The sequence below is a fragment of the Sphingomonas sp. GW821-FHT03E12 genome, assembly GCF_059420685.1.
This window is the reverse complement of the sequence record NZ_JBWKUF010000002.1, coordinates 442,748-497,763: the sequence shown is the minus strand read 5'-3', so window position 1 is coordinate 497,763 and position 55,016 is coordinate 442,748. Positions and strand designations below refer to the sequence as shown.

The following is a 55,016-nucleotide window of genomic DNA, read 5'->3' as shown; positions in this document are numbered from 1 at the left end:
AGAGTGAGAAGAGCAGCGCCCGCACCGGTACCTTCTTCGGCCCGATATGGACGAAGCTATGGGCACAGCGAAGCGCCACATAGACCCACGCCAGCGCCACCTGCACCTTGGTGTCCTGATTGGTGAAGAGCAGTAGCGGCACCAGCGCGAAATAGAGTCCCGGCATCTCGAACAGGTTGCGATAATTGTTCGCGGGCATCTCGACCGGCTCGAAATAGCGCAGCGCAGCCTCGCCGGTTGCGAGATCCTCAGCCTTGGGCGGATTGGCTTGGATATGCCCGAACCGCTTCACGAACATCATCGTGTAGACGATGAACATCAGGCCCACGAGCGCGAATGTGGGCCACAGGATCGAAATACCCATGCCGCTGTCCCTCTCCTTCGGTTATGGGCGGCAAGGTGGCGGCACAACGCCACACTGTAAAGCGGAGGACAGGATGGTGACGGGTCAGGAAGGCGGATGCCGCTGCGGCAAGATACGGTTCCGGATCAACGCCGAGCCCTTCGTCACCGCCGTCTGCCATTGCCGCGGCTGCCAGAAGATGACCGCAAGCGCCTTTTCAACCACCCTCACCCTGCCCGCCGATGCGCTCGAGATCCTCGAGGGTGAACCGGTGATCGGCGGCCTGCATGGCGACGAGGCACGGCATCACCATTGCGGCTGGTGCAAGAGCTGGCTCTTCACCCGCCTTCCGCCCGAATATGGCGCGGTGAACGTGCGCGCGACGATGCTCGACGACGCAAGCGGATTCGTCCCGTTCATCGAAACCTATACGAGCGAGAAACTCCCCTGGGCACAAACCGGTGCAGCCCACAGCTTCGAGCGCTTCCCCGAGCCGTCCGACTATCCAAGGCTGATGCAGGCGTTCGCTGAAGCGAACTGAGCGTCAGACCTTGCGGCCGAAGACGGGGCGCGGCGCAGCGCTGTCGGGCACAGAGAAATTCGCCTCGCCCGCAGCCTTCTTCTCGAGATAGCGGGAGATCGCTGCATCCGCGTCGAAATCGCCGGATGCTGTATCGCTGCGATCCGGTGCCTTCTTGCCTTTGGGCTTCGTCGCCAGCCCGAGCAGCTTGAACAGGATCGGAAGGCTGAGCAGCAGGCTGATCGCGGCAAGCCCGATCACCGTCGGCATCAGCTGCTGCGACGCCACTCCGCCCATCGATGCGTTCACGCGATAGAGGTAGATCGCCAGCCCGCCGAACCAGAAGACGGGCACGATCCCCAGAAACGCTTTTGCCGACATGCCATGCTCCCGCAAATCGCGCGGCAGCATGGCAGGGTTTCACCAAGAAAGGCTGAACGGGATTTGAGATGCGCCTTGCGGCGCATTGCGGCACCGGCCCGCTCCCCCACCCGGCCACCCATATGATACTGCCGTTGGGTGGCCGGGTGGGGGAGCGGGCCGGTGCCGCCTCACATGTGCAGCTGGCGCCCGTACGCGGCCAGCACCGCCTCGTGCATCGTCTCGCTGATCGTCGGATGCGGGAACACCGTCTCCATCAGTTCCGCCTCGGTGGTCTCGAGCGTCTTGCCGATCGTGTAGCCCTGGATCATCTCGGTCACTTCCGCGCCGATCATGTGAGCGCCGAGCAGCTCGCCGGTCTTGGCGTCGAACACCGTCTTCACAAAGCCCTCGGGCTCGCCGAGCGCGATCGCCTTGCCGTTGCCGATGAAGGGGAAGTTACCGACCTTGACCTCATAGCCCGCTTCCTTCGCCTTCGCCTCGGTCAGGCCGACACTGGCGATCTGCGGGTGGCAATAGGTGCAGCCCGGGATGTTGCGCGGGTCCATCGCGTGCGGATGCTTGCCAGCAATCGCCTCGGCCGCGATCACGCCCTCATGGCTCGCCTTGTGCGCGAGCCACGGCGGCGCGGTGATGTCGCCGATCGCGTAGAGGCCGTCGATGTTGGTCTTGCAGGCGGGGTCGGTCTTGAGGAAGCCGCGATCGTCGACATCGACGCCCAGTTCCTTGAGGCCGATATCGGCGGTGTTCGGGACGATGCCGATCGCGACGATAACGTGGCTGAACTCGCCATTCACCGCCTTGCCGTCCTTGCCGGTGATCGTCGCCTTCACGCCATTGGCGTCGGCCGCGATCTTGTCGATCTTGGCGCTGGTCATGATCGTCATGCCCTGCTTCTTCAGCGCCTTCTCCAAATGCGCGGAGATGTCGGCATCCTCGACCGGCACGATGCGGTCGAGCATCTCGACCACGGTCACTTCGGCGCCCATGTCATTGTAGAAGCTCGCGAACTCGATGCCGATCGCGCCCGATCCGATGACCAGCAGCTTCTTCGGCATCTCCTTAGGCGTCATCGCGTGGCGATAGGTCCACACCTTGTTGCCGTCCGCAGGAAGCCCCGGCAGGTCGCGCGCGCGCGCGCCGGTCGCGAGGATGATGTTCTTCGCGGTCAGCTCGGTCACCTTGCCGTCCTCGGCCGTGACGCTGAGCTTGCCCTTGCCGGTCAGCTTGCCGGTGCCGAAATGCACCGCGACCTTGTTCTTCTTCATCAGGTGCGTGACGCCCTGGTTGAGCTGCTTGGCGACGCCGCGCGAACGCTTGACCACGGCTTCGAGGTCCGCGGTGATCTTCTCGGCGGCGAGGCCATAGTCCTTGGCGTGCTGCATGAAGTGGAAGATCTCGGCCGAGCGCAGCAGCGCCTTGGTCGGAATGCAGCCCCAGTTCAGACAGATCCCGCCCAGCAGCTCGCGCTCAACGATCGCGGTCTTGAGGCCGAGCTGGCTCGCGCGGATCGCGGCGACATAGCCGCCGGGTCCGGAACCGAGCACGATCACGTCATAGGATTCAGCCATTGTCTCTAGAGCCCCTGGGGAGTGAGGATTGAAGGATAGATAGGGTCGGCGAACGCGCCTTGCATCAGCCGTCCACCGGGCGCGGCTTGCGATCCTCGCCCACCGCCACGAAGGTGAAATTGGCCTGGGTCACCAGCTCGCGTTCCTCGCCATGGCGGCCGCGGCGCCAGGCCTCGACGTCGATCTTCATCGAGCTGCGGCCGACCTTGGTGAGCGCCGCATAGACCGACACCTCGTCGCCCACGAAGACAGGCGCGTGGAACTGCATCGCGTCCATCGCCACCGTCACGGCGCGGCCCTTAGCACGGCGCGCGGCGACAAGGCCGGCGGCCATATCCATCTGTCCGATCAGCCAGCCGCCGAAGATATCGCCATAGGCGTTGGCGTCGGCAGGCATCGTCGTCACGCGGATCGTCGGCTCGAAAGCCGGCGGCGACCGGTCAGGCATCACTTGCATTCCTCTTGGCGCGATCCGCCGCCATTGCCCGCCGCATCGGGCCGACCCCCATGCCGATCACGCACAGGATCGCGACGGCGGTCACCAGCCACACGTCGCGTGCGGCCAGCGGATAGGCCCAGGCCGAAACCGCAGCGATCACCAGCGCGACCGCAATTCCGGCGGCGATGTGCAGGGCTTCGACCAGGACGCGCATCGCGGCCTCAGGCCAGCAGGCCCATCGGCGACTCGACGAGCGCCTTGAACACCTTCATCAGCTCGGCGCCATCGGCCCCATCCACTGCGCGGTGATCGAAGCTGCCGGTCGCCGACATCACGGTCGCAACGCCCAGCGCGTCGTCGACGATGTACGGACGCTTCTCGCCCGCGCCGACCGCCAGGATCATTGCCTGGGGCGGGTTGATCACCGCATCGAACTGCTTGATCCCGAACATGCCCATGTTGGAGATGCTGGCGGTGCCGCCCTGATATTCGTGCGGCTGCAACTTGCCTTCCTTGGCGCGCTGGCCGAGCTCCTTCATCTGGGTCGAGATCGACGCCAGCCCGATATTCGCGGCATCGCGGATGATCGGGGTGATCAGGCCGGTCGGCGTGGACACCGCCACCGAGATGTCCGAGCGGCTGTACTTGACCAGCTTGTCGCCCGCATAGGTGACGTTGCACTTGGGCACCTGAGCCAGCGCAACCGCCAGCGCCTTGATCAGCATGTCGTTGACCGACAGCTTCACGCCCCGGCCTTCCAGGCTCTTGTTGAGCTGGCCGCGCAGCTTGAGCAGCGCGTCGAGCTGGACGTCGACGGTGAGGTAGATGTGCGGGATCGTCTGCTTCGCCTCGGTCAGGCGGCGCGCGATCGTCTTGCGGATGTTGCTGAGCTTCTCTTCTTCGTGCGGAATGGTCTCGTCGTACCACACCGAAGCGGGAGCCGCCGGAGCCGCAGCAGCAGGCGCCGCCGCCGCCGCGGGAGCCGCCGCCGATGCCGCAGCAGGCGCTGCGCCAGGCTTCGCGCCCTCGACATCCGCCTTGACGATACGGCCGTTCGGGCCCGAGCCGCTCACGCCGCCCAGGTCCACGCCCTTCTCGGCCGCGATGCGGCGCGCCAGCGGGCTGGCCTTGACGCGATCGCCGCTCGCCGCCGGGGCGGCGACAGGGGCCGCGACCGGAGCAGCGGGCGCCGCAGCCTTGGGTTCTTCCTTCGAGGCTTCGGCGGCCTTGGGCGCCTCTGCCTTGGGCGCTGCGGCGGCTGCGGAGACGTCCTCGCCCTCGCCCGCCAGCACCGCGATCACGGTGCCGACCTTCACGCCGTCAGTGCCCTCGGCGATCAGGATCTTGGCGATCACACCCTCGTCGACCGCTTCGAACTCCATCGTCGCCTTGTCGGTCTCGATCTCGGCCATCAGGTCGCCGGCCTTGACGGTATCGCCCTCCTTCACCAGCCATTTGGCGAGGGTGCCTTCTTCCATCGTCGGGGAAAGGGCAGGCATCTTGATGTCGATCGACATGGGTGGGGAGGATCCTGTCGCAGGGTGGTGGTTTGGCCCTCCCTTGCGCGATGAACGGCGCGGGTCAAGCCTCCCGCACCCGTCAACCCCTTGCACTCCGGCCCTTCCCGCGTCACCACGAAGGGGAAACGGGAGGGGATGGTTTCATGCGTACCTATCTTGTGGTGATCGATGAAAGCCCCGAAGCGCAGATCGCCCTGCGTTTCGCCGCACGCCGCGCGGTCAAGACGGGCGGCGGAGTCGAGATTCTCTCGCTGATTCCCAAGCCCGACTTCGTCCAGTGGGGCGGCGTGATGGCGACGATCGAGGAAGAGGCGCGCCAGCGCGCCGAAGCGCTCGTGGCCGGCGCCGCGGGTACGCTCATCCAGGAATCGGGCTTGAAGCCGACCATCACCGTCCGCGAAGGCGACGGCCCCAAGGTGATCCGCGAACTGATCGCCGCCAATCCGGAAATCGCCGCGCTCGTCCTTGGCGCGGCCGTGGGCGGCAAGCCGGGCGCGCTCGTCACCCATTTCACCAGCAGCGACATGGCCGCCCTTCCCGTCCCGCTGATGCTGATCCCGGGAAGCCTCGACCGCGACGCAATCGACCGGCTAAGCTGATCTCCATGCGAACCCTTCCCATGCTCGCGCTGCTCGCCGCAGCCCCCGCCGCCGCACAGGATTCTCCCAGCCCCGAACGCCTCAAGGCCGATGTCGAAAAGCTGGTGAGCTTCGGCACCCGCCACACCCTCTCGTCGGCGACCGATCCGGTTCGCGGCATCGGCGCCGCGCGCAAATGGGCAGCGGACGAGCTCAACCGCATCGGCGAGGCATGCAAGTGCATCGAGGTCGCCAACATCGCCCGCACCTTCACCGGCCCGCGCGCACCCAACGGGGTCGAGGTGGTCAACGTCCTCGGTTTCCAGGCCGGCGAAGACCCCAAGCGCGTCGTGATCGTGCAGGGCCATATCGATTCGCGCGTCAGCGACGTGATGAACGCTACCGCCGACGCCCCCGGCGCCAATGACGACGCCTCGGGCGTCGCACTGGTAATCGAGGCCGCGCGCATCCTGTCGAAACAGAAGCACAAGGCGACGATCATCTACGCCGCGCTGTCGGGTGAGGAACAGGGCCTGATGGGCGGCACCCTGCTCGCGGAAACCGCCAGGGAACGCGGCTGGACCGTGATCGCGGTGCTCAACAACGACATCGTCGGCAACACGATGGGCCAGAATGGCGTCCGCGTCGCCGATCGCGTCCGCGTCTTCTCCGAAGGCATCCGCGCGTCGGAGACGATCGAGGAACAGCTCCGCCGCCGCGGTGACGGTGGCGAGGATGACGGCCCCAGCCGCGCGCTCGCCAAGGCGATCGACAAGGTTGCCGACGGTATGCGCGACAAGGATAGCGGCGCGCTCGACGCCTTCATTGTCCGCCGCCCCGACCGCTTCGGCCGCGGCGGCGATCATGAGCCGTTCCTGCGCCTTGGCTTCCCGGCAATCCGCTTCTCGGTCGGCGCCGAGAATTACGACCAGCAGCACCAGGATCTGCGCACCGAGAACGGCCGCGTCTATGGCGACACGGTCGACAAGATGGACTTCCCCTATCTGGCAAAGGTGACCGCGCTCAACGTCGCGACGATCCGCCGCCTCGCCAACGCCCCCGACGCGCCGTCAGGCGTGGTGCTCGACGGCGCGCTGTCGCACGACATCAAGGTGAAGTGGAACCCGGTCGCAGGCGCCAAAGGCTATCGCGTCTACTGGCGCCGCAACGACACGCAGAACTGGACCGATGTGCGCGGCGTCGCCGGGCTGACGGAGACGGTGCTGAAGGACGTTCCGGTCGACGACCATTTCGTCGGCGTCGCGTCGGTCGCCGCCGACGGCAGCGAGAGCATCGTCACCTTCGGCACGCGCCCGCCGCGCTGATCTGGCACGGGTGTCTGGGAGCCCGCCGCCGCCGTCTCCCCCCATGGAACGGCGACGGCGGGTAGCGCCTCAACGGCAATAGCAGTTCTTGCTCTTCACCGGCGCGCGATAGAGTTTCTTGGTCGGGGCGCGGCGCACGACCTTGCGCGCGCCATAGGTCACATATTCCTCGGTCACGGTGGTCGTGGTGGTCACCACCGGTACCGACTGGATCACCACCGTCGTGGACGCCGGTGCCGTGTAGTAGCTCTGACCATAGCAGTTCGCGACGCACACCATCGGCCGCCGCGCATAGCCGCGATAGCCATGTTCCCCGCGATATTCGTAGCGGTCGCCGCGGCGCACATCGCGATCATAGTCGCGTTCATCATAGCCGAGCGCATCATAGTCGCGGTCATAGCGGTCGCGATCGGCGTAGTAGCCGTCATCGTCATCATAGTCGTAGCCATGACCGTCGCGGTCCCAGTCGAGGCCGCTGACCGAATCCCACACCTTGCCGCGGCGGTCGATCAGCACCGCATCGTCATAATAGCGGACCCAGTCATAGCCCGAAGCCGGACGGCTCAGCCCCCAGCTCGACCAGTCGTTGATCCAGAAGCCACCGCCAATCCAGTAGCTCGGCAACGTCCAGCCGCGCACCGGCCGGCGATAGGCGCCCCAGCCGCCCGGCGCGCGCCATCCGGCGTACCAGCGCCCGTCGATCCGCTGTCCCCAGCGCCCCGGGCGCGCCGGCTGCCAATTGCCCGGCCGCGGCGTGCCCGGAGTCCAGCTGCCGGGGCGATGCGGCCGCCCCGGCTGCCAGCCACCCGGCCGGGGCGTGCCCGGCCGCCAGTTGGGACGTTGCGGCGCATGAGCGGCCGGCATCGCCGTTGTGGGCACCACCGTAACCGGCGCGGCCGGCACGATTGCGGCGGGCGCGGGATAGGAGGCTCCCCGAGCCTGCTGCGCATCCGCGGGTGCGGCAATCGCAAGGCCGCTGACGGCTGCGACGATCAGGGTGGCGGTACGCATCGGGCGGCAACTCCTTTTTGGAATCGCGCCAGGCTCAGGCGAAGACGCGAATCTTCACCGTTTCTTAACACTTTCGTTACGGGCGCACCAAGTCACGCCGCGGATCGGCAAGTCCCAAATCGGGCCAATGACTTAACCATGATTCGATCGAGCACCGCGAAAGCCGTGCCAATCCGGAACAGGCGATTCGGCCGTTAACCCGCGATCCGCGGCGCCAGCAGCGTCACCAGCGCCTCGCATCCCGCCGCATCCTCGGCGTCGAACCGCCCGCGAGTCGGGCTGTCGAGATCGAGTACCCCGATCAGCCTGCCGTCGTGCACGATCGGAACGACCAGCTCGGCATTGCTCGCCGCGTCGCACGCGATATGGCCGGGAAACGCATGGACGTCCTCGATCAGCTGGGTCTCCCCGCTCGCCGCCGCCGCGCCGCACACGCCCTTGCCGAACGGAATGCGGATGCACGCCGCCTTGCCCTGGAACGGGCCCAGCACCAGCTCGCCGCCAACATTGCGGTAGAAGCCGGCCCAGTTGAGGTCGGGCAGATACTGCCAGATCAGCGACGCCGCGTTCGCCATGTTGGCGATCGCATCGTCCTCCCCCGCGGTCAGCGCGTCGAGCGCGGCCAGCAGGTCGCGATAAAGCTCGGCCTTGGATCCGGCCGCGATGTCGAAGCTGTACATGGCGCCGCAGGTGGCCTGCCGCGCCGCCGTGCGCAAGGGGTCAGGCGCCGCGCTTCAAATCCGCCTTGGCAAAGGCGCGCAGCGCGTCCTTGCCGTTCCAGCGCGCGGTCCGGTCGTCCGACGCCGCCAGCTTCGCCGCAAGTTCACGTGCTGCCGCGCGCAAGGCCGGGTCCTTCTTGCCCCCAATCGCTCGCAACGCCCAGTTGGCGCCCTTTTTGACGAAGTTGCGTTCATCGCCTGCCGCGCCCTCGATCAGATCGAGCCCATGCAGATAGTCCGCCGGACGCCCGTGCAGCGCCAGACAGGCGAGCAACGCAAACCCCGCACGCCGCCCCATCTCGTCATTGAGCTGCGTCCACGGCTCGACCAGCGCCGCCGCGCCATCGACCTTGTCGAACAGCTTGAAACAGGCGGTGTCGGTCACCGCCCAATTGTCGAACTCCGCGCGCCACGCATCCATCTGCGCGTGCGTGACCAACGCCGGATCGTCGATCAGGAAGGCGACCATCCGCGCTTCATAGACCCGTGTCGCCCACAGTTCCGCCGCAAGGTCATGATCCTTGCCCAGCGGCTTTGCGATCGCCTGCATCCGCGCCATCGGCACGCCCAGCACCCGGTCGGCCGTGACGATGCCGAAACGCGGTCCCATTTCGTCGCGAGTCCTGGCCGAGCTTTCGGCCTCCAGCGCCGCCAGCACCGCCTCGACCCGGCCGGTCATTCGACCCGCACCTTGCCCCGCCCCGCCTTGATCTGCGCGCGGCCCTTCTTCTCGTCCACCCGGCGTGCCTTGGCCGCCTTGCTCGGCTTGGTCTTGATCCGCCGTGCGTCGCGCTCATGTGCCTTGACCAGCAGCTCCACGATCCGCGCCCGCGCGTCCTGCCGGTTCGCCTCCTGCGTACGGAACTTCCGCGCGGTGACGACGAGTTCGCCGCCCGCGGTCATGCGGCTGCCCGCCAGTTCCTTGAGCTTGGAATAAGCCCAGGGCGGCAGGCCCAGCCGGAACACGTCGATGCGCAGCTGGACCGCGGTCGCGACCTTGTTGACGTTCTGCCCGCCCGGCCCTGACGCGGCGAGGAACTTCTCCTCGACCACCGCCGCTTCGGGGAATTCAGGCGGCGTCATCGGCCTGCGCGAACCCGCCGAACCCCATCGCCTTGAAGCGCTCGGGCGTCGGCGCCTCGGCATGGACATCGGGTTTGCCCGGCCGCGGCACGGTGAGTTGCGCCGCATGGAGCATCATCGTCCGTCCGCCCGCGACGCCATAGACCGGATCACCGGTGATCGGGATGCCCAGCCCCTCGGCGGCATGGACGCGGATTTGATGCGTTCGTCCGGTCTCGGGATAGAAAGCGATGAACGCCCGCCCGTCCTTGGCGTCCAGCACGCGCCAGCGCGTCCGTGCCGCCTTTCCCTTCGGATCACCGGTCATCCGCCAGCCGCGCTCGGCGCTCGAAACCTTGATCAGCGGCAAGTCGATCAAGCCCGACGGCTCCTCGGGCACACCGTCGATCACCGCGAGGTAGCGCTTGGTCACCGCCCCCGCCTCGAATGCCTGCTGGAAGCGGGCATGCGCCTTGGGGTTGCGTGCAAGCAGCAGGCAGCCGCTGGTGTCGCGGTCCAGCCGGTGCACCGGTGTCGGCCAGCGCTGGAAGCCGAAGGTCAAATTGCCCAGATAATTCTCCAGGCTGATCGATCCGTCGCGCGGCGGATCGACCGGCAGTCCGGCAGGCTTGTCGATGATGATCGCCTCTCCGTCGATGAAGAGAACATGGTCCTGGATCATGCCGTCCGCTTTGGGCGCTGCGGCGCCCGCGCGCAATGGCAGAACTAGCGGAGCGAAGTCCGGAACATCGGCAACTCCGATCGCGCCGACTGCACCATCGGCCGCTCCCAACCGGGTTCGGTCGAACGGTCGAGCGACAGGCCGAGTTGTGCGAGCATCATCGACGACACGCGATAGCGGGTGCGGTACCCGCCCTGCCCGTCGCTCACCAGCGGTTCGTCGAACTCGACGCCCTGATGCGTGCCGCGGGACCGGCGTACGGTCGCCACCGTCCATTGGCGGTCGCCGAAATCCATCACGAAGCGTGTGCCCACCGGCACGTCGACCAGCCCCTCGATCAGCGCACCCGTCCTGGAAAGATTGCGGAGGATCACCGGGTAATAATGGTCGCCATGCACCGCACCGATGCGGCGGAAGGTCGCAACGCGGCTGCCGCGCTGCTTTGCGGGACCGATCGGCTGGATCACCGGCTCCGCCTCGCCGACCATCTCCGCTGCTGCCGCGGCGGAGACCGGCAGGCTGTAGAGATAGCCCTGGATCAGCCCGACATCGAGCGCGCGGAGCGCTTCGAGCTGGTCGAGCGATTCCACACCCTCCGCCGTAGTCTCCATCCCCAGGGTGCGGGCGAGTGCGACGATCGCGGTGATGATCGCATTGTTGCGCGACGCGGGATCGGCGACCGAGCGCACGAAGCTCTGGTCGATCTTGATCTTGTCGAACGGCGCGGACTTCAGATAGCCGAGCGAGGAATAGCCCGTCCCGAAATCGTCGAGCGCCAGCCGCACGCCGATCTTCTTGAGCGTGGCAAAGGTCGCCTCCGCCTCGGCGCCACCGTCGATGAACACGCTTTCGGTGATCTCGAGCTCCAGCCGGTCGGGACTCAGTCCCGAATGGGCAAGTGCGCTGAGCACCACGTGCGGCAGGCTCGGATTGGCGAACTGGATCGGCGAAACGTTCACCGCGACGCGCAGATCGCCTGGCCAGGCCGCGGCATCCACACAGGCCTGGCGCATCGTCCATTCGCCCAGCCTTGCGATCAGGCTGGTTTCCTCGGCGATCGGGATGAACAAGGCAGGCGAGATGCGTCCGCGATCGGGATGGTTCCAGCGCAACAGTGCCTCGAACCCCGCGACCGCACTGGTCCTGGCATTGACCAGCGGCTGGTAGTTGACCTCCAGCTCGCCGCGGTCGAGCGCGTCGAGCAGGTCCTGTTCCAGCAGGCGCCGGTCCTCCGCCGCCTCCAGCATGTCGCGTGCGAAGAAACGGTAGCAGCCCCGCCCGGCGTCCTTGGCGGCGTAGAGCGCCAGATCGGCGTTGCGCGTCAGGTCCTCGGCCATGTCTCCGTCATGCGGAGCCAGCACGATGCCGATCGACGCACCGATCACGCAGCGGCTGCCATTGACGAAATAGGGCTGCGACACCGTGCGGATGATGTCCTCCGCCAGCGCCGCCAGCGCATTGCGGTCGGCAGGAACGCCGAGCACGATCTGAAACTCGTCGCCGCCGATGCGCCCCACGCAATCTTCATGGTTCAGCACGCGGCTCAGCCGCGCCGCAACCTGCGTCAGCAGCTGGTCGCCCGCCGGGTGACCCAGCGTATCGTTGACCAGCTTGAACCGGTCGAGATCGACCAGCAGCATCGCAAAGGACCGGTCGGAGCGGATCGATGCCAGCAACGCCTGCTCGACCAGTGCGGAAATGCCCCGCCGGTTGCGCAGGCCGGTCAGCGCGTCGTGGCTGGCGAGGCGCGAGATCGCCTCGGCAGATTCCTGCACCGCGGTGATGTCCGCGCCGATTCCCTGGAAGCCGGTAAAGTTCCCCGCCTGATCGAATTGCGGATTGCCGGACATCGTCCAGATCCGCTCCTGCGGGTCATGGGTGCAGCGCATGTTCACGCCGCGAAAGGGCTTCTGTTTCGCCAGCAGGAAGCCAATGGGGCCGGCCGTCTCGGCGGCTTCGCTCTCGATCCTGAACACCGCGGTCAGTTCGCTGCCCGCGACCCCCTGGCCGGCGACGGCAAACTCGTCCGCCACCCATTCGCTGATATAGGACAGCCGGCCTTCGCCGTCGGTGGCCCAGAACCAGTTGGTCCGCAGCCCTTCGATCGAGGCAAGCAGTTCACCCTGTGCCGGATGCGGGGCTGCACTGCCCCCGTTCCGCAACTTGCGTTGCGGACGAATCTTCGCCCCGATCAATCGACAGCTCCCGCCTGAATGACGTTACGGAGTGAGCGCTAGAGAGGCGTACTTGCGAATTGGTGAATCTGCTCCGGATCGGAGCGGACTTTGCTACCCGAATTGATAAGCGTCCATCGCCAGCACCCCATAGGTATAGCTGTGATGCAGCCGCTTGCCCGGAATGCTGCCCGCGCCCATCGCGGTGAACAGCGGCAGGATATGGTCCATGGTCGGGTGATTCTGCTTGCCGAACGGGCCACGCTCGACCGCGTTCAGCACCGCATCGGTGTCGCCCGCATCGATCCGCTCCTTCATCCAGTCCGCAAAGGCCGACGCCCAGCCGGGCACCGCCGCATCATGGTCGCGGCCCTCGACGAAGATCGCGCGCAGATTATGCGTCAGGCTGCCCGATCCGATGATCAGGATGTTGCGGTCGCGCAGCGGCGCCAGCGCCTGCCCGACGCGATAATGCCATTCCGGCGCATGCGTACTGCTGATCGACAGCTGCACCACCGGCACGTCCGCTTCGGGCCAGGCCAGCATCAGCGGCACCCAGGCACCGTGATCCAGCCCGCGCTTCGGATCGATGAAGGCGGGTATCCCCGCCCCCGCGACCAGCGCCGCGACCTCCTGCGCCAGCTCCGGGTCGCCCTTGGCCGGATAGCGCAGATCGAACAATTTCTGCGGGAAGCCGCCGAAATCATGGATCGTCGCCGGCGCCTCCACCGACGTCACCACCGCCTCCGCCATGTCGTGATGCGCAGAGACCATCACGATCGCGTCAGGCCGTTCGACCTGCCCGGCCAGCCCGGCGAGGAATTCCCGCGCAGGGCTGGGCTCGAACATGATCATCGGCGAGCCATGCGATACGAACAGAGCGGGCTGGCGCGCCATGATTAGGGTCCAAACTCGATCAGGACGTGGGCATGACAGTGGCGAAAACGTTTCCCGGCAAGGCGGTCGCGAAGGCGGCTAGCGGTGTCTAGCCGACGAGCGGCCAACGCAGTCCGGGGAGCGTTTTCGCCCTGCCCCTTCGGGGTGACGATTTGCAGGCCCGTGGCTGCGTCACGGCACCTCGACGGGCCAACCGGCCCGCCTTCGCCACCGTTCCTATCCACGAACCCGCAAATCGTCATCATGCTCCACGTCCTGATCGAGTTTGGACCCTAGCCTCAGGCGCTCAGCTTCGCCGCGACTTCGGCGATGCGGCGGCCCTGATAGCGCGCACCATTGAGGTCGATCTCGCTCGGCTGGCGGCTGCCGTCGCCGGCCGCCACCGTCGTCGCGCCATAGGGCGCGCCGCCCAGCACCTCGTCGACCTTCATCTGGTCGGTATGGCCATAGTCGAGACCGACGATGGTCAGGCCGAAGTGCAGCAGGTTGGTGATGATGCTGAACAAGGTCGTCTCGTTGCCGCCATGCTGCGTCGCGCTGGAGGTGAAGGCACCGCCCACCTTACCATGCAGCGCGCCCGACGCCCACAGGCCGCCCGCGGTGTCCCAGAAGCTCGCCATCTGGCTCGACATCCGCCCGAACCGGGTCGGCGATCCGACGATGATCGCATCATAGTCCTTGAGCGCGTCGGGGCCGGAAATCACCGGATGCGCGCTGTCGGTCTTGAAGTAGGCGGCCTTGACCACCGCTTCGGGCGCGGTCTCGGGAACGCGCAGAATGTCCACCTGCGCACCTGCGCTGCGGGCGCCTTCGGCAACCGCGTCGGCCATCTGCTCGATATGGCCGTAGGACGAATAATAGAGAACCAGAACCTTGGTCACGTGCGTATCTCCTGTTGAAGATGGATCGGAAATAGGGGGTGGAGCGGCCCGCCTTGGGAGGGGGGCAGGCCGCGGGCCGCTCCGGGGGATCTTGTCAGTCGGCGTCGACCAGAACGATCTCGGCGTCTTCGATTGCCGTGATCGTCACGGTCTGTCCGCCGGTCAGCGCGGCGCCGTCGCGGGCGTCGAAGACCTGTCCGTCGATCTCGATCTTGCCCACCGCGGGAACGAGATAGGCATAGCGCCCCTCGCCCACATTGTGGGTCAGGCTCTCGCCTGCCTTGATCGTCGCACCCAGCACCCGGGCATCGGCGCGGATCGGCAGCGCGTCCTCGTCACCCTCGAAGCCCGAGGCGAGCGTCACGAACTTGCCCGAGCGCTCGCCCTTGGGGAACGGCTTGGCGCCCCAGCTCGGCGCGCCGCCATCGGCCCGCGGCATGATCCAGATCTGGAACAAGGTCGTGGTTTCAGGTTCGAGGTTGTATTCGGCGTGACGCACCCCGGTGCCCGCGCTCATCACCTGGACGTCGCCGGCACCGGTCTTGCCCTTGTTGCCCATCGAGTCCTGGTGCGTGATCGCACCCTTCCGGACATAGGTGATGATCTCCATGTCCCGGTGCGGGTGCGCCGGGAAGCCGCTGTTCGGCGCGATCTCGTCGTCGTTCCAGACGCGGATCGCTCCCCAGCCCATGCGGTTCGGGTCGTAATAGTCGGCGAAGCTGAAATGGTGACGGGCGTTGAGCCACCCGTGATCGGCATGGCCCAGGCTGTCGAACGAGCGTTTCTCGATCATGTGTGCCTCCTTGGTTGACGCCCAAGATAGGCTCTGCGATCAGTGCGTAAATGGAAACGTCCGAAACTGATCGTTTCGCGAAATGCCCGGAGATCGACCTTGCGCTTACCCGATTTTGAGGCCTGGGCGATCTTCGCCTGCGTGGTGGAGCACCGCTCGTTCAGCGGCGCCGCGGACGCGATCGGCGTGTCCAAGGCGACGGTGTCCAAGGCGATCGCGCGGCTTGAAGCGCAGCTCGGTACCGCGCTCTTCCATCGCACCTCGCGCCGCCTGACGCTGACCGACAGCGGCAATGCGCTCGCCGAACGCGCCGGGCGCATCCTCGCCGAAGCGCAGCAGGCGGAGGAAGCCGCGCTCGAATCCGCCAAGGCGCCGTCGGGGCTTGTCCGCATCGCGGCGCCGATCACCTTCGGCATCCGCTTCGTCGCCGACGCGATCGCCGATCTGCTCGCTGAGCATCCGGGGATCGAGATCGACCTGCGCCTGTCCGACGCCCGCGTCGATATCGTCGCCGACGGCTTCGACATCGCGCTCCGCATCGCCGATCTGCCCGACAGCTCGCTGCGCGCGCGCCGTCTCGCGCCGATCACCGCACGCGTCGTTGCGGCGCCCAGCTATCTCGAGAAGCACGGCACGCCCCGGCACCCGGCCGACCTCGCCCACCATGCCTGCTTCCTTTACGCCAACGCGATCGGCGCCTGGCATTTCCGCAAAGCGGATGGCGAGGAAGCCGCTGTGCGTCCGGCCGGGCCGCTGATCACCGACAATGGCGATGCGATGCTTCCCGCGCTGCGCGCCGGACTCGGTATCGCCCGCCTTCCCGGTTTCATCATCGACGAGGAGCTCGAGAAGGGAAATCTGGTCGAGATCCTCACCGGCTGGGCGCCGATGAACATCGCGCTGCACCTGCTGACTCCGCCCAGCACGCTGCGTCCGGCGCGCGTGGAGCTGGTGATCGACTATCTCTCGCACCGCTTCCGCAACATCTGCGTGAAGGAAACGGCGGCGCGGGCCGCGAAGCGCGCATAGAAAAAGGCCGGCCCGCGCATCCGCGGACCGGCCCATTTTCCGCTTGATCCGGGTCAGTTGGTCCTGAAGCGCACGCCGATGCGGAACCGGCGGCCGAGCAGATCCGAATAGGTGCTGTTCGCGGCCAGGCCGGTCTCGGGCACCAGGATCGGCCAGCGGTCGAACAGGTTGGTGACGTTGAAGAACACTTCCCCGACGCCCTCGCCCTTGATCTGGATCTTCTGCGTCAGGTTGAGGTCGACATAGAAGCTGCCCGATACCTTGTTCTCGTCATAGGTCGGGAACTGGGTGGTCGAAACCGGACAGCCCGTCGTGCACTCGATGCCGTTCGCCACATAGGTGCCGGCGCTCACGCCACGGCCTACCGCGGTGATCGAGAAATCGGGCGTGTCATAGGCAACGCTGCCGCGGAAGATCCAGGTCGGCGTGCTGAACTGCCCGCCATTTGCGCCCACCGTGTTGATCGGCACGGTCCCGGGAATGCCGGTATCGATCACATTCTTGATATAGCGCGTCGCCACGCCGCGCACCGTGAAGTTACCCTCGGCATTCGCGAAGATGTCGTTCAGCGGGATCCGGTAGGACGCATCGATATCGACGCCGCGCACCAGCCTGCGTGCGAAGTTGAACGGCTGGTTGCGGAACAGGATACGCGACGTGTTGTTGGGATCCTGGGTGATCGCGGCGCAATATTCGGTGCGCCCTTCGAAGCAGCGGTTGATGATGTCCTGCGCGCTCAGCGTATCGATCGCGTCCTTGACGTTGATATCGAAATAGTCGGCGGAGACGTTGAAGCCCGGCAGGAAGCGCGGCGAGAACACCGCACCGATGTTCCAGGAATCAGCCCGTTCGGGCTTCAGGTCCAGGTTCCCGACCAGGGTCGCCGAATAGGAAATGCTCGCCGGGTAGCTGCCCCCGTTCGGTCCCTGGCCAAGCGGCCACGGGTTGCGCACCGCGTCGCTGTTCGCCGTACCCGCCTGATAGAGCTCGTTGAGGTTGGGCGCCCGGATGTCACGCGAACGCGTCACGCGGATCCGGACATCCTCGATCGGCTGCCAGGTCGCGCCCGCCTTCCACGTCGTGACATAGCCCGACGTCGAATAGTCGGTCGCGCGCACCGCGCCGTTGAACTCAAGCCCGAAGCCCAGCGGCACCACGGTCTCGAGATAGGCTTCCTTGACCCGGTAGCTGCCCTTGGTCGCCAGGTAGTTACCCACCGACCAGGTGTTGGCGGTGGTGATGCCGCCGCCCGGATTGGGGGTCACGGCCGGCCGGAATTCAGGCGGCACGAAACCGTCGATCTTTTCCTCGCGATATTCGCCGCCGACCGCGACGCTGACATCGCCGGCCCAGGTGGCGAACGGCGTGAAGGAGAAGTTCGTACCGACGACGATCTGCTCGACAACCTGGTCGCGATAGGGGTCGCCCAGGATATAGTCGATCGCCGCGGGATCGGCGACGCCGATGCCCATGCGGTTGAGCGGACGGCAATTGGGATCGTTGTTGGTCGCCACCGCATCGACGTTGATCGCGCACTGGATCGACCCGACGGCATAGCCGCCCGGATTGCCCGCCTGCGCGAATACCGCCTTGGTGGCGTTCAGCGTGCGCTGGGTGTGCATGATGTTGCGCAGCTGCTCATGCAGCTCGGCGCGGCCATATTGGGCGAAGAAGTCCCACCGTGCCGTCTTGCCGAACGCGTCGAAGGTGCCCTCGGCGCCGATCAGGTAACGCTGCACCTTGCGCTCGTTGTTGACCGCGCGGAACGGAAGGTCGGCCGCCGTGGTCGCCAGCGTCACGCTGGTCAGGCCGGCCAGCGCGGCTCCGCCGAGCGCATTGTAGAGATAGGCGTTGCAGGTGGCGGGCACCGGCGTGACGTTGCAATTGGTCGCGTCGATGGCGATGCCGGTGGCAAGGTTCGGGCCGGCGTTGAAATAGACTTCCTGCCGGTTGTACGACGCCTCGGCGAACAGCTGGACATTGTCGGCGACCTCATAGCTCAGCCGCGCGAAGATGCCGTGCCGGTCGTCCCGGGGGTCGAGGCCGATGCGGCGCCCGGAATCGTTGACGCGCCAGTCGCCGCCCTGAGTAAGCGTCGGCGCCGAGGCGCCGGTGGGCACCGGGAAGGTCAGCGCGCCATACTGATACTGGTTCACCGAGCCATTCTGGCCGAAGTAGATGCCACGCATCCGGTTCGCGGTGCCGCCGGCAGAACCGGTGATCAGCCCGCCCGGCGTCGAGTTCGCCGCGCCGACCTGGCGCCGGATGAAGAACTGCGGAACGCTGTTGTTGGTCGCCGCGTCATAGGCGGGGTTCTGGATCCGCACATAGCCAGTGTGGTTCCACGGCCGGTCGCCGGGATCGATCTCGAAGATGCCGTCGCGATGTGCAACCTCGCCGCTCACCAGCAGGTGGCCGCGCCCGCCAGCGAACGACCAGCCGCCGGCGACGCCGATCGAATAGTTGAAACCATCGCCCTTGTCGGTGATGCCGACATCGGCATTGACCTTCAGCCCTTCATACTTGTTGTCGAGGATGAAGTTGACCACGCCCGCGACCGCGTCCGAACCATAGGCAGAGGACGCACCGCCGGTGACGATCTCGACCTGCTTCACCAGCGCCTGCGGGATCGTGTTGACGTCCACCAGGCTGGTGATCGTCGAGGCGACCGAGCGGCGGCCGTTGACCAGCACCAGCGTCCGCGTCTCGCCCAGGTTGCGCAGGTTGAGCGCATTGATGCCCGCCTGGCCGCTGGAAAGGTTGAGCCGCGAGTTGGCCGGCATCGTCGAACCGGCCAGCGACGGCATCTGGTTGACGAAATCGGCGATGTTGTTCGACGGAGAGCCGTTCTGGATATCTTCGATGTTCAGGACCGTGACCGGGGTCGGCGCCTGGAATCCGTCGCGAACGATGCGCGTGCCGGTGACCACCACCTCGCCCTCACGTTCCGGCTCCTGTGCCGTGGCGGTTGTGGGTGCGGGAGCATCCTGAGCGAAGGCCGGGTGCGCGAGCGCGCAAACCGTGACGAGAAGCGCGGCTTTGATCTTCATACTGACCCCCTGAATGTCCCGGCCCGCGTTATCGCGTGACCACCCCGGAAATAGCGAAACTAACCATGCAAGCTCTGAGGCAGCAAACGCAAAAAAAGGATGAAGCCTATAACCTCAGTGCATAGGTGGCCTGTCGCGCAATCTATCGCGTCAAACGCACGCAATATCGCCCGGCCACGCCCTTGCCGCGCGCCACCCGGACAGGCCCGGATTCGCCGCGACTCGTGGATTCCCGCGGGTTAGCACAAAATTAACCTTTTGCCTTCAGACCTGTTTAGGTTAATGAATCAGTCGCGTTGCGGGTCACAGGGGGCTGCGCAACCGGCACAGGGGGAACCCGCAAATGCGCGTGCTGCTGATCGAAGACGAGCCGACGACCGCCAAGGCGATCGAGCTCATGCTCTCGACCGAGGGCTTCAATGTCTACACCACCGATCTGGGCGAGGAAGGCCTCGATCTCGGCAAGCTGTATGATTACGACATCATCCTGCTCGATCTCAATCTGCCGGACATGCATGGTTACGACGTGCTCAAGAAATTGCGCGTCGCCCGTGTCCAGACCCCGGTACTGATCCTGTCGGGCATCAGCGAGATGGACAGCAAGGTGCGCTCGTTCGGCTTCGGCGCCGACGACTATGTCACCAAGCCGTTCCACCGCGAGGAGCTGGTCGCGCGCATCCACGCCGTCGTCCGCCGCTCGAAGGGCCATTCGCAGTCGGTGATCCGCACCGGCAAGCTGGCGGTGAACCTGGACGCCAAGACCGTCGAGGTCGACGGCGCCCGCGTCCACCTGACCGGCAAGGAATATGCGATGCTGGAGCTGCTCTCGCTCCGCAAGGGCACGACGCTCACCAAGGAAATGTTCCTCAACCACCTTTATGGCGGAATGGACGAGCCTGAGCTCAAGATCATCGACGTCTTCATCTGCAAGCTGCGCAAGAAGCTCAGCATGGCATGCGACGGCGAGAACTATATCGAAACGGTGTGGGGCCGCGGCTATGTGCTGCGCGACGCCGAAGAGGTCGCGGCGCCGGTCAGCGCGGTCGCCTGAACACCGAACACACGCAGAGGGGCAAATGGCCGCGGCGTCCGACCGGACTCCGCGGCCATCTCTTTTCGGCCTAGGCGGAGCATCACCGTGGCATCGCATGTCGCCCTCCTCCACAGCATCACGATCGGCGGCGGCCGGCGGCTGGTGATGGCCGAATGGCGGGCGATGATGGAAAGCATCGGGCTGCGGAACCCTCGCACGCTGATCGCGACGGGCAATGCCCTGTTCGACAGCGACGGTGCAACCATCGCCCAGCTCGAGCACCAGCTCGAAACCGCGTTCGTGCAACGCTTCGGCCGGCATATCGACACCATCGTCACGACTGTCGCGCAGTGGCGAAGGCTGGCCGCCGCCAACCCCTTCCCCGGGGAAGCCGACGGCACCCGGATCGCGGTCCGGGTGATGCGCCAGCCCCTGGACGAAGCCGTCTTCGCCGCGCTGCTACCCTATGCGACACAGGGCGAACGCATGAAACTGATCGACGGCCATATCTGGATCCACTTCGAGCAGGACCCGGCACGTTCACGGCTGGCGGCACAGCTGACGATCAAGCGCCTCGGCCCGGGCACGATACGGAACTGGAACACGGTCCGGCGCCTGGACGAGATGATCCCGGCCTAGCGATCCGCTTTTGCGGCAACGCGGAAGAAGGCCGCGGAGACAAGCCACATCCCCGTGAAGACCCCGCCGGACAGCCAGGCCTTGAACACGCCATCCGGCTCGGTCGCGGTCACCGGCGCGGTCACGATCAGGATGGTCAGAATCACCTGCATCACTGCCACGCCAAGCATCGTCCGCACCATGTCCGCCGCCCTGAACCGCGCAGTGAACCAGCCGACACCGATCGCCATGATGAGCAGGAAGAAGGCCTCGCCCTCGCCGTTGTCGCGAACGATCGTGGTCCACACGGTCAGGAACGACGCCACCACCGCTACGGCCACACCTGCACGATAGGCCAGGTTTCCGCCCGCTCTCGTGTCCGCCGCCTTGCTCGATCCGGTCATGCGATAACCTCCCTCAAGATTGCCGCCGCGTCTTCGCATGAACGCCGGTAAACGGCATGAGCAGGAAGTGAGGAAAGGCTGAAAGATACCCGGCGCGCGTCCGCAACCGGTTCGCGCACGAGAAGCCTCCATGCTATGCTCGTGGAATGCCTGTCGCCATTTTCGAGAATCAAGGCGACAGGGTCCTGACCTTCACCCTCGAACCCGACGACGAGCAGTTCGAACTGCCGCTGCTCGCAAAGATCGGCATCCGCTACGCGTTCGATGACGGGTCGATCGACCGCACCTTCGCCGCTTATGGAGAGCATGGCATCCGCTTCTGGTGCGACGCCGCCAACCGGGAGGTCGAGATCGTGCACCCGGGCCCGTTCGACAGGCTGCTCTGGGACATGTGCATCAAACTGGGGTTCTGCGGCGGCATCGTGAACGACCGGGTGACCCATGTCACCGACCTTCTGCCCGCCACCGGAACGGTGACGGCAAGGGATTTTGCGGAACTCGCGATCAGCGCCGAATGTGATGTGAAAAGCCCGCCGGCGAAGCACGACCGCTGGGTCGCGCAGCTCGAGGCAATGTTCGTCGAATATATGGGGGAGCAGTCCGTGCCGGCGCAGGCGCTGGTGACCAACCTGGCCATTCCATTCGAGGATCAGGCGGCAAGTATCGGCTGACAGGAGGCGTCAGCGCCCCTCCCCCGTCTTCGCCGCATCGCTCCGCCGGTACACACGCTGCCCGCCGACCCAGGTTTCCAGCACCACCGTCGCCCGCAATTCGGTGGGCGACGATAGCAGCGGGTCGCGATCGACCACGATGAAATCGGCCTGCAGCCCCGGTGCGAGATGGCCGAAGAGCTTCTCGCCGAACCCGGCATAGGCCGCATCGATGGTGAAACCCTTCCACGCCTGTTCGCGGGTCACCGCCTCTTCGGGCCGCCATCCGCCGAACGGCTGGCCCTGCGCGTCCTGCCGGGTGAACCCGGCCGCCCAGCCCTCGAACGGGTTGGGGCTCTCGACCGGATAATCCGATCCGAACGCCAGCCGCACATTGTTGGCCAGCATCGATTTCCAGGCATAGGCGCCCGCGAGCCGTTCCTGCCCCAGCCGCGCCTCGGCCATCGTCCGGTCGCTGGTCTGGTGCACCGGTTGCATCGACGCGATGATGCCGTGTTTGGCGAAACGCGGCAGATCGGCCGGGTCGATGATCTGGGCATGCTCGATCCGCCAGCGCCGGTCACCGTTGAACGTGTCCGCAACCTCGTCGATCGCGTCGAGCACCTGCTTGTTGCCCCGGTCACCGATCGCGTGGATCGCGATCTGGAAATGATCCATCGCGCCGCGGCTGATCGAATTGAGCAGTTGCGCATCGGTCAGGAACGGCAGGCCAGTGACGCCCGGCGCATCGGCATAAGGCGCCTTGAGCCATGCCCCGCGCGAGCCGAGCGCGCCATCGACCATCAGCTTGATCCCGCCCATCCGCAGCTTGTCGCCGTACAGCCAGGGCGTAGGGCCGGTACCCGCCGTGACCAGCGCTGTCTCGACCCCCGCCGCATAGCTCATGATCCGCATGCGCAGCGCCCCCAGATCCCCCATCCGGCGGAAGGTCTGCCAGTCGTCGAGGCTGGTTCCCATGTCTGCGCTGGCGGTGACGCCGACACTCAGCAACTGATCCTGCGCCTTCAGGAACGCGGCATTGCGGTCGCGCGGGGTGGGCTTGGGCAGCGCCTTCTCGATCAGGTCCATCGCCGCATCGACGAACACGCCGCCGGGCTTGCCCGCGATCAGCTCGATCCGGCCGCCATTGGGCGATTTGGTCGCAGCGGTGATGCCTGCCGCGCGCATCGCGGCGCTGTTTGCCCAGCCGGCATGGCCGTCGGCGCGCGTGAACCAGGCCGGCTTGTCGCCGGTCGCCGCATCCAGCTCGGCTGCGGTCGGGAAACGGCCCAGCGCCCAGGCCTCCTGGTTCCACCCGCCCCCGGTCAGCCACGGCCGCGCGGCATTTTCCAGCGCATAGCGGCGGATCGCCTCCTGCGCCTGCGCCAGCGAGGTGGTGGCGGAGAGATCGAGCGCCAATGCACGGAAGCCCAGTCCCATCACATGGCCATGCCCGTCGATCATCCCGGGGATCACCGTCCGGCCCTTCAGATCTTCCTTCCAGTCGGGGCGCTCGGGGCGCTTGTCGCCGCGCTTGAGCAGCTTCACGATCTTGCCGTCGGGCGCGATGACGATGCCGTTGAAGCGCACCACCTCACCCTGTTCATCCAGCGTCATGCCATCGACATTCTCGACCAGCGCATCGGCAAAAGCGGGCGAAGCGAGCAGCAGCGACGCGGTCAGGGCAAGCGAAACGGGAAGGCGCACACGGGTCTCCGGACGAACTGGCTGAAAAGCCACACTTGGAAGCGCTTTCGAATAGGCGGTGTTCCCCGATCGCGCCAGATGGTCTACGGCCCGCCCATGGCAACTCAGGCAGCATCCGCAGCGCAACCCCTCCCCGTCACCCTCGCCGACGTTCAGGCGGCGGCGATGCGGATTATGGGCGCGGTGGTTCGGACGCCGACCTTGCACAGCAAGACGCTGTCCGACCTGACCGGCGCAACCGTCTATCTCAAGTTCGAAAACCTCCAGTTCACCGCGGCGTACAAGGAACGCGGCGCGCTCAACACCCTGCTCCAGTTGGACGATGCGGCGCGCGCCAAGGGCGTGATCGCGGCGTCGGCGGGCAACCATGCGCAGGGCCTCGCCTATCACGGCAACCGGCTCGGCATCCCCGTGACGATCGTGATGCCCAAGTCGACGCCGACGGTGAAGGTGACGCAGACCGAGAGCCACGGCGCCTCGATCATCCTCGAAGGCGAGACCTTCGACGAGGCCTATGCCCATGCCCGTCAGCTCGAGGCGTCGAACGGCTATACCTTCGTCCATCCGTTCGACGATCCGCGCATCATCGCCGGGCAAGGCACCGTCTTCCTCGAAATGCTGGCCGACGCGCCCGCGATCGATACGCTGATCGTGCCGATCGGCGGCGGCGGACTGATCTCCGGCGCACTGACCGTCGCCAAGGCAGCAGACCGCCCGATCGAAGTGGTCGGCGTGCAGGCCGAGCTGTTCCCGTCGATGTTCAACCGCATCACCGGCGCGCACGAGCCGATCGGCGGCGATACGCTGGCTGAGGGTATCGCGGTCAAGGAGCCGGGCGGTCTTACCGCCCAGATCGTCGAGGCGCTGGTCGACGAGATCCTGCTGGTCAGCGAGCGCAGCCTCGAGGAAGCAGTCAGCCTGCTCCTCCAGATCGAGAAGACGGTGGCTGAGGGCGCGGGCGCCGCCGGCCTCGCCGCGCTGATGACCCAGCCCGAGAAGTTCCGCGGCAAGACCGTCGGCATCATCCTGACCGGCGGCAACATCGATACGCGCCTGCTCGCGAATGTGCTGCTGCGCGACCTTGCCCGCTCCGGCCGCCTCGCGCGGCTGCGCATCCGCCTGCAGGACCGCCCCGGCGCGCTCTATCAGGTCGCGCGCATCTTCCAGGAGCAGGCGGTCAACATCCTCGAACTGTCGCACCAGCGGATCTTCACCAACCTCCCCGCCAAGGGCCTCAGCCTCGACGTCGAGTGCGAGACCCGCGACCGCGCGCATCTGGAACGCCTGAACACCGCACTTCAGGAAGCGGGCTATGAGGTTCGGCTGATCGAACTGGCCTAACGCCGGAAACAATCGAGACGGAGCGGAAGACCGCCGGGCCGCGAGCTTGCTCGCAGCCCGGCACGTCGCCGTGTCCTGTCGGCCGGAAACGCTGAATCACATTGGTTACTATCCACGTTTTCCACAGGATGTGGACGAACTGAATCACACGCACGACGAACCGAGTCGCGCGACTCTTTCCGGTGACTCATCAACTCAATAAGAGCGGTGACAGATGCGCCCCGCACGGCCGCGCGCACCGTCCACAACTCCTTACTTCCGTTAACTCTCTTTCATGGTGAATCGCCTTTTCATCACGAATCGGCTGATTCATAATGGCGCCATCGCAACACGCTTCGTCGATCGGTAGGGGGACGAACTAGGGTGACGGCACTAACCCGATTTCCACGGTTCTTCGTGACCAGTCCGTCGCCGTGCCCGTATCTTCCGGGACGGCAGGAACGGAAGATCTTTACCGAGCTTTCGGGGCCGCATGCCGGCGAGCTCAACGATGCGCTTGGCCGCATCGGCTTCCGCCGCAGCCAGTCGGTCGCGTACCGGCCGAGCTGCGTCGGCTGCAACGCGTGCCTCTCGGTCCGCGTCGTCGCCGACGAATTCAAGCCGAACGCAACGCAGCGCAAGCTCATCCGCCGCCATGCGGATCTCGAGGTGACCGCGTGCCGCCCCTGGGCGACCGACGAGCAGTTCGAACTCCTCCGCCGCTATCTGACCAGCCGTCACCCGACCGGCGGCATGACGGCGATGGACGAGAGCGACTATGCCGACATGGTCGAACAGTCGCCGGTCGGCACCTATGTCATCGAGTATCGCGAACCCGCCGAGCGGGGCGGTGCGCTGATCGGCGCCTGTATCACCGATCAGCAGGCCGATGGCCTGTCGATGATCTACAGCTTCTTCGATGCCGACAATGCCGATCGTCCGGGGCTCGGCAACCTGATCATCATGGATCACATCATCCGCGCCCGCGCCGCGGGGCTGCCCTATGTCTATCTGGGCTATTGGGTGAAAGGCAGCGCGCGCATGGCCTACAAGACGCGCTATCAGCCGATGGAAGTCCTCGGCCCCAATGGCTGGCGCCCCTTCAACGAGGAAGAAATCGCGGTGCGCACGCCGACGCCAGTCCGCGAACTCGCCTGACGGTCGCAAGAATCCTCAGGCGTCGTTGCCGAGGCGCCCGACATGCAGGTCGACATCCATTTCCTCGCCGCCCTGTCCAAGCCTTGATCCAGCGATCGACGCCGCACCGGGCGCATCCAGCCCTACTGCGACACGCACATAGCGCTCGTCGGGGCTGATCCCGGACGAAGGGTCGAACCCCACCCAGCCAAGATCGGGCACCCATGCCTCCGCCCAGCCATGCGGTGCGCAGGCATCGTCCACGCCCTGCCGGTATCCCGACACATAACGCGCCGGCACGTCGATCGCACGTGCGCCGGCAATGAAGATATGGGCAAGGTCACGTGAACTTGGCTGCGGCTTCGTGAAGGCCTGTGCCGCTGAAAGCCCTGTGTCGGGCAGATCGGGCACGCCCGGAAAGCGCTTCGCCAGCGCGATGTTCCAGCGGTGCAGGCAATCGAGCGGGCCGCTGCACGCTCCGCGCGCTTCTTCCGCGAACGCACTCAGCGCTGCGCTCACCGCCGTCCGCGCCGTCTCGCGCAGGAACAGCCCTTCGGGCAGCGGTTCGTAGCTGCCACGTACCACCCCGTTGGACTCGGTCGTCAGCACCTGTCCCGCCACGGTGATGTCGATGCTCTCTAGCGGACCTTCGGCATAGAGCATCGTCACCTTGTTGCCGAACCCGTCGATGGCATCGCGCAGGCGCACGTCGCAACCGACATCGACGCGCCAGCTCAGCACGGTCTGGTCGATCGTGTCGCTCGGCGTCAGACGCAGCATCTGGACGAGGCGCGACTGCGGTTCGCTGAACCGGTACTGGGTGTGATGTTCGATCGCGAGACGCATGGCCGCCTCAAATGAACCTGAACTGCCGCGCGATCGCAGCGTCGAGCAGCGCATTCTCGTGGATGAACGCTTCCAGATATTCGTGCAGCCCGCTGACCAGCACCTCGTGACTGCGCGTCTTCTGCATCCGCGCGATCCGCCCGCGCGCCATCCGGTCCGCCTCGCCCTGAAGCCCTGTCCGCTTGGCAAGCGCGTTGAGCAGTTCGACCACCTCCTCGACACACGCCGCAAGGCTGCGCGGCAGCTCGGCATGGCACACCAGCAGATCGATGACGTTCACCGGCTTGAGGCCATCGGAATAGAGCCAGCGATAGGCGGTGACCGCCGATACGGTCTGGAGGATCGTCGTCCACTGGTCGCGATCGACCACCCCGCCGACCTGCTCACCCTCGGGAAGCAGCAGATGGTATTTGACGTCAAGCAATCGTGCGGTGTTATCCGCGCGCTCGATCGCGGCACCAAGCTGGATCAGCAAGGTCGCCTCGTTGCGCATCATCCGATGGATCGCGCCCTCGAAGCCGCGCGCCTCGGCCATCACCCCTTCGACCAGGTTGAGCGTCGCCGCCGACCCGCCGGGACTCGAGCGGTTGGCAAAGAGCAGCCACAGCCGGTTGATCGCGGTCCATGCCTCCCGCGTGAGCGCTGTACGCACCGCTCGCGCATTGTTGCGCGCCTGTTCGAGGCAGCGGATGATCGACCCGGGATGAGTCATGTCGAGCGTCAGATAGCGCGCGACCGGCTGCTGGCTGACGCTCTGCCCGCTCGCGGCGAACCCTTCGGCATTGTAGGTGACGCTGAGCGCGCTGGCCCAGGCCGCCTCACCCGCGGGCCGCGCCGACAGCGCGTCGAGCCGTACCGTCGCTTCGACCAGCCGCGCAGTGAAATCCGCCCGCTCGACATAGCGCCCAAGCCAGTAAAGCGCTGATGCGGTGCGCGAGAGCATCCGCATCAGCCCTGCACCTGCGTCTGCGCCTGACCATGCCCCTCGGGCAGCAGCACGAAACTGTCCTTGGTCCCGCCGCCCTGGCTCGAATTGACCACCAGCGACCCTTCCTTGAGCGCCACCCGCGTCAGACCGCCCGGCACGACGCGCACCCCGTCCGATCCGGTCAGCACGAAGGGGCGAAAGTCGACATGCCGTGGCGCCAGCCCGGTCTCGGTCACCGTCGGTACCGTCGAGAGCGCGAGCGTCGGTTGCGCGATGTAGCGGTGCGGCTCGGCCTTGAGCGCGGCGCGGAACGCCTCGATCTCCGCCTTGGTCGCGGTCGGCCCGACCAGCATGCCGTAACCGCCTGATCCGTCGACCAGCTTCACCACCACCTCGTCGAGATGGTCGAGCACATAGCTGAGCGCATCGGGCTCGCGGCAGCGCCACGTCTCGACATTGGGCAGCTTGGCCTCGCTGCCCGAATAGAATTTCACGATCTCGGGCATGTAGCTGTAGATCGCCTTGTCGTCGGCGATGCCGTTGCCGGGTGCGTTGATCAGCGCGACATTACCCGCGCGATAGGCCGAGATGATCCCGGGCACGCCCAGCAGCGAGTCCGGGCGGAACACCAGCGGATCGAGGAAGTCGTCGTCGATCCGGCGGTAGATCACGTCCACCTTCACCCGCCCGGCGATGGTCTGCATGTAGACGATATCGTCATCAACGACGAGGTCGGCAGCCTCGACCAGCTCGACCCCCATCGTGTCGGCAAGGAAGCTGTGTTCGTAATAGGCCGAGTTGAAATGGCCCGGCGTCAGCACGACGCACACCGGCACGCCGCCGCCGGTGCGGGTGGGCGCAACCGATCGCATCGTCTCCCGCAGCATGTCGCTGTAGCTGTCCACCGCGGCGACGCGGAAGCTGCGGAACAGCTCCGGGCAAAGCCGGATCATCGCCTCGCGATTCTCGAGCATGTAGGAGACGCCCGACGGGGTGCGGGCATTATCCTCCAGGACCCAGAATTCGTCCGGGCCGGTGCGAACCAGGTCGATCCCGCAGATATGCGCCCAGATGCCGTGCGGCGGACGGATGCCCGCAACCTCGGGCCGGAATTGCGGGTTGTTGAGGATCAGCTCCGCGGGGATCACGCCCTCGCTCAGGATGCGGCGCTCGCCGTAAATGTCTTCCAGAAACGCGTTGATCGCCTCGACCCGCTGGACCAGCCCCTCGCTCAGCCGCTGCCATTCGTCATGCAGGAAGATGCGCGGGACGATGTCGAAGGGGATGATGCGCTCGCTCGCATCGCTGTCGCCATAGACGGCGAAGGTAATCCCGAGCTGGCGAAAGGTCGCTTCCGCGGACTGCTGGCGGCGATGCAGCTCGGACTGAGGCGTTTCGGCGATCCACTCCGAAAGCGCGGCGAAATCGGCTCGCGGACTATCCGGCCCGCCATGACCCCAGATTTCATCGAACGCGCGGCCTGTCCCCATTCAGCCTCCCGGTGCCGGCCCCAACTGCTGAGATACCCGGCTGACGTCATGCTGCAACGCTTTGCTGCGTCGCACAAGGGACTTTGCTACCCGGGTTGCGATACAAAAAAGGCCGGGGTCTCCCCCGGCCTTCTCGTCGTCCCTGCCCCCTATAACAGGAACGAATGGCTCATTCGGCATACTTGACCGAGCAGCCATAAGGCTGGCTGGTCGCGACCGAAACGGCCTTACCCGCTTTCATCTCACCGAGCGCTGCAAGCACATGGTTACGCGCCGAGCCCATCTCTTCGACGCGGGCGGCAGGCTTGTCGTCGATGCCGCCCTGATAGCGCAGCACGCCCTGGCCATCGATGATGTACATGTGCGGCGTCGTCTTGGCGGCATAACCCTTGCCGACGATCCCCTTGGGATCGAGCAGATAGTGCGCGGGCACCGCCTTCTGATCGCCGACCCATTTCTTGGCACCGGCGCCATCGACATGGCCCTGCTTGCCCGGCGCACCCGAATTGATCGTCAGCCACACCACGCCGCCGGTCTTCGCCGCGGTCTGGGTCTTCTGCATATTGCCCTGATAGTGGCGCTGCACGAACGGGCAGCCCGGGTTGTTCCACTCGAGAACCACCGTCTTGCCCTTGAAGTCGGACAGCTGGACCGTCTTGCCATTGGCATCGGTCAGCTTGAAATCGGTCGCCTTCTGGCCGTTCACCTGTTCGGCCGCGCCGGGCACCGTGAGCGCCACGAGCATCGCCGCACCAATCGGGATCAACTTGTTCATCACCCTAGTCTCCTGGTTACGCACCGTCCCCCGGAAGCGCCGACAACATGCCTTGGGTCAGCACCTGGGGCAAGACCTTCGGTTCGCTCGATCCCTTGGGATACCAGAGGTATAGCGGTACCCCCGCGCGATTATGCTGCTCGATGAACCTGCCCAGCGCCGGATCGCCGTCGGTCCAGTCGCCGACCAGCACAGCGACATTGCCGGCCTTGAACGCCTTGGCGACCGCGTCGGTCTCGATCGCGGTCTTCTCGTTCACCTTGCAGGTCACGCACCAATCGGCGGTGAAATAGGCGAAGACCGGCCGTCCTTCCGCCCGGAGTGCCGCGAGGCGAGCTTCGCTGAAGGGCTCAGCACCTGCCGCCTTCAACTCGGTCGCGGCCGCAGGCTTTTCAATCTCGGCGATGGCGAAACTTCCGCAAACAACCAGCAGCACGGTCGCAATCACGGCGCCCGCACCGGCACTCTTGCCCTTTGCCTGCTGCCGTCCAACCAGCCACAGCACTACCGCAACGCCCAGCGCGACGACCAGCCCGATCGCCATGCCGTTAACGCCCTTCAATCCGCCCAGCACCCAGGCGAGCGCGATCGCGGTCAGGAACATCGGCACCGACAGGAACTTGCGGAAAATATCCATCCACGCGCCCGGCTTGGGCAGCATCCGCCGCAGCGCAGGAACGAAGCCGAGCAGCAGGAATGGCAGCGCCAGCCCCAGCCCAAGTCCCAGGAAGATCAGCAATGCGACATACCAGGGCAGGACCAGCGCGGCACCCAGTGCCGCACCCATGAACGGCCCCGTGCATGGCGTCGCGATAAACGCCGCCAGCGCGCCGGTCATGAACGCGCCGCCGGAACCGCCGCCTGCCAGCTTGCCCGCGAACCGCGGCGTCATCAGCTCGAACAGGCCCGCCAGATTGAGCGCGATTCCGAGCACCAGCAGCAGCAGGAACAGGATCACTCGCGCATCGGTCAGCTGGAACGCCCAGCCGACGCTCGCCCCCGCCGCACGCAGGCCGAGCATCGCGCCGCCCAGCGCCAGCACCACCAGCACGACACCCGCGGTATAGGCCAGCGCCTCGGCGCGGGCATGGCCCTCGCTGGTCCCGCTCTTGGCCAGGCTCAACGCCTTGAGGCTCAGGATCGGGAAGACGCAGGGCATGATATTGAGGATCAGCCCGCCCAGCAGTGCTCCGCCCAGCGCGACCAGCGCCGCGGTCCAGTCGATCGCGCCGCCTGTCGCTGCGCTCGCTGCGACCGCTCCTGGCACTGCCGCCAGCGCGAACCCCTGCCCCGGCCCCACGGCCAGCACGCCCTCGAGCTTCGCCGGGGTCTTCGTCCCCGCCTTGACCTCGACGATCACCGTGTCGCCGTCGCGCGTCACCTTCTGTGGCGCGGAATAGTTCACCGCCTCCAGCGTCAGCGGGAAGAAATAGGTATCGGCGCCCAGAGGTGCGCTCGCGGGATAGGGGATCGAGACCCTTAGCGTGCCATCGGCCACCGCGAACTTGCCCTCACTGCCCAGCGGTTTGGGGAAGGCGCGACGCCACTCGTCGAACCGCGCGCGCCGTTCGCCGGAAATCGCGCCGTCGCCGACGGTCAGGTTGGTCGCCAGATTCTCGGTTTCCGGCACGCACACTTCGTCGGTGCAAACCAGATAGTCGGCGCGGACGGTGATCGGCAGCGCGGTGCCCGGCTTCGCTCCAGCCGGGATCTTCAGCGTCACGAGCTGCGTGTAGCTGCCCTTGTAGACATAGTTCATGATCCCCGCGACCATCAGCCGCGTCGGCACCGGGTAGCGCAGCTCACCCGCGCTCACCCCCTGCGGCAGCTTCCAGTCGAGCCGGGTGTCGAGCCCCGCATCGCCGGGATTCTTCCAGTATCCGTGCCAGCCCTCATCGGGCTTCGCGACGAAAGCCAGCGTCACCTCGCTCCCCGGCGCAGGGCTGTCGGTCTCGGCGACCAGTTCGACGGTCAGGTTATCCTGCCCCGCTTGCTGCGCCGCTGCGGGCAATGCCGCCGCCAGAAACCAAGCGAACACTGTCACCAACGCGAAACTCAACTTGCGCATTCACCAGTCCTTGCCGTGCGGGAGCGAAAGGAACATAGCGCCCCCGGCCCGATTTGCCATCCGGAGGAAAGATGCTTCGTTCATTCGCCGCCGCCCTGCTCCTCGCATCGCCCGCCATCGCGCAGGAAGCACCGCCCGCTCCGGCGCCCGCTCCGACGACCCCGCCCAAGCTGATCGTCGCGATCTCGGTCGACCAGTTCTCAGCCGACGTCTTCGCCGAATATCGCCAGCATTTCACTGGCGGCCTCGCGCGGCTCGCCAACGGCGTCGTCTTCCCTTCTGGCTATCAGAGCCATGCCGCGACGGAGACTTGCCCCGGCCACTCGACGATCCTCACGGGCAGCCGCCCGGCACGCAGCGGGATCATCGCCAATGACTGGATCGATCTCAAGACGCCGCGCAAGGACAAGACGATCTATTGCGCCGAAGATGAGAGCGTCCCGGGCAGCGATTCCTCCAACTACACCGTCTCTCCGCTCCACCTGAAGGTGCCGACGCTGGGCGAGCGAATGCAGGCCGCCAACCCTGCCGTGCGCGTCGCGGCGGTCGCGGGCAAGGATCGCGCCGCGGTGATGATGTCGGGCCATAAGGCCGATCAGGTCTGGTGGTGGGGCGGCAAGGCGTTCGTCAGCTATGCCGGGCGCGCCACGCCCGAAGCCATCACCCGGGGCAACGCCGCCACCGCTGCGCGGATCGGCGAGGCGCAGCCGGCGATGGAACTGCCCGCCTTCTGCCAGTCGCGGGACATTGCGGTGCCGATCGGCGCAGGGAAGACCGTCGGTACCGGTCGCTTCGCCCGCGACGCAGGCGACAGCCGCCGCTTCCGCGCCTCACCCGAATTCGACATGGCGATCGTCGGCATCGCGGCCGACCTGCGCGCCGAGATGAAGCTCGGCGAAGGTGCGGCGACCGATCTGCTGATCGTCGGCGCGTCGGCCAGCGACTATGTCGGCCACACCTATGGCACCGAGGGTACCGAGATGTGCCTGCAGATGGTCAATCTCGATCGCACGCTCGGCAAGTTCTTCGAGATCCTCGACAAGACCGGGATCGACTATCAGGTCGTGCTGACCGCCGACCATGGCGGCCATGACCTACCCGAGCGGCACAACATGCACGGTATCCCTGAAGCGGCGCGTGTCGCGCCCGGCATGGGTGCCAAGGCGATGGGCGAGAAGGTCGCCGCCAAGCTCAAGCTCGGCGGCCGCCAGCTGCTCTGGGGCGGCAATTTTGGCGACATCTATGTCGACCCGGCCCTCCCGGCAAAGCAGCGCGAGGCGGTGACGCGCGAAGCCATGGCGCTCTATCGTGCAAGCCCGCAGGTGGCCGGGGTCTATACCCGTGCCGAAATCCTCGCGACGCCCAGCCCCAGCGGCCCGCCGGAGACCTGGTCGATGCTCCAGCGCGCCCGCGCCTCGTTCGTGCCCGAGCGTTCAGGCGACTTCGTGGTAGCGCTGAAGCCGCGGATCACGCCGATCTCCGATCCCACCAACGGTTCGGTCGCGACGCATGGCAGCTTCTGGGACTATGACCGCCGCGTGCCGATCCTGTTCTGGCGCAAGGGCCAGACCGGGTTCGAGCAGCCGATGTCGGTCGAAACCGTCGATATCCTGCCCACGATCGCCGGGCTGATCGGCCTGCCGATCCCTGCGGGCGAGATCGACGGCCGCTGCCTTGACCTCGACGCCGGTCCGGGAACGACCTGCCCGGCGAAGTGAGCCGTCACCCCGGCCCAGTGCCGGGGTCCATTTTGCCGCAGCGGATGCGATGGAGCCTCTGGCCCATCGCCCGCTGACCGGTGGATCCCGGCACAAGGCCGGGATGACGAAGGGAAGGAATTCAAACCTTCCCGTCGAGCATCTTGATGATACCCGAGAAATCGACGCCCGCATTCCCGGCGTCGGCGAACTTGGTGTAGAGTTCGGCTGCCCGCGCGCCCATCGGCGTCTCGCTGTGCGTGCTCGCCGCCGCTTCCATCGCAAGCTTCAGATCCTTGAGCATCAGCCCGGCGGCGAACCCGCCCTGATAGCCGTTATCGGCTGGCGTCTGCGGACCCATGCCCGGCAGCGGCGCATAGGTGTTGAGCGACCAGCACGCGCCCGACGAGACCGAGGCGATGTCGTAGAAGGTCTGCGGATCGAGCCCGAGCTTCTGCGCGAGCAGCAGCGCCTCGCACGTCGCGACCATCGTCGCGCCAAGCAGCATGTTGTTGCAGATCTTCGACGCCTGTCCGGCACCGTTGCCGCCGGCATGGATCACCGCCTTGCCCATCGATGCAAGGAAGATCTCGGCACGTGCAAAGGCGCTGTCGTCCCCGCCGACCATGAAGGTCAGCGTGCCACCCGCCGCCGCCGCAATCCCGCCCGAGACCGGCGCGTCCACCGCGGCAAGCCCCTTGGCCGCCGCCGCGTCGGCAACACGGCGCGCAGTGGCGACATCGATCGTCGAGCAATCGATCAGGATCGCACCGGTATCCGCCGCGCCGAACACGCTGTCTTCATAGACCTGTTCGACATGCTTGCCCGCAGGCAGCATCGTGATCACCGCCTCGGCCCCTTCGGCTGCCGCAGCGGCGCTCTCGGCCGGCAGGCAGCCCGCTGCCCTGGCGCGCTCCAGCGCCTCGGCCGACAGGTCGAAGGCACGGACGTCATGCCCCGCCTTGGCCAGGTTTGCGGCCATCCCGCCGCCCATATTGCCGAGGCCGATAAATCCAACGCGTGCCATATTACTTCCCCGTCCAGTTGCCCGGGCGCTTCTCGACGAACGCCGCCATGCCTTCCTTCTGATCGGCGGTACCGAACAGGCCGTGGAACAGGCGTCGCTCGAACTGAACACCCTGCGCCAGCGTCGTTTCGAACGCGGCGTTGACCATTTCCTTGTTCGCCAGCACCGACAGCGGCGCCATGCCGGCGATCGCGGCGGCGGTCTTGAGCGCATCCTCAAGCAGATCGGCGGCGGGAACGATGCGGCTGACGAGGCCGGCGCGCTCGGCCTCCTCAGCGCCCATCATGCGGCCGGTGAGGCACATCTCCATCGCCTTGGCCTTGCCGACCGCGCGGGTCAGGCGCTGCGACCCGCCCATGCCGGGCGCGACCGCGAGCTTGATCTCAGGCTGGCCGAACTTGGCGGTATCCGCAGCGAGGATGAAGTCGCACATCATCGCCAGCTCGCACCCGCCGCCGAGCGCGAAGCCCGAAACCGCGGCGATGATCGGCTTGCGCGTGCGGGTGAACTGATCCCAGCCCGCGAAGAAATTGTGGCCGTACATGTCGGCAAAACCCTGCGCCTGCATCTCCTTGATGTCGGCGCCGGCGGCGAACGCCTTCTCGCTGCCGGTCAGCACGGCGCAGCCCTGTGAGGGATCGGCGTCGAACTTGGCGAAAGCGTCGAGCAGCTCGCTGAGGACTTCGCTGTTGAGCGCGTTGAGCGCCTGCGGGCGGTTGAGCGTCACCAGCGTGACGGCGCCGCGATGTTCGACGAGGATGGTCTGATAATCGGTCACGAAACGCTCCCCAAAAGTCCCAAAAGTCACACTGCTACGCGCGCGAGGATTTTCCCGCCGCGCCGCCGCCGGTCAGCCCAAGGCTATCATGACGGCATATCTGTAGGAAAATGCCGTCACGGCGCCGGGCTCCACGCCTCCCCCTCCGGCAGCGGCGCGAAGATCTGGTCGATCAGGTGATCGCTTACCTCTTCGGCAGTCGCGGGATTCCAGTTCGGCGCATTGTCCTTGTCCACGATCAGCGCGCGCACGCCTTCGACAAAATCGTGACGCTGCACGACATGGCTGGCGACCGCGAATTCCTGCCGCATCTCGTCCTCGAAGGTCGGCATCGTCTTGCCGTCGAGCAGCAGCTTGAGGCTGACCTTCATCGTCTGGGGCGACTTGGTGTGAAGCGTCGCAAGCTGCTGCGCCGCCCATTCGCCGGGGTCGGCTTCGAGCGCGGCAAGCACATCCTCAAGCTTGTCCGATGCGAACAGCCGGTCGATCGCCCCGCGATGGGCGAGGATGCGAGCGTCGGGCGACGGCGAGGACAGTTCGTCCAGCACGCCCTCGATCGTCTGCGGATCGGCAACGATCCGCGCCTTGGCATCCTCCAAGGAGTCCGAGTGGAGGTAATGGCTCGCCAACCCCAGTGCGAGGCACTCGGCACCGTCAAGGCGATGTCCGGTCAGCGCGAGATACTGGCCGGTGCGTCCCGCCAGCCGCGAGAGATACCAGCCGCCGCCGACATCGGGGAACAGGCCGATTCCCGTTTCCGGCATTGCGAGCTTCGTATTCTCGGTCGCGACGCGATATTTGGCCGGCTGGCTGATCCCGACGCCGCCGCCCATGGTGATGCCGTCCATGAAGGCGACGATCGGCTTGGCATAGGTGAACAGCGCGTGGTTCATCCGGTACTCGACCCGGAAGAAGTCGCGCGCCGCACTGCCGTCGCCCGCGCCGCTCTCCGCGATCATGCGGATATCGCCGCCCGCGCAGAAGCCACGACCCTCGGCATGGTCGATCATCACCGCTTCGACGCCGGTGTCGTCGCGCCAGGCGATCAGCGCGTCGAGGATCGCCGCGCACATGCCGGTGTTGAGCGCATGGATCGCCTTGGGCCGGTTGAGCCGGATACGGCCGACCTTGCCTTCGACGAAGATCAGGACATCGTCAGTCATGCAATTACCCGTAATTGTGGCGCGAACCGCACCGGCCTATCCTGCGGTTGGAACAGAGGGAGGAAGACATGCGCACCACCGGTGTCGTCAAATGGTTCAACCCTCCCAAGGGTTTCGGTATTATCGCCACGGACGACGGACGGGAGGCGGTCGTACACTACCAAACTCTGATCGCACAGGATCAGTGGACGATCAGCGCGGGCGATCGCGTCGAATTCGAGCTGATCCAAGAACCGAAAGGCCTCAAGGCGGTTCTGGTCGTCAAGATCTGACCAATGCCGGTTCATTGGCGCGTTAGCTCACGCCCGACGATCATCCGCATCACCTGATTGGTGCCCTCGAGAATCGAATGGACGCGCAGGTCGCGCCAGAAGCGCTCGATCGGATAGTCCATGAGATAGCCATAGCCGCCATGGAGCTGGAGCGCGCGGTCGACCACCGACGATCCGGTATCGGTCGCGAAGCGCTTGGCCATCGCCGCGAACTTCGTCTTGTCGGGCGCGTTCGAGGTCACCTTCGCCGCGGCGAGGTAGAGCAAGGCGCGTGCCGCCTCGAGCTCGGTCGCCATGTCGGCGAGGGTGAACTGGGTGTTCTGGAAGTCGGCGATCGCCGAGCCGAACTGCTTGCGGTCCCTGGTGTACTGCACCGCCTCGTCGAGGCAGCGCTGCGCCCCGCCGAGCGAGCAGGCGCCGATGTTGAGCCGCCCGCCGTCGAGCCCCATCATCGCGATGCGGAAACCCTCGCCCTCGCCGCCGATCAGATTCTCGACCGGCACGCGGACATTATCGAACATGACCTGGCGGGTGGGTTGGGCGTGCCAGCCGAGTTTGCGTTCATTGGCGCCGAAGCTGACGCCGGGCATGTCCTTTTCGATCGCAAGGCACGAAATGCCCTTGGGACCATCGGCGCCGGTGCGGACCATCGTCACGTACAGCTCATTCTCGCCCGCGCCAGAGATGAACTGCTTCGAGCCGTTGACGACGAACACGTCGCCCTCGCGCCGGGCCGTGGTCTTGAGCGCGGCGGCGTCGGAGCCCGAGGACGGCTCGGTCAGGCAATAGCTCGCCAGCCAGTCGGCGGTGACGAGCTGGGGCAGATACCGGTCCTTCACCGTCTGCGACCCGAAGCGGTCGATCATCCAGCTCGCCATGTTGTGGATCGAGATGAAGGCGCTGGTCGCAGGGCAGCCATAGGCCATCGCCTCCATGATCAACGCCGACTCCAGCCGTCCGAGACCGATCCCGCCGCTCTCCTCGGAGACGTAGATCGCGCCGAAGCCGAGCTCGGCCGCGGCCTTCACCGTCTCGCGCGGGAAGATGTGCTTCTCATCCCACTCGGCGGCGTGCGGGGTGATCGCGTCCGCGGTGAACTTGCGCGCCATCTCCTGGATCGCGCGCTGGTCTTCGTTGAGGTCGAACTGGTCGGTCATAAATGGGGTCCTGTACACGCGGGCGAGCACGGTCGCGCGGGCGCCGAAGCACTAACGCGCCGCAAGCCAATTTTCACTCTTGCCATTTCCGGAGGGCTGTCACACCTAGCTGACACCGGTATCAGTTGTCCTACAACTCTGGACAATGCGGCTGGAGCCGCGCGATGAATACCGGATAACAGGAGTGGGACGTCATGAAGATCACGACGAAGAAATCCGTATCCCCCCGCCGCCTCGCCATTGCCGCCGCCATCGCGGCAATGGGCGTGGCCACCGTTGCCTATGCCTATACGACCGATGTCGATTCGCGCGGCCAGATCCAGAACATCAGCGGCGGTCACCGCTTCATCATCCAGCAGCGGACGGACAGCGTCCCCGGCCGCGCCGAGTTGCGCGGCAGTTCGAGCACCACCGGCGTCTCCGCCACCGGCCGGTTCAAGCTGGTGAGCGGCGGCAAATGGGTGAGCCTGATGCAGGTGCTGAACGTCGTCGCCGCCGGCCAGACCTCGGGCCCGTCCGAGCCGGTCACCCAGCTTGCCATCCGGCCCAAATCGGGCACGTCGAACTTCGAATTCTATATCGTCCAGGGCGGGCAGCTGTGCAGCGGCGCGCCGACGGTCACCGTCGGCACCTACTATACGATCAGCATGTCGGTCAGCACCGGCCAGAGCCCGTCCTATTACATCAACGGCGTGAAGTGCCAGAAGTCGAACCCGGACGGCGACCGCGCGGGCACCGTCTACGATGGCGGACAGCTCAAGTCGGGGCGCCATTTCTACGCGAAGATGGGCGCCTACAACACGACCAGCAACCTGACCAACAGCGGCGGCGGATCGACCGTCGAATGGACCGAAATCGGTATCTGACGCTCCAGCGGCCGCGCTCCGGCGCGGCCGCCACCGGCTGGACAGGGCAGGTGCGCCGTGTAATTGATCAGGCGTAACGATTGGGGTCCACGAACCGTGAAGCTTCGTCTTGCTCTTGCCGCGCCGCTGCTTCTGCTGGGCGCCTGCACCACGCCCGATGCGCTCAACAGCCTTGCCGTCGGCATCTGCGAAAAGCAGGAGGGGTGCCATGTCCGCGATCAGGGGCCGCGCTATGGATCGCAGCAGCAGCGCGTGGTCGAAGATACGATCAAGGGCCGCCAGGACCCGATGTAGCACGGCGCTCATTCCGCCTCGCCCAGCACACGGCGGCGGAACAGCGGACCCATGAGATCGAGATCATTGCGCGCATACCAGCGCGGCGCGGGCAGGCCCTTCTGCCAGGCCAGCGCCTCGGTCAGCGTGCCTTGCGCGACCGGCGCGTCGGGAACCTGCTCACCGAGCGGATCGGCATAAGCGGCATCGGCCGTCACGATCTCCCACCCCTTCGCCCGCAATGCCGCGACCAGTTCGTCGACGAACATCGCCGCGACGTCATTCTCGTGCAGCAGCATCATCTGAACGGGCTGACGGCCAACGGTCTTCACCATCAGCCCGTCGTAGAATTCGGCGGCCTCGACATGGCTTTCGACATAGAGGTCACGCAGCGCGTCGAGATCGACGCGCTTGCCGGCCCTCTTCGCCGCGCTCGCCTGATCGTCGATATACCAGTCGACCGACTCGGCGGTGACATAGCCGTTGGACAGGCCGCGCGCCTTGAGCCCTTCGCGCACCGCGTCGCGCTTGGCCTTGTCCTTGCCGCCCTCATCCAGAAACGGGAAGCGGAACCAGGGGCGATAGCCGGGGCGATCCTTGAGCCAGATCTGGGCGCGGTCGATATCGGCGAGATAGGCCTCGGCAGTCATGCCGCTCAACCGCTGGTGCGCGAAGCTGTGGTTGGCGATGACATGTCCCGCGGCGACATAGGCCGCGATGTTCGCCGCACCGTTGCCGTTGCCCGCCCGCTCCAGATTGCCGACGGTGACGAAGAAGGCCGCCTGCTTGACCTTGGCCTTGCGCAGCGACTTGATCAGCATCTTCGCCCGCGCGTCAGGCGTCATGAAGGCGCCGGCGTGGCGTGGCGCATCGTCGAAGCTGATCGCGATCCGCTTTTGCGCGGCGGCGGGCACCGCCATCACCAGACACGCCACCAGAGCCGCAAGCCAACGCATCGCCTTCTCCCGCCGTTTCATGAGATGGCGATGCCCATAGCATGGCGCACCGTCCGGCCATCAGCCGCACGTTCACCAACAGGACGGCCGGACGGTTGCGATCCGCGATGGAACGTCAGGGTGCCGGTTCGGCCACCGCCTCGAACGCCGATTTCACGGCCTTTCCGGCGAGATAGAGCATGATCAGCGCCATCCCGTTGAAGATCAGCTCGATCCCCAGCAGCGTGCCCAGCAGGACTGCGGCGGAACCCGGATAGGTCGCGAACACATAGACGCCGAGGCCGATCGCGATCAGGCCGGTCAGCAGCAGCGGCCAGAACAGCCGGGTGCCGCGCACCTGGACGGCGAAGATCACGCGGAACAGCCCCGAGGCGAGGAACAGGATCGCCGCGGTGAGCGTGAGCGACAGGGTCCCCGCAAGCGGATTGGCGAGGATCGCGATACCGAGCAGCGTCACGACGACCGCCCAGAGGATGGCCCAGATCTTCGCGCCCGTCCCCGTTTCGGAGAAGGCCGAGATCAGATGGACAATCCCGCTGAACAGGAAGATCCATCCGGCCAGGAACACCGCCGTCAGCGTGGCGGCGAATGGATTGAACAGTGCAAGTACGCCGCCGACCAGCGAAAGAATGCCGGCGATGATCCAGAGTGTAGACGCTTTCATGACTTGCCACCCTTTTCCCGCGATCGCCCCCCGGCCCGCCGGACCATAAGTCAGCGGCGGTCGGAGGAACAGGATATTCGGGGTGGCAGGGCATCTCAGCCCATCGTCGGGATGACGAATGCGTTGCCGCCGTCAGGCGAACCATCCGGCCAGCGCTGGGTGACCGTCTTCACCTTGGTGAAGAACTTGATGCCTTCCATGCCGTGCTGATTGGTGTCGCCGAACGCCGAACGCTTCCAGCCGCCAAAGGTGTGATAGGCGACCGGCACCGGGATCGGCACGTTGATGCCGACCATGCCAACATTGACGCGCGCGGCGAACTCGCGCGCGGCATGGCCGTTGCGGGTGAAGATCGCGACGCCGTTGCCATACTGGTGATCGCTCGGCAGGCGCAGCGCCGCTTCGAAGCTGTCGGCGCGGACCATCTGGAGAACCGGGCCGAAAATCTCCTCCTGATAGCTCCGCATCTGCGGGGTCACGCGATCGAACAGGCTTGGGCCGATGAAGAAGCCCTGCTCATGCCCCTGGAGGCTGAAGCCGCGGCCATCGACGACCAGCTCGGCGCCTTCGTCGACGCCCATCTGGATGTAGCTTTCGATCTTGGCGCGGTGCGCGGCGGTGACGACCGGGCCGTAATGCGCTTCGGCATCGGTCGAGACGCCGACGCGCAGCGCCTCGATCGCGGGCAGCAGCTTGGCGCGGAGCGCTTCGGCGGTCTTGTCGCCGACTGGGACCACCACCGGAAGCGCCATGCAACGCTCGCCCGCCGAGCCGAAGGCGGCGCCGGCAAGGTCGTTGACGACCTGATCGAGGTCGGCGTCGGGCATGACGATGCCGTGGTTCTTGGCGCCGCCCATCGCCTGGACGCGCTTTCCGGCCTCGACGCCGCGGCGATAGACATAATGCGCGATGTCGGACGAGCCGACGAAGCTCACCGCCTTGATCTCCGGGTGGTCGAGGATCGCGTCGACCATCTCCTTGTCGCCCTGAACGACCTGAAGCACGCCTTCGGGCAGGCCGGCCTCGAGCATCAGCTGCGCGAGGCGCACCGGGACGCTGGGATCGCGCTCCGACGGCTTAAGGATGAAGGCATTGCCGCAGGCGATGGCGACGCCGAACATCCACATCGGGATCATCGCCGGGAAGTTGAACGGGGTGATGCCCGCGACCACGCCGAGCGGCTGGCGCATCGAATAGACGTCGATCCCCGGCCCCGCGCCCTGGGTATATTCGCCCTTGAGCACATGCGGGATGCCGCAGGCGAACTCGATCACCTCAAGCCCGCGCTGGATGTCGCCCCTGGAGTCGGCGATCACCTTGCCATGTTCGGAGCTGAGCAGATGCGCCAGCTCGTCCATGTTCTTTTCGATCAGCGCCTTGAAGTTGAACATGACGCGGGCGCGGCGCTGCGGGTTGGTCGCCGCCCAGCCGGGCTGCGCCTTGAGCGCATTCGCCATTGCGGCGTCGAGATCGGCCTGAGCGCCGAGCGTCACCTGCGCCTGGATTGCGCCGGTATTGGGATCGAACACGTCGGAACGGCGTGTGCCGGTCCCGGCCGTCGCCGCATTGCCGATGAAGTGCGAAATCTCGCGGACCGCCGTCGCCATTTCAGACTCTCCTTTTGCCGATGGTGATGCACCCGCGCGCGCCCTAGCGGCAACCCATCGACATGCAGGCATAAGCTGCATATTTGCAGGTCATGGACTGGAGCGACTTGCCGATCTTCCTCGCGATTGCCCGCACCGGGCAGCTCGCAAAGGCGGCGCAGGCGCTGGAGATCGACGCCACGACTGCGGGACGGCGCCTGCGCCGGCTGGAGAAGGCGCTGGGCGAGCGGCTGTTCGAACAGGGGCAGGACGGCCAGTCGCTGACCCCGGCCGGCGAGCGGCTGCTGACCCATGCCCGCGCGATGGAGCGTGCCGCCGCCGCGATCGGCAGCCGCGACCCCGGCGGCGCGGTACGCGGCACGATCCGGGCGAGCGTGTCCGAAGGCTTCGGCACCTGGTTCGTCAGCCGCTATCTGGGCGAGCTGGCCGACGCGCATCCGGGGCTGGCGGTCGATCTGGTCGCGACCAGCGGCTTCCTCAACCCGACGCGGCGCGAGACCGATGTCGCGGTGCTGCTCGCCCGCCCCCGCCGCGGGCCGCTGCTGACGCGCAAGCTCGCCGATTATGGCCTGCGGCTTTACGCCTCGAACGACTATCTCGCCCGCAGCGCACCGCTGACCGCGCCCGAGCAGCTGCGCGACCACCGGATGATCGGCTATGTCCCCGACATCCTCTACGCGCCCGAGCTGCGTTACCTGGACGAGGTGCCGGGCGCGCCCGAGCCGCAGCTGCGATCGTCGAGCATCAACGCGCAATACCGGATGACAACGGCGGGCGCGGGCATCGCGGTGCTGCCCTGCTTCATCGGCGACGCGGACCGCAAACTGACGCGCGTGCTGCCCGATATCCGCATCCGGCGCAGCTTCTGGATGGTGACGCACGAAGAGACGCGGCATTTCCCGCATGTCGCGGCATTCGCCGACTGGCTGACCGCGCTGGCGGGGCGGCATCGCTCACAACTTGAGGGTTAACCGCAAAAAGGCGCGAAAAACCGCCATTTGTCTTCAAACTGTCACGCCCGGATAAGATCGCATTTACCCTGAGCGCCCTAGGTGGAGGCCATGTTCCGCGCACCCGCCGCCCCGGTCGACCTGCCCCACGCCCTCACCATGCGGGACTGGCTGACCACGACCGAGCGAAACCCGCCCTTCCTTCGCCAGAGCGACACGCTGTTCAAGGCGATCGACCTGTTCCAGACGAACATGGAGCTGCGGCTGCTGCCGGTGGTCGATAGCCGCCACCGAGCGATCGGCGCGGTGTTCGAGAAGGATGTGCGGCGCCTGCTGCTCAACCCGTTCGGCCATGCGCTGATGCGCAACCCTGCCTATGGCAACGGCCTCGCCGCGCATGTCCGCGCCTGCCCGACCGCCGAGGTCGATCAGGACCCGGGCGCGCTGATCGAGGCCTATCGCGCTGCGAACGGGGCCGAGGGGATGATCGTCACGCATCAGGACCGGCTGTTCGCGGTCGTCGCCAACCGTCGGCTCGTCCACCTTGCCTCGACGCGCGATCTTGCCGCGGCGCATCTGCGGGTCGAGCGAGCGCAGCGGATCGAGGCAGCGACCGCCCGGTTCGAGCGCCAGGTCGCAGGACTTGCCCGTGCGCTCACCGACCTCGCCCGCTTCATCGCGGGCAATGCCAAGGAAACCGAGAGCCGGGCCGCCGATACCGGCGATCGCGCCGCGGCGGTCGCCGCCGCCGCTGGACAGACCAGCCTGTCGATGCGCGACATCGCCGACCGGGGCCGCCTGCTCGCGGGCGCCTTTGCCGCGATCAACACCGACACCGTCCGAGCCAAGACCGCCGCAGCGGATGCTGTCGCACTGGTGAGCGCGGGTAGCGCGCGGATGGACGGGCTGATGCACTCGGCGCAGTCGATCGATGCCGTGATCGGTCTGATCGGCGAGATCGCCAAGCAGGTGAACCTGCTCGCGCTCAACGCGACGATCGAGGCTGCACGCGCCGGCGATGCGGGGCGCGGCTTCACCGTCGTCGCCAACGAGGTGAAGATCCTCGCCACCCAGGCCGGGGTCGCCGCCAAGCGCATCACCGCGCATGTCGAGGAGATCCGCGGCGGCATCGTCCAGGTCGCCGATGGCCACGCCCAGGTCGAGGCGGCGATCGCCGCGATGGCCCGCCTGTCCGACACGGTCGAGGATGCGGTGGGCACGCAGCGCGACACCACCAGCCTGATCGCGCTCACGGTCGAGGAAGCCGTCTCTGCGGGCGCGCAGATCCATGGCGATGTCGAGGCGATCGGCGCGACCGCACGCTCGGCATCGAGCAGCGCGGGTGAAATGGGCGGCCTCGCCGGACGCATCCGCGCCGAGGCGGACGCGCTGGGCAATACGGTCAACGCCTTCCTGGCGGAACTGAGGGCGGCCTAAGCCTCCAGCGCTTCGCCGATCACGGCATAGACGCGGGCGAGATCCTCATCCGAGATACAATAAGGCGGCATGACGTAGACGGTGTTGCCGAGCGGGCGGAGCAGCACGTTGCGCTCGCGGAAGAAGCTCATCAACCGCGGACCGACGACCGAGAGATAGGCGCCCTGCGGCGCTTCGATCTCCATCGCGACGATCGTGCCCAATTGCCTGAGGTTGTTCACCTTCCCGGCGAGCGCGCGGCTGTAGCTGCGCTGGCGGTGCGCAAGATGCGCAACCCGCTCGAGCACCGGTTCCTCGCGCCAGATGGCGAGGTTTGCCGCCGCGGCAGCGCAGGCGATCGGGTTGGCGGTGTAGCTCGACGAATGGAAGAACATCTTCGCCCGGTCCTTCGACCGGTGCGATTCGAAGACCTCGGGCGTCGCCATCGTCACCGCGAGCGGCAGCGATCCGCCCGTCAGCCCCTTGGACAGGCACAGCAGGTCGGGCACCACCGCCGCCTGCTCGCACGCCAGCAGGGTGCCGGTGCGGCCCCAGCCGGTCATCACCTCGTCCGCGATGAACAGCACGCCATGCGCGGCGCAGATCTCCCGCATCGCCCGCAGCACGCCGGGCGTGTACATTCGCATCCCGCCGGCACCGAGCACCAGCGGCTCCACGATCATCGCGGCAGGCGGCGGCGACTGGGCGCAGAGCTGTTCGAGCGCGTCAAGCGCGCGATACTCGTTCGCACCCTCCGGGAACGGGATGGTATCGACGTCGAACAGCAACGGCGCATAGCTGCGATTGAACACGCCGCGCGCGCCGACCGACATGCCGCCGATCGTGTCGCCATGATAGCTGCCCTGCATCACGATGATGCGGTGACGCGGCTCACCGCGATTGGCGAAATGGCCGAGCGCCATCTTGATCGCGACCTCGACGCTGGTCGATCCGCTGTCGGAGAAGAAGACATGATCGAGCGGGCGCGGCATCATCGCCACCAGGCCGCGCGCGACCGTCTCGGCGGGCTCGTGCGTCCAGCCCGCGAAGATCAGCTGGTCGAGCCTTTCCGCCTGATCGCGGATCGCCGCCACGATGCGCGGATGGCAATGGCCGTGCGTGGTCACCCACCAGGACGAGATCGCATCGATCACCCGCCGCCCGTCGGCGGTGTGGAGCGCCGCACCCTCGGCGTGCGTCACCAGCGGCACCGGCTCATTGAGGCCATGCTGGGTGAAGGGGTGCCAGACGGGCGACTTCTTCATGCGAGGTCCGTCAAATCGAGCGCTTCAGCCGCGGTCCGCAACGTCTCCGGGGTCAGCGGGTCGAGCACCGGGATCCGGCCGAGCGACCGGACCTTGCCCATCCCACAGATCGTCGCCTCGCTGTCCGGCATCGCGTTCCCCGAGAAGAGAATGCCGCCTACCCATATTGAGCGGGCACGCAAAGCCTCGATCGTCAGCAAAGCGTGGTTAATGGTTCCGAGCGTGGTGCGCGCGACCACCACCACGGGCAGCCCCCAGCGCGCAAACAGATCGGCATAGACCAGCTCGCGGGTCAGCGGCACGAGCGCCCCGCCCGCGCCCTCGATCACCACCCGGCCGGGCCGCGGCGTCAGGCGCTCAGGATCGATCGTCACACCGTCGATCTCGGCAGCGCGATGCGGCGAGCAGGGCGTGATCAGCCGATAGGCCTCGGGCAGGACATCGACGTCGGCGAGCCGCGCCACGGCCTCGCTGTCGGTTTCCTCGTCCAGCCCCGCCTGGACCGGCTTCCAGTACGCAGCGTTCAGCCGCCAGGCGAGCGCGGCGGCGGCGACCGTCTTGCCGACGCCGGTATCCGTTCCGGTGACGACGATCATTTCAGCGCATCCGCCAGCCGGTCGATATCGCCCTGAGTAACGTTGAGCGTGAGCGAGATGCGCAACCGCGCCGTTCCCGCGGGCACCGTCGGCGGGCGGATGCCGCGGACGTCAAAGCCCTTCGCCTGCACCGCCGCAGCGCGCACCATCGTCTCGGCGTCGCCACCGACGATCAGCGGGAGCACCTGCGACCCGGTCGGCGTCACGCCGAGCGGCGCCAGCACGCGCTCGGCATGGGCGATCAGCCAGTGCAGCGTCTCGCGCCGCGCAGGCTCGTCGGCGACGATCCGCAATGCCTCCCGCACCGCGGCCGCCATCAGCGGCGACGGCGCGGTCGAGAAGATGAAGGGGCGCGCGCGGTTGACGAGGAAGTCGATAAAGACCCGTGGCCCGCAGACCAATGCGCCCTCGCAGCCCAGCGCCTTGCCGCAGGTATGCAACGTGATGATGTTGGGACGTCCTTCCAGCGTCGCGGCGAGGCCGCGACCGCCGCTGCCCCACACACCGGTCGCATGCGCCTCGTCGACGATCAGCATGGCGTCATGCCGTGCGGCGACCTCGGCGAGCGCGGCGATCGGCGCGCGGTCGCCGTCCATCGAATAGAGGCTCTCGACCGCGATCCACGGCGTTCCGGTGCCGCCCTGCCCGCGCCATGAAGCGATGGCGTCGTCGACCGCCTGCGCGTCGTTATGCGCGGCCGCCACCGACGGCGCGCGCGACAGCTTGAGGCCATCATGCACGCTGGCATGGATCAGCGCGTCATGGACGATCAGGTCGCCCGGCTGGGGCAAGGTCGCCAGCAGCGCCACGTTCGCGGCAAAGCCGGTCGAGAAGAACAAGGCAGCCTCGGCCCCGAACATCGTCGCGGCTTCGGCCTCGAGCGCCGCGATCTCGGGATCGTTGCCGCGCAGCAGCCGCGATCCGCCCGATCCCACGGCGACGTCGCGATCCAGTGCCGCCGCGACCGCATCGCGCAGCCTCTGGTCGTTCGCGAGGCCGAGATAGTCGTTCGACGCGAAGTCGATGCCAGTCCTTGGCGTCAGCGACCGGTAGCGGCCGGCAGTGCGCAGCCGCTCCAGATCGCCGCGATGAAACTCCCCGCTCACGCGACGCCAGCACGCTTCAGCAATGCCTCGGCCTGCTTGAGATGCGGGGCGTCGATCATCTTGCCGTCGAGTTGGAGCGCGCCCGCTTCCGGATTGGCCGCGAATGCCGCGACAACGCGCTGGGCGTGCGCGACCGCTTCCTCGGACGGGGTGAAGGCGGCGTTGATGATCTCGATCTGCGCCGGGTGGATCGCCATCATCCCGGTGAAGCCATCGCGCATCGCCCGCGCGCAATAGGCCTTGAGCCCGTCGAGGTTGCGGAAATCGGGATAGACGGTCTCGATCGCCCGCACACCCGCGGCATGCGCGCCGAACAGCGTCAGCGCACGAACCATTTCATAGGGCGGGGTGTAGCTGCCGTCCTTCTCGCGCGAGGAGACCGCGCCGATCGCGGCGGGCAGATCTTCGGCGCCCCAGGTGATCCCGGCAAGGCGCGGCGAACAGCCGGCATAGCTGCCGAGACCGAACACCGCCGCCGGAGTCTCGGTCGCGATCGGCAGGATGCGCGCGGCGATCCCGCCGAGCATCGCATCGAGCGAGGCGACGTCGGCGCCGCTTTCCGCCTTGGGCAGGACGATGCCGTCAGCGCCATGCGCGGCACCAAGATCGTCATGCGTCATTCCCGAATCGAGCGGATTGACCCGAACCCACAGGCTCACCTCGCTATGGGTCTCAGCCAGGAACTTCGCCACCGCCTGTCGCGCGGCGCCCTTGTTGGCCGGGGTGACCGAATCCTCAAGGTCGAGGATCAGGGCATCGGCGCCGCTGGCCAACGCCTTTTCCATCCGGTCGGGCCGGTCACCGGGAACGAACAGCATGGAACGCAGCTTCATCGGAACTCTCCTCGCGCCGCCCCATGCCGCCGGATCGTGCCAAAGTTCAAGAAGGGACTTGAACGGAACCTCGCCCGCATCCTATGGCAGCGCTCACCCGAGCGGGTGTAGCTCAATGGTAGAGCAGAAGCTTCCCAAGCTTACGACGGGGGTTCGATTCCCCTCACCCGCTCCAGTCCCCCATGATCCGCACGCGCGAAAATGGAACGCAGATGCGCCTATTGAGTACCGGGCGACGCAAGGCATTGATCGCGCTTTCCGTGGTGACGCTGGGAGCCGGCGTCTTCGCGGCCTCTCACTTCGCCACGCGCCAATCCACGCCTGCCCAACCGCCCGAAGCGACCGCGAATGGCGAGGTGCATCGACCCGAAACCCCCGCACGCGTCGATTACAAGCGGCTGGAGGCACGGATCGCGCGGCTGATGCAGGAACCCGACATGGTCGGCTTGGCCGTCGGCACGGTCGAGAACGGGCAAGTCCGCTTCGTAAAGGGCTTTGGCGAGACGGTCGCGCATAGCGGCACCGCTGTGTCACCGGACACGGTGTTCCGCTGGGCGTCGGTGTCCAAGGGGGTCGCCTCCGCGCTGGTGATCAAGCTTGTCGAGGAAGGGAAGCTGTCGCTCAACGCGCCGGTGGCGTCGCTGAACACGACGCTGACGCTGCCGGGCGACTGGAGCAACGTCACCGTCGCCAATGTCCTGTCGCACCGCGTCGGGCTGGTCCGGAACGCGTGGGACGAGCGGCTCGAGGCGGGCGAGGATCCGAAGACATTGCGGGCGGCGCTGGGCACCCTGCCCGTCCATTGTCCGCCGGGCACCTGCTACGGCTATCAGAACATCGCGTATGATACCGTGACCGAGATCGTCGAGGGCGCGACGGGCGAGGACTATGCCAGCCTGGCGCGCAAACGCCTGTTCGAGCCGCTGGGGATGCGCAACGCCAGCGTCGGCCAGGTGGGATTGCAGACGGCGGCAAGCTGGGCACATCCGCACCGCAAGGGCAAGGCACTCGTCACGGTCAACGACGCCTATTATCGCGTGCCCGCCGCGGGCGGCGTCAATTCGTCGATCCGCGACCTGCTGATCTGGATGCAAGCGCAGATGGGCAATGCGCCCACCGTGCTGTCACCGGCCGCGCTTGAGATGATGCACCGCGCCCGGGTCCCGACCCCGCCGCACGGACCGCGCGGGCCGATGGATCGCGCGCTGACAAATGCCTCATACGGCCTTGGCTGGCGCAGCTTCAACTATGCCGGCCATCCGCTGGTCGGACATCGCGGATCGGTGGACGGCTATGGCTCGCTCGTCCTGTTCGATCCGGCGGACAAGAGCGGCATCGTGATGCTGTGGAACAGCAACACGGGCAAGCCGGCGCGATTGCAGCTCGAATTCTTCGACCTGCTCTATGGCCTGCCGTTCACGGACTGGCTCGAGTTCACGGCGCCGCCGGGCGCTTCCCCGACGCCCGACGCAACGCCGGCTAAATCTCGATAATCCGCTGCCCCAGCCGTTCGGCTTCGGCCGGATCATGGGTGACCATCAGGATCGGCAGGCCGGATTCGTCGCGCAGCCGCTCGATCACGCGCATCACCTCCTCGCGCCGGGCACGGTCGAGCGACGACAGCGGTTCGTCGAGCAGCAGGAAGCGGGGTTTCGCCAGCAGCGCCCGGCCGATCGCGACGCGCCGCGCCTCGCCGCCCGAAAGCGAGCGCGGCCAGCGGTCGAGCAGATGCGCGATGTCGAACCGGTTCGCCAGATCGTCCAGCCCCGATGGGTCGCCGCCCGCGCCGTAGAGCAGGTTCCTGCGGACGCTGAGATGGGGGAACAGCCGCGCGTCCTGGAACACATAGCCGGCGCGGCGTCGCTCGGGCGGAACGTCCTCGCCCGTGGCCGCATCGAACAGCGTCTCACCGCCGACGCGCACATGGCCCGTATCCGGCTCCAGCAGCCCTGCGACCATGTCAAGCACGCTGGTCTTGCCCACGCCCGAGGGGCCGAACAACACGGTGATCCCCTCCCCGCCCTCGATCCGGCAGGTCACCTGCGCATCGCCCCGGCGCTTCTCGACCGCGATGTCAAAGGACATGGACGCCTCGCCCCGCCCGCCGCGCGAGCAGTTCCGACGCCACCAGCGCCGCCAGCGACAACACGACCGAGATCAGCGCCAGCCGCAGCACCTGCGCCTCGCCATCGGGCGTCTGCAGCGCCGCATAGATGGCGAGCGGCAAGGTCTGGGTCTCGCCCGGGACGTTGGAGACGAAGGTGATCGTCGCGCCGAACTCGCCCAGCGCGCGGGCGAAGCCCAGCACCGCCGCCGCCAGCACGCCGGGCAGGGCGAGCGGCAAGGTGATCGTGCGAAACACGCGCGACCGGCTCGCCCCAAGGGTCCGCGCGGCATTCTCCAGCCGCCGATCGACCGCCTCGATCGACAGGCGCATCGCGCGGACCATCAGCGGCAGCGCCATCACCCCCGCCGCAATCGCTGCGCCGGTCCAGCGGAACATCACGCTGACCCCGAACCAGTGTTCGAGCCATCCGCCAATCGGGCCGGCAGGAGCGAAGGCGAGCAGCAGCAGCCAGCCGGTCACTACCGGCGGTACCACCAGCGGGAGATGGATCAGCCCGTCGACCAGCACCTTCCCGGGAAAGCGCATGCGGGCGAGCAGCCAGGCAAGCGCAAAGGCGATCGGCAGCGTCACCGCCGTCGCAACCAGCCCGACCTTGAGCGACAGGACAACGACCGGCCAGGTGCCGCTTTCCAGCATCAGCGCCGCGAGAAGCCGTAGCGGGTGAAGATCGCGCGGCCTTCATTCGACAACAGGAAGCGCCGGAACCCCTCTGCCTCGGGGTGCGAGGAGGTCTTCAGCCGCGCGAGCGGATAGACGATCGGCGGATGGCTCGATTGCGGGAACACACCCGCCACGCGCACCCGCGTCGAAGCCCGCGCATCGGTGGCGTAGACAATGCCATAGGGCGCCGCTCCGCGTTCGACCAACGCAAGCGCCGCGCGGACATTCTCCGCCCGCACCAGTTGCGGCGCGGCGGCATCCCATAATTTCAGCTTGCGCAGCGCCGCCTCGGCATAGCGGCCGGCGGGCACCGACGCCGGATCGGCCACTGCGATCCGCCCGCGCAGCATCGCCGCCAGCGGCCGCCGTTCGGCAGCGGCGTCCGCACGCGCCACCAGCACCAGCCGGTTGCCGAGGAACGAGACGCGCGTGCCCGGTGCGAGCATCGCCCGCTGCTCGAGATCGTCCATCCATTCCTGATCGGCCGACACGAACAGGTCCGCCCGCGCGCCCGCCGTCACCTGTCGCGCCAGCACCGACGATGCGGCGAAGGAGATCACCGGCCGGGCATGCCCCTTGCGCGCCCAGGCATCGGCCGCTGCGGTCATCGATTCCTGCAGGCTCGCCGCCGCCAGCACCAGCGGCCCCTCGCCGCGCTGTGCCGCCGCCGGGAACGCCGCGAGGCCAAGCGTAGCCCCGATCAGCCAGCGGCGGGCGACGATCATCGCGGCTACTCCACCGTCACCGATTTGGCGAGGTTGCGCGGCTGATCGACATCAGTGCCCTTGGCCACCGCGACATGATAGGCGAGCAGTTGCACCGGTACCGCATAGACGATCGGCGCGATCAGCGGGTGGACCTTGGGCATGGTGATCGTGGCGATACACCCCTCGCCCGCTGCTTCTATCCCGTCATAGTCGCTGATCAGCACCACCTTGCCGCCACGCGCCTGCACTTCCTGCATGTTGCTGACGGTCTTCTCGAACAGCGGCCCGCTGGGTGCGATCACGATCACCGGGACATTCTCGTCGATCAGCGCGATCGGGCCGTGCTTCATCTCGCCCGCGGCATAGCCTTCGGCATGGATGTAGCTGATTTCCTTGAGCTTGAGCGCGCCTTCCAGCGCCAGCGGATAATCGGTCCCGCGCCCCAGATAGAGCACGTCGCGTGCGCCCGCGACGGCGCCCGCCATCCCCTCGATCGCCTCGTCATACGCAAGCGCGGCGTTGAGCGCGGCCGGCGCCTCGGACAGATGCCGGACGATCTCCTTTTCCTCGGCCGCGTCCATCCGCCCCTTCGCCTTGGCGAGGTTGGCGGCGAGCGCGGCGAGCACCGCGAGCTGGCAGGTGAAGGCCTTGGTCGAGGCGACGCCGATCTCGGGCCCCGCATGCGTCGGCAGCAGCAGGTCCGCCTCGCGCGCCATCGTGCTGGTCGGCACATTGACCACGGCGGCGATCGTCTGCCCCTCGGCCTTGGCATGGCGCAAAGCGGCGAGCGTGTCGGCGGTCTCGCCCGACTGGCTGATGACGATCATCAGCCCGCCATCCTCCATCACCGGCGCACGGTAGCGGAACTCCGACGCGACATCGATGTCGACCGCGACGCGCGCGAACTGCTCGAACCAGTATTTGGCGACCATCCCGGCATAATAGCTGGTGCCGCATGCGACGATCGTGACGCGCTTGACCGAAGACAGGTCGAAGTCGGGGATCGGCAGCGTCACCTGATCCTCGAGCCGCTGGAGATAGCTGCGCAGCGTCTGCGCCACCACGATCGGCTGTTCGTAGATCTCCTTCGCCATGAAGTGGCGATGGTTGCCCTTGTCGATCAGCTGGCCCGATGCGCCCGAATTGACGATCGGCCGCTCGACCGGATTGTTGTCGACGTCATAGACCTGAACGCCCGACCGGGTCAGCACGACCCAGTCGCCCTCCTCCAGATACGAGATACGCTGGGTCAGCGGCGCCAGCGCCAGCGCGTCGGAGCCGAGATAGGTCTCGCCATCTCCGTACCCGACCACCAGCGGCGAGCCGAGCCGCGCCCCGATCAGCATGTCGGGATGGCTGCGGAACAGGATGGCGAGCGCAAAGGCGCCGTGCAGCCGCGGCAGCACCCCCTTCACCGCCTCGACCGGATCGACGCCATTCTCGACCTGCTCGCTCACCAGATGGGCGACGATCTCGGTGTCGGTCTCGCTCTCCAGCTTGCGGCCGCGCGCCAGCAGTTCCTCGCGCAGCGGCTTGAAATTCTCGATGATGCCGTTGTGGACCAGCGCGACTTCGCCCGTCGCGTGCGGGTGCGCGTTGTTGGTCGTCGGGCCGCCATGCGTCGCCCAGCGCGTGTGCGCGATACCGACGGTGCCCGGCAGCGGATCTGAGGCCAGTTCGCGGCTAAGGTTGATCAGCTTGCCCGATGCGCGCCGCCGCGCGATCACGCCATCGACGATCGTCGCGATGCCCGCCGAGTCATAGCCGCGATATTCGAGGCGCTTGAGCCCGTCGAGCAGCCGGTCGGCGACATCTTCCCTGCCCAGGATTCCGACGATTCCACACATTTCAGTTCATCCCCAGCCGCATCAGTGCGGGAAATTGGTGTCGACGAAGAACCGGGTGAATTCCTCCGGGTCGGGCTCGCGGCCGTTCGCCGCGACGAACCGGGCATGGCCGCTGTCCCAGACCTGACGGATCGCGCCCGCCATACCCTCGGGGAACTGCATCCGCGCCACCACGATCTCGCGCCAGTCGCCTTCTTCGCCAAAGATCTCGCGGAATTGCGGCGTCATCTCGACCAACTGCGCATCCTGATCCGGATCGAGATGCCCGATCGCGTCGAGCACATAGCAATCGACCAGACGGAGGAAGGGCTTGCCTTCGTAACGGTCACTCATTTCGCTGCCTTCCTCGCCTGCATCATTGCTCGAAACCGCTTCGCCCAGCCGGGCTTGGCCACTTGTTCGGGCCGCACCAGCGCCAGTGCATCGGCTTCGACATCCTTGGTCACCACCGCGCCCGCCGCCACGATCGCGCCGTCACCGATCGCCACCGGCGCGACCAGCGCGCTGTTCGATCCGATAAAGGCGCCCGCGCCGATCCGCGTGCCGTATTTGAAGAAACCGTCATAGTTGCAGGTGATGGTGCCCGCGCCGATGTTCGCGCCCGCGCCCACCTCCGCATCGCCCAGATAGGTGAGGTGATTGGCCTTCGCACCCTTGCCCAGAACCGTCTTCTTGGTCTCGACGAAATTGCCGATCTTGGCCTTCTCGCCAACCACCGTGCCGGGACGCAGCCGGGCATAGGGGCCGATCTCGGCACCGGTCGCGATGCTCGCGCCCTCGATATGGCTGAAGGCGCGGATGTTGACTCCGTCCGCCACCGTCACACCCGGCCCGAACACGACGTTGGGCTCAATCGTCACGTCGCGGCCCAGCACCGTGTCATAGGCGAACCACACTGTCTCCGGTGCGGTCAGCGTCGCGCCTTCGGCCATCGCCTGCGCGCGGCGCACCTGCTGCCAATCGGCCTCCACCGCCGCCAGATCGCTGCGGCTGTTCACCCCGGCCACTTCGGCGGCATCGGTCTCGATTACCGTCGCGCCGCCGGCATGGACGGCCGAAAGCTCGACGATGTCGGTCAGATAATATTCGCCCGCGGC

Annotated in this window: 56 protein-coding genes and 1 tRNA gene (2 of these 57 running past the window's edge); 17 read left to right on the top strand and 40 right to left on the bottom strand. The window is 66.6% G+C overall.

What is annotated here, in order from left to right:
• Positions 1 to 364 carry the 5' portion of an MAPEG family protein gene (locus tag AC07TU_RS07885; protein WP_495187366.1) on the bottom strand. 101 nt of this gene lie to the left of the window's left edge, so 364 of the gene's 465 nt are visible here — the first part of the coding sequence; its start codon is at positions 362 to 364; its stop codon lies beyond the left edge, outside the window.
• Positions 365 to 437: 73 nt separating this feature from the next.
• Here AC07TU_RS07885 and AC07TU_RS07880 point away from each other — a divergent pair, with 73 nt between their 5' ends.
• The gene (locus AC07TU_RS07880) at positions 438 to 884 is read left to right on the top strand and encodes a GFA family protein (protein ID WP_495187365.1); all 447 of its coding nucleotides are present in this window, start codon (positions 438 to 440) and stop codon (positions 882 to 884) included.
• A gap of 3 nt (positions 885 to 887) precedes the next feature.
• Here the strand turns inward: AC07TU_RS07880 and AC07TU_RS07875 are convergent, their stop codons facing one another.
• The 5 genes from AC07TU_RS07875 to AC07TU_RS07855 form a co-directional block, all read right to left on the bottom strand.
• On the bottom strand, positions 888 to 1,244 hold the full coding sequence (locus AC07TU_RS07875; RefSeq protein ID WP_495187364.1) for a hypothetical protein: 357 nt from the start codon (positions 1,242 to 1,244) through the stop codon (positions 888 to 890).
• Positions 1,245 to 1,414: 170 nt separating this feature from the next.
• Positions 1,415 to 2,815, bottom strand: a complete 1,401-nt coding sequence (gene lpdA, locus AC07TU_RS07870; protein WP_495187363.1) for a dihydrolipoyl dehydrogenase — start codon at positions 2,813 to 2,815, stop codon at positions 1,415 to 1,417.
• 64 nt (positions 2,816 to 2,879) lie between these two features.
• Positions 2,880 to 3,272: an acyl-CoA thioesterase gene (locus AC07TU_RS07865; RefSeq protein WP_371836681.1), complete on the bottom strand. Its 393-nt coding sequence runs from the start codon at positions 3,270 to 3,272 to the stop codon at positions 2,880 to 2,882.
• Complete coding sequence (locus tag AC07TU_RS07860) at positions 3,256 to 3,468, bottom strand: hypothetical protein (RefSeq protein WP_495187362.1); 213 nt, start codon at positions 3,466 to 3,468, stop codon at positions 3,256 to 3,258. Before AC07TU_RS07860 ends, AC07TU_RS07865 begins: the two co-directional genes overlap by 17 nt.
• Positions 3,469 to 3,475: 7 nt before the next feature.
• Positions 3,476 to 4,771: a pyruvate dehydrogenase complex dihydrolipoamide acetyltransferase gene (locus tag AC07TU_RS07855; protein WP_495187361.1), complete on the bottom strand. Its 1,296-nt coding sequence runs from the start codon at positions 4,769 to 4,771 to the stop codon at positions 3,476 to 3,478.
• A gap of 146 nt (positions 4,772 to 4,917) precedes the next feature.
• Between AC07TU_RS07855 and AC07TU_RS07850 the strand changes: the two genes are divergently transcribed.
• Both AC07TU_RS07850 and AC07TU_RS07845 read left to right on the top strand, forming a co-directional pair.
• Positions 4,918 to 5,373 carry a universal stress protein gene (locus AC07TU_RS07850; protein WP_495187360.1) on the top strand — a complete coding sequence of 152 codons (456 nt, stop codon included), beginning with the start codon at positions 4,918 to 4,920 and terminating at the stop codon, positions 5,371 to 5,373.
• A 5-nt stretch (positions 5,374 to 5,378) separates the two neighbouring features.
• Positions 5,379 to 6,677, top strand: a complete 1,299-nt coding sequence (locus tag AC07TU_RS07845; protein ID WP_495187359.1) for a M20/M25/M40 family metallo-hydrolase — start codon at positions 5,379 to 5,381, stop codon at positions 6,675 to 6,677.
• 69 nt (positions 6,678 to 6,746) lie between these two features.
• On the opposite strand, the gene AC07TU_RS07840 is transcribed toward AC07TU_RS07845, so the two are convergent.
• The 9 genes from AC07TU_RS07840 to AC07TU_RS07800 form a co-directional block, all read right to left on the bottom strand.
• Positions 6,747 to 7,688, bottom strand: a complete 942-nt coding sequence (locus tag AC07TU_RS07840) for an RcnB family protein (protein ID WP_495187358.1) — start codon at positions 7,686 to 7,688, stop codon at positions 6,747 to 6,749.
• Between the two features lie 194 nt (positions 7,689 to 7,882).
• The gene (locus AC07TU_RS07835; RefSeq protein ID WP_495187357.1) at positions 7,883 to 8,368 is read right to left on the bottom strand and encodes a GAF domain-containing protein; all 486 of its coding nucleotides are present in this window, start codon (positions 8,366 to 8,368) and stop codon (positions 7,883 to 7,885) included.
• 40 nt (positions 8,369 to 8,408) lie between these two features.
• Positions 8,409 to 9,086 carry a DNA alkylation repair protein gene (locus AC07TU_RS07830; protein ID WP_495187356.1) on the bottom strand — a complete coding sequence of 226 codons (678 nt, stop codon included), beginning with the start codon at positions 9,084 to 9,086 and terminating at the stop codon, positions 8,409 to 8,411.
• Positions 9,083 to 9,490, bottom strand: coding sequence for an alternative ribosome rescue aminoacyl-tRNA hydrolase ArfB (arfB, locus tag AC07TU_RS07825; protein ID WP_495187355.1), 408 nt, complete (start codon positions 9,488 to 9,490; stop codon positions 9,083 to 9,085). The genes AC07TU_RS07830 and arfB overlap by 4 nt, the downstream gene beginning before the upstream one ends.
• Complete coding sequence (locus AC07TU_RS07820) at positions 9,477 to 10,151, bottom strand: RluA family pseudouridine synthase (RefSeq protein ID WP_495187354.1); 675 nt, start codon at positions 10,149 to 10,151, stop codon at positions 9,477 to 9,479. Before AC07TU_RS07820 ends, arfB begins: the two co-directional genes overlap by 14 nt.
• Positions 10,152 to 10,195: 44 nt before the next feature.
• Positions 10,196 to 12,346 carry a sensor domain-containing protein gene (locus tag AC07TU_RS07815; protein WP_495187353.1) on the bottom strand — a complete coding sequence of 717 codons (2,151 nt, stop codon included), beginning with the start codon at positions 12,344 to 12,346 and terminating at the stop codon, positions 10,196 to 10,198.
• Positions 12,347 to 12,439: 93 nt separating this feature from the next.
• Positions 12,440 to 13,222: a dioxygenase family protein gene (locus AC07TU_RS07810; protein WP_495187352.1), complete on the bottom strand. Its 783-nt coding sequence runs from the start codon at positions 13,220 to 13,222 to the stop codon at positions 12,440 to 12,442.
• Between the two features lie 278 nt (positions 13,223 to 13,500).
• Complete coding sequence (gene wrbA, locus AC07TU_RS07805; RefSeq protein ID WP_495187351.1) at positions 13,501 to 14,103, bottom strand: NAD(P)H:quinone oxidoreductase; 603 nt, start codon at positions 14,101 to 14,103, stop codon at positions 13,501 to 13,503.
• A gap of 94 nt (positions 14,104 to 14,197) precedes the next feature.
• Positions 14,198 to 14,896 carry a pirin family protein gene (locus AC07TU_RS07800; protein WP_495187350.1) on the bottom strand — a complete coding sequence of 233 codons (699 nt, stop codon included), beginning with the start codon at positions 14,894 to 14,896 and terminating at the stop codon, positions 14,198 to 14,200.
• A 99-nt stretch (positions 14,897 to 14,995) separates the two neighbouring features.
• Here AC07TU_RS07800 and AC07TU_RS07795 point away from each other — a divergent pair, with 99 nt between their 5' ends.
• Entirely contained in the window at positions 14,996 to 15,925 is a 930-nt protein-coding gene (locus AC07TU_RS07795; RefSeq protein WP_495187349.1) for a LysR family transcriptional regulator, read from the top strand.
• Between the two features lie 53 nt (positions 15,926 to 15,978).
• Here the strand turns inward: AC07TU_RS07795 and AC07TU_RS07790 are convergent, their stop codons facing one another.
• On the bottom strand, positions 15,979 to 18,975 hold the full coding sequence (locus AC07TU_RS07790) for a TonB-dependent receptor plug domain-containing protein (RefSeq protein WP_495187348.1): 2,997 nt from the start codon (positions 18,973 to 18,975) through the stop codon (positions 15,979 to 15,981).
• A 343-nt stretch (positions 18,976 to 19,318) separates the two neighbouring features.
• Between AC07TU_RS07790 and ctrA the strand changes: the two genes are divergently transcribed.
• Complete coding sequence (gene ctrA / locus AC07TU_RS07785) at positions 19,319 to 20,026, top strand: response regulator transcription factor CtrA (protein ID WP_447723895.1); 708 nt, start codon at positions 19,319 to 19,321, stop codon at positions 20,024 to 20,026.
• A gap of 87 nt (positions 20,027 to 20,113) precedes the next feature.
• Positions 20,114 to 20,647, top strand: coding sequence for a DUF1697 domain-containing protein (locus AC07TU_RS07780; RefSeq protein WP_495187347.1), 534 nt, complete (start codon positions 20,114 to 20,116; stop codon positions 20,645 to 20,647).
• On the opposite strand, the gene AC07TU_RS07775 is transcribed toward AC07TU_RS07780, so the two are convergent.
• A complete protein-coding gene (locus tag AC07TU_RS07775; RefSeq protein WP_495187346.1) occupies positions 20,644 to 21,030 on the bottom strand; it encodes a hypothetical protein in 387 nt (128 codons plus the stop codon). The genes AC07TU_RS07780 and AC07TU_RS07775 overlap by 4 nt on opposite strands.
• Before the next feature lie 146 nt (positions 21,031 to 21,176).
• Between AC07TU_RS07775 and AC07TU_RS07770 the strand changes: the two genes are divergently transcribed.
• A complete protein-coding gene (locus AC07TU_RS07770; protein ID WP_495187345.1) occupies positions 21,177 to 21,701 on the top strand; it encodes a hypothetical protein in 525 nt (174 codons plus the stop codon).
• A gap of 9 nt (positions 21,702 to 21,710) precedes the next feature.
• Here the strand turns inward: AC07TU_RS07770 and AC07TU_RS07765 are convergent, their stop codons facing one another.
• The gene (locus AC07TU_RS07765; protein ID WP_495187344.1) at positions 21,711 to 23,387 is read right to left on the bottom strand and encodes an amidohydrolase; all 1,677 of its coding nucleotides are present in this window, start codon (positions 23,385 to 23,387) and stop codon (positions 21,711 to 21,713) included.
• Positions 23,388 to 23,483: 96 nt separating this feature from the next.
• Between AC07TU_RS07765 and AC07TU_RS07760 the strand changes: the two genes are divergently transcribed.
• The gene (locus AC07TU_RS07760; RefSeq protein ID WP_495187343.1) at positions 23,484 to 24,728 is read left to right on the top strand and encodes a threonine ammonia-lyase; all 1,245 of its coding nucleotides are present in this window, start codon (positions 23,484 to 23,486) and stop codon (positions 24,726 to 24,728) included.
• A 363-nt stretch (positions 24,729 to 25,091) separates the two neighbouring features.
• Positions 25,092 to 25,865 (top strand): arginyltransferase, encoded by a 774-nt coding sequence (locus tag AC07TU_RS07755; RefSeq protein WP_495187342.1) that lies wholly within the window; start codon positions 25,092 to 25,094, stop codon positions 25,863 to 25,865.
• Between the two features lie 15 nt (positions 25,866 to 25,880).
• Here the strand turns inward: AC07TU_RS07755 and AC07TU_RS07750 are convergent, their stop codons facing one another.
• From AC07TU_RS07750 to AC07TU_RS07730, 5 genes are all read right to left on the bottom strand, one after another.
• On the bottom strand, positions 25,881 to 26,690 hold the full coding sequence (locus tag AC07TU_RS07750; protein WP_495187341.1) for a transglutaminase family protein: 810 nt from the start codon (positions 26,688 to 26,690) through the stop codon (positions 25,881 to 25,883).
• 7 nt (positions 26,691 to 26,697) lie between these two features.
• Entirely contained in the window at positions 26,698 to 27,633 is a 936-nt protein-coding gene (locus AC07TU_RS07745) for an alpha-E domain-containing protein (protein ID WP_495187668.1), read from the bottom strand.
• Between the two features lie 5 nt (positions 27,634 to 27,638).
• Entirely contained in the window at positions 27,639 to 29,108 is a 1,470-nt protein-coding gene (locus AC07TU_RS07740; RefSeq protein ID WP_495187340.1) for a circularly permuted type 2 ATP-grasp protein, read from the bottom strand.
• A gap of 169 nt (positions 29,109 to 29,277) precedes the next feature.
• Positions 29,278 to 29,883, bottom strand: a complete 606-nt coding sequence (locus tag AC07TU_RS07735; protein ID WP_495187339.1) for a redoxin domain-containing protein — start codon at positions 29,881 to 29,883, stop codon at positions 29,278 to 29,280.
• Between the two features lie 16 nt (positions 29,884 to 29,899).
• Positions 29,900 to 31,951, bottom strand: a complete 2,052-nt coding sequence (locus tag AC07TU_RS07730; RefSeq protein WP_495187338.1) for a protein-disulfide reductase DsbD family protein — start codon at positions 31,949 to 31,951, stop codon at positions 29,900 to 29,902.
• Positions 31,952 to 32,022: 71 nt separating this feature from the next.
• Here AC07TU_RS07730 and AC07TU_RS07725 point away from each other — a divergent pair, with 71 nt between their 5' ends.
• Complete coding sequence (locus tag AC07TU_RS07725; RefSeq protein ID WP_495187337.1) at positions 32,023 to 33,669, top strand: alkaline phosphatase family protein; 1,647 nt, start codon at positions 32,023 to 32,025, stop codon at positions 33,667 to 33,669.
• A gap of 121 nt (positions 33,670 to 33,790) precedes the next feature.
• Here the strand turns inward: AC07TU_RS07725 and mmsB are convergent, their stop codons facing one another.
• The 3 genes from mmsB to AC07TU_RS07710 form a co-directional block, all read right to left on the bottom strand.
• On the bottom strand, positions 33,791 to 34,675 hold the full coding sequence (mmsB, locus tag AC07TU_RS07720; protein ID WP_495187336.1) for a 3-hydroxyisobutyrate dehydrogenase: 885 nt from the start codon (positions 34,673 to 34,675) through the stop codon (positions 33,791 to 33,793).
• A gap of 1 nt (position 34,676) precedes the next feature.
• A complete protein-coding gene (locus tag AC07TU_RS07715; protein ID WP_495187335.1) occupies positions 34,677 to 35,453 on the bottom strand; it encodes an enoyl-CoA hydratase in 777 nt (258 codons plus the stop codon).
• 116 nt (positions 35,454 to 35,569) lie between these two features.
• Positions 35,570 to 36,616 (bottom strand): enoyl-CoA hydratase/isomerase family protein, encoded by a 1,047-nt coding sequence (locus AC07TU_RS07710; protein WP_495187334.1) that lies wholly within the window; start codon positions 36,614 to 36,616, stop codon positions 35,570 to 35,572.
• A 68-nt stretch (positions 36,617 to 36,684) separates the two neighbouring features.
• On the opposite strand from AC07TU_RS07710, the gene AC07TU_RS07705 reads away from it, so the two are divergent.
• Positions 36,685 to 36,888 carry a cold-shock protein gene (locus AC07TU_RS07705; protein WP_495187333.1) on the top strand — a complete coding sequence of 68 codons (204 nt, stop codon included), beginning with the start codon at positions 36,685 to 36,687 and terminating at the stop codon, positions 36,886 to 36,888.
• Between the two features lie 11 nt (positions 36,889 to 36,899).
• On the opposite strand, the gene AC07TU_RS07700 is transcribed toward AC07TU_RS07705, so the two are convergent.
• The gene (locus tag AC07TU_RS07700; RefSeq protein ID WP_495187332.1) at positions 36,900 to 38,045 is read right to left on the bottom strand and encodes an acyl-CoA dehydrogenase family protein; all 1,146 of its coding nucleotides are present in this window, start codon (positions 38,043 to 38,045) and stop codon (positions 36,900 to 36,902) included.
• A gap of 194 nt (positions 38,046 to 38,239) precedes the next feature.
• On the opposite strand from AC07TU_RS07700, the gene AC07TU_RS07695 reads away from it, so the two are divergent.
• Together AC07TU_RS07695 and AC07TU_RS07690 are read left to right on the top strand one after the other, a co-directional pair.
• Positions 38,240 to 38,911, top strand: coding sequence for a hypothetical protein (locus AC07TU_RS07695; protein WP_495187331.1), 672 nt, complete (start codon positions 38,240 to 38,242; stop codon positions 38,909 to 38,911).
• Between the two features lie 96 nt (positions 38,912 to 39,007).
• Complete coding sequence (locus tag AC07TU_RS07690; protein ID WP_495187330.1) at positions 39,008 to 39,205, top strand: hypothetical protein; 198 nt, start codon at positions 39,008 to 39,010, stop codon at positions 39,203 to 39,205.
• An 8-nt stretch (positions 39,206 to 39,213) separates the two neighbouring features.
• On the opposite strand, the gene AC07TU_RS07685 is transcribed toward AC07TU_RS07690, so the two are convergent.
• From AC07TU_RS07685 to AC07TU_RS07675, 3 genes are all read right to left on the bottom strand, one after another.
• The gene (locus AC07TU_RS07685; protein WP_495187329.1) at positions 39,214 to 40,140 is read right to left on the bottom strand and encodes a polysaccharide deacetylase family protein; all 927 of its coding nucleotides are present in this window, start codon (positions 40,138 to 40,140) and stop codon (positions 39,214 to 39,216) included.
• Between the two features lie 115 nt (positions 40,141 to 40,255).
• Entirely contained in the window at positions 40,256 to 40,804 is a 549-nt protein-coding gene (locus tag AC07TU_RS07680; protein ID WP_495187328.1) for an HdeD family acid-resistance protein, read from the bottom strand.
• Positions 40,805 to 40,899: 95 nt separating this feature from the next.
• Positions 40,900 to 42,411, bottom strand: a complete 1,512-nt coding sequence (locus tag AC07TU_RS07675) for a CoA-acylating methylmalonate-semialdehyde dehydrogenase (protein WP_495187327.1) — start codon at positions 42,409 to 42,411, stop codon at positions 40,900 to 40,902.
• Between the two features lie 92 nt (positions 42,412 to 42,503).
• Here AC07TU_RS07675 and AC07TU_RS07670 point away from each other — a divergent pair, with 92 nt between their 5' ends.
• Entirely contained in the window at positions 42,504 to 43,382 is an 879-nt protein-coding gene (locus AC07TU_RS07670) for a LysR family transcriptional regulator (RefSeq protein ID WP_495187326.1), read from the top strand.
• Between the two features lie 90 nt (positions 43,383 to 43,472).
• Positions 43,473 to 44,798: a methyl-accepting chemotaxis protein gene (locus AC07TU_RS07665; protein WP_495187325.1), complete on the top strand. Its 1,326-nt coding sequence runs from the start codon at positions 43,473 to 43,475 to the stop codon at positions 44,796 to 44,798.
• Here the strand turns inward: AC07TU_RS07665 and AC07TU_RS07660 are convergent.
• Genes AC07TU_RS07660 through AC07TU_RS07645 form a run of 4 tightly spaced genes read right to left on the bottom strand, consistent with a single transcriptional unit; the run spans position 44,795 to position 48,577 of the window.
• A complete protein-coding gene (locus tag AC07TU_RS07660) occupies positions 44,795 to 46,042 on the bottom strand; it encodes an adenosylmethionine--8-amino-7-oxononanoate transaminase (RefSeq protein WP_495187324.1) in 1,248 nt (415 codons plus the stop codon). The genes AC07TU_RS07665 and AC07TU_RS07660 overlap by 4 nt on opposite strands.
• Positions 46,039 to 46,638, bottom strand: coding sequence for a dethiobiotin synthase (gene bioD, locus AC07TU_RS07655; RefSeq protein WP_495187323.1), 600 nt, complete (start codon positions 46,636 to 46,638; stop codon positions 46,039 to 46,041). Before bioD ends, AC07TU_RS07660 begins: the two co-directional genes overlap by 4 nt.
• Positions 46,635 to 47,744 carry an 8-amino-7-oxononanoate synthase gene (locus AC07TU_RS07650; protein WP_495187322.1) on the bottom strand — a complete coding sequence of 370 codons (1,110 nt, stop codon included), beginning with the start codon at positions 47,742 to 47,744 and terminating at the stop codon, positions 46,635 to 46,637. The genes bioD and AC07TU_RS07650 overlap by 4 nt, the downstream gene beginning before the upstream one ends.
• Complete coding sequence (locus AC07TU_RS07645; protein WP_495187321.1) at positions 47,741 to 48,577, bottom strand: HpcH/HpaI aldolase/citrate lyase family protein; 837 nt, start codon at positions 48,575 to 48,577, stop codon at positions 47,741 to 47,743. Before AC07TU_RS07645 ends, AC07TU_RS07650 begins: the two co-directional genes overlap by 4 nt.
• A gap of 101 nt (positions 48,578 to 48,678) precedes the next feature.
• Here AC07TU_RS07645 and AC07TU_RS07640 point away from each other — a divergent pair.
• Positions 48,679 to 48,752: transfer RNA gene (locus tag AC07TU_RS07640), tRNA-Gly, on the top strand.
• 37 nt (positions 48,753 to 48,789) lie between these two features.
• Positions 48,790 to 50,070, top strand: coding sequence for a serine hydrolase domain-containing protein (locus tag AC07TU_RS07635; protein ID WP_495187320.1), 1,281 nt, complete (start codon positions 48,790 to 48,792; stop codon positions 50,068 to 50,070).
• On the opposite strand, the gene AC07TU_RS07630 is transcribed toward AC07TU_RS07635, so the two are convergent.
• The 6 genes in view from AC07TU_RS07630 to glmU are tightly spaced (at most 21 nt apart) and all read right to left on the bottom strand, a layout consistent with a single transcriptional unit that may run on beyond the window.
• Positions 50,057 to 50,662 (bottom strand): ATP-binding cassette domain-containing protein, encoded by a 606-nt coding sequence (locus tag AC07TU_RS07630; protein ID WP_495187319.1) that lies wholly within the window; start codon positions 50,660 to 50,662, stop codon positions 50,057 to 50,059. The two genes, AC07TU_RS07635 and AC07TU_RS07630, sit on opposite strands and share 14 nt — an antisense overlap.
• Entirely contained in the window at positions 50,652 to 51,341 is a 690-nt protein-coding gene (gene modB / locus AC07TU_RS07625; RefSeq protein WP_495187318.1) for a molybdate ABC transporter permease subunit, read from the bottom strand. The genes AC07TU_RS07630 and modB overlap by 11 nt, the downstream gene beginning before the upstream one ends.
• Positions 51,341 to 52,090, bottom strand: coding sequence for a molybdate ABC transporter substrate-binding protein (gene modA, locus AC07TU_RS07620; RefSeq protein ID WP_495187317.1), 750 nt, complete (start codon positions 52,088 to 52,090; stop codon positions 51,341 to 51,343). The genes modB and modA overlap by 1 nt, the downstream gene beginning before the upstream one ends.
• A gap of 5 nt (positions 52,091 to 52,095) precedes the next feature.
• Positions 52,096 to 53,919 (bottom strand): glutamine--fructose-6-phosphate transaminase (isomerizing), encoded by a 1,824-nt coding sequence (glmS, locus tag AC07TU_RS07615; protein WP_495187316.1) that lies wholly within the window; start codon positions 53,917 to 53,919, stop codon positions 52,096 to 52,098.
• A 21-nt stretch (positions 53,920 to 53,940) separates the two neighbouring features.
• Entirely contained in the window at positions 53,941 to 54,252 is a 312-nt protein-coding gene (locus AC07TU_RS07610; RefSeq protein WP_495187315.1) for a hypothetical protein, read from the bottom strand.
• On the bottom strand, positions 54,249 to 55,016 hold the 3' portion of the coding sequence (glmU, locus tag AC07TU_RS07605; protein WP_495187314.1) for a bifunctional UDP-N-acetylglucosamine diphosphorylase/glucosamine-1-phosphate N-acetyltransferase GlmU. The gene runs 588 nt beyond the window's last position; the window shows 768 of its 1,356 coding nt (coding positions 589-1,356); its start codon lies beyond the right edge, outside the window — the gene reads right to left on this strand; its stop codon occupies positions 54,249 to 54,251. Before glmU ends, AC07TU_RS07610 begins: the two co-directional genes overlap by 4 nt.

Excerpts from the sequence above, each read along its gene's own strand:
- AC07TU_RS07880 (WP_495187365.1), top strand. The coding sequence starts at position 438 with ATGGTGACGGGTCAGGAAGGCGGATGCCGCTGCGGCAAGATACGGTTC.
- AC07TU_RS07875 (WP_495187364.1), bottom strand. The coding sequence starts at position 1,244 with ATGTCGGCAAAAGCGTTTCTGGGGATCGTGCCCGTCTTCTGGTTCGGC.
- lpdA (WP_495187363.1), bottom strand. The coding sequence starts at position 2,815 with ATGGCTGAATCCTATGACGTGATCGTGCTCGGTTCCGGACCCGGCGGC.
- AC07TU_RS07865 (WP_371836681.1), bottom strand. The coding sequence starts at position 3,272 with ATGCAAGTGATGCCTGACCGGTCGCCGCCGGCTTTCGAGCCGACGATC.
- AC07TU_RS07860 (WP_495187362.1), bottom strand. The coding sequence starts at position 3,468 with ATGCGCGTCCTGGTCGAAGCCCTGCACATCGCCGCCGGAATTGCGGTC.
- AC07TU_RS07855 (WP_495187361.1), bottom strand. The coding sequence starts at position 4,771 with ATGTCGATCGACATCAAGATGCCTGCCCTTTCCCCGACGATGGAAGAA.
- AC07TU_RS07850 (WP_495187360.1), top strand. The coding sequence starts at position 4,918 with ATGCGTACCTATCTTGTGGTGATCGATGAAAGCCCCGAAGCGCAGATC.
- AC07TU_RS07845 (WP_495187359.1), top strand. The coding sequence starts at position 5,379 with ATGCGAACCCTTCCCATGCTCGCGCTGCTCGCCGCAGCCCCCGCCGCC.
- AC07TU_RS07840 (WP_495187358.1), bottom strand. The coding sequence starts at position 7,688 with ATGCGTACCGCCACCCTGATCGTCGCAGCCGTCAGCGGCCTTGCGATT.
- AC07TU_RS07835 (WP_495187357.1), bottom strand. The coding sequence starts at position 8,368 with ATGTACAGCTTCGACATCGCGGCCGGATCCAAGGCCGAGCTTTATCGC.
- AC07TU_RS07830 (WP_495187356.1), bottom strand. The coding sequence starts at position 9,086 with ATGACCGGCCGGGTCGAGGCGGTGCTGGCGGCGCTGGAGGCCGAAAGC.
- arfB (WP_495187355.1), bottom strand. The coding sequence starts at position 9,490 with ATGACGCCGCCTGAATTCCCCGAAGCGGCGGTGGTCGAGGAGAAGTTC.
- AC07TU_RS07820 (WP_495187354.1), bottom strand. The coding sequence starts at position 10,151 with ATGATCCAGGACCATGTTCTCTTCATCGACGGAGAGGCGATCATCATC.
- AC07TU_RS07810 (WP_495187352.1), bottom strand. The coding sequence starts at position 13,222 with ATGGCGCGCCAGCCCGCTCTGTTCGTATCGCATGGCTCGCCGATGATC.
- AC07TU_RS07800 (WP_495187350.1), bottom strand. The coding sequence starts at position 14,896 with ATGATCGAGAAACGCTCGTTCGACAGCCTGGGCCATGCCGATCACGGG.
- AC07TU_RS07790 (WP_495187348.1), bottom strand. The coding sequence starts at position 18,975 with ATGAAGATCAAAGCCGCGCTTCTCGTCACGGTTTGCGCGCTCGCGCAC.
- ctrA (WP_447723895.1), top strand. The coding sequence starts at position 19,319 with ATGCGCGTGCTGCTGATCGAAGACGAGCCGACGACCGCCAAGGCGATC.
- AC07TU_RS07775 (WP_495187346.1), bottom strand. The coding sequence starts at position 21,030 with ATGACCGGATCGAGCAAGGCGGCGGACACGAGAGCGGGCGGAAACCTG.
- AC07TU_RS07770 (WP_495187345.1), top strand. The coding sequence starts at position 21,177 with ATGCCTGTCGCCATTTTCGAGAATCAAGGCGACAGGGTCCTGACCTTC.
- AC07TU_RS07760 (WP_495187343.1), top strand. The coding sequence starts at position 23,484 with ATGGCAACTCAGGCAGCATCCGCAGCGCAACCCCTCCCCGTCACCCTC.
- AC07TU_RS07750 (WP_495187341.1), bottom strand. The coding sequence starts at position 26,690 with ATGCGTCTCGCGATCGAACATCACACCCAGTACCGGTTCAGCGAACCG.
- AC07TU_RS07745 (WP_495187668.1), bottom strand. The coding sequence starts at position 27,633 with ATGCTCTCGCGCACCGCATCAGCGCTTTACTGGCTTGGGCGCTATGTC.
- AC07TU_RS07740 (WP_495187340.1), bottom strand. The coding sequence starts at position 29,108 with ATGGGGACAGGCCGCGCGTTCGATGAAATCTGGGGTCATGGCGGGCCG.
- AC07TU_RS07735 (WP_495187339.1), bottom strand. The coding sequence starts at position 29,883 with ATGAACAAGTTGATCCCGATTGGTGCGGCGATGCTCGTGGCGCTCACG.
- AC07TU_RS07730 (WP_495187338.1), bottom strand. The coding sequence starts at position 31,951 with ATGCGCAAGTTGAGTTTCGCGTTGGTGACAGTGTTCGCTTGGTTTCTG.
- AC07TU_RS07725 (WP_495187337.1), top strand. The coding sequence starts at position 32,023 with ATGCTTCGTTCATTCGCCGCCGCCCTGCTCCTCGCATCGCCCGCCATC.
- mmsB (WP_495187336.1), bottom strand. The coding sequence starts at position 34,675 with ATGGCACGCGTTGGATTTATCGGCCTCGGCAATATGGGCGGCGGGATG.
- AC07TU_RS07710 (WP_495187334.1), bottom strand. The coding sequence starts at position 36,616 with ATGACTGACGATGTCCTGATCTTCGTCGAAGGCAAGGTCGGCCGTATC.
- AC07TU_RS07705 (WP_495187333.1), top strand. The coding sequence starts at position 36,685 with ATGCGCACCACCGGTGTCGTCAAATGGTTCAACCCTCCCAAGGGTTTC.
- AC07TU_RS07700 (WP_495187332.1), bottom strand. The coding sequence starts at position 38,045 with ATGACCGACCAGTTCGACCTCAACGAAGACCAGCGCGCGATCCAGGAG.
- AC07TU_RS07695 (WP_495187331.1), top strand. The coding sequence starts at position 38,240 with ATGAAGATCACGACGAAGAAATCCGTATCCCCCCGCCGCCTCGCCATT.
- AC07TU_RS07685 (WP_495187329.1), bottom strand. The coding sequence starts at position 40,140 with ATGCGTTGGCTTGCGGCTCTGGTGGCGTGTCTGGTGATGGCGGTGCCC.
- AC07TU_RS07680 (WP_495187328.1), bottom strand. The coding sequence starts at position 40,804 with ATGAAAGCGTCTACACTCTGGATCATCGCCGGCATTCTTTCGCTGGTC.
- AC07TU_RS07675 (WP_495187327.1), bottom strand. The coding sequence starts at position 42,411 with ATGGCGACGGCGGTCCGCGAGATTTCGCACTTCATCGGCAATGCGGCG.
- AC07TU_RS07670 (WP_495187326.1), top strand. The coding sequence starts at position 42,504 with ATGGACTGGAGCGACTTGCCGATCTTCCTCGCGATTGCCCGCACCGGG.
- AC07TU_RS07665 (WP_495187325.1), top strand. The coding sequence starts at position 43,473 with ATGTTCCGCGCACCCGCCGCCCCGGTCGACCTGCCCCACGCCCTCACC.
- AC07TU_RS07660 (WP_495187324.1), bottom strand. The coding sequence starts at position 46,042 with ATGAAGAAGTCGCCCGTCTGGCACCCCTTCACCCAGCATGGCCTCAAT.
- bioD (WP_495187323.1), bottom strand. The coding sequence starts at position 46,638 with ATGATCGTCGTCACCGGAACGGATACCGGCGTCGGCAAGACGGTCGCC.
- AC07TU_RS07645 (WP_495187321.1), bottom strand. The coding sequence starts at position 48,577 with ATGAAGCTGCGTTCCATGCTGTTCGTTCCCGGTGACCGGCCCGACCGG.
- AC07TU_RS07635 (WP_495187320.1), top strand. The coding sequence starts at position 48,790 with ATGCGCCTATTGAGTACCGGGCGACGCAAGGCATTGATCGCGCTTTCC.
- AC07TU_RS07630 (WP_495187319.1), bottom strand. The coding sequence starts at position 50,662 with ATGTCCTTTGACATCGCGGTCGAGAAGCGCCGGGGCGATGCGCAGGTG.
- modB (WP_495187318.1), bottom strand. The coding sequence starts at position 51,341 with ATGCTGGAAAGCGGCACCTGGCCGGTCGTTGTCCTGTCGCTCAAGGTC.
- modA (WP_495187317.1), bottom strand. The coding sequence starts at position 52,090 with ATGATCGTCGCCCGCCGCTGGCTGATCGGGGCTACGCTTGGCCTCGCG.
- glmS (WP_495187316.1), bottom strand. The coding sequence starts at position 53,919 with ATGTGTGGAATCGTCGGAATCCTGGGCAGGGAAGATGTCGCCGACCGG.
- AC07TU_RS07610 (WP_495187315.1), bottom strand. The coding sequence starts at position 54,252 with ATGAGTGACCGTTACGAAGGCAAGCCCTTCCTCCGTCTGGTCGATTGC.